Consider the following 42,338-nt stretch of genomic DNA (forward strand, 5'->3'; position numbering starts at 1 on the left):
AACGCGCCGACGAGGTTCTTGCCCTCGGGGGTATTGATGCCGGTCTTGCCGCCGACCGCGGCGTCGACCATGCCCAGCAGCGTCGTCGGGACCTGCACGACCGGTACGCCGCGCAGCCAGGTGGCCGCCACGAACCCGGCGAGATCGGTGGTCGCTCCCCCGCCGAGGCCGACGACCACGTCGGTCCGGGTGAACCCGCGCCGCCCGAGCAGCGACCAGAGCCCTGCAGCGACGTCAGCGGTCTTGGCCCGCTCGGCGTCCGGGACCTCGGCGTCGACGACCTCCAGCCCGGCCGCCTCCAGCGCCGTCCGGACCGCGTCGGCCGGGCCGGGAAGGCTCGGTGCGCGGACGAGGAGGACCCGCTCGGCACGCTCACCGACCAGACCGGGCAGGTCCGCCCAGGCGTCCTCGCCGATCACCACGTCGTAGTCGTCACCGACACGGACGATCGTGCGGCTCACGGGGTCTCCCGCAGGACCCGCGCGATCTCCTCGGCGACGACGTCCGCGGGCTTCCCCGCGGTGTCGACCCGGTGGCCGGAGAGCCCCTCGTAGGTCGGGCGACGCTCTCTCATCAGCCGGGTCCAGGTCGCCCGCGGGTTCACCGCCAGGAGCGGCCGGGTGCCGTCCAGCCCGATCCGAGGCGCCGCGTCCGTGATCGACACGTCGAGGAAGACGACGGTGTGGCCCGACAGCGCCTCGGCCACCGGCTCCTGCATGGGGGCGCCCCCACCGAGGGCCACCACACCGGCCTCCGTGGCCAGGGCAGCGCGTACCGCGTCGGCCTCCAGGGCGCGGAAGGCGGGCTCACCGTCCTCGACGAAGATCTCCGAGATGCTGCGACCCGTGCCGGCCTCCACGGCTTCGTCGGTGTCGACGAAGGACACGCCCAGACGTTCGGCCAGGGCGCGGCCGGTCGTCGTCTTGCCAGACCCGGGCGGACCGATCAGGACCACGAGTGGACGGCTGGGGTCCGCCGCTGCGCTCACCACGACCTCATCCCCTCCGGCACCCCGTCGAGGTAGCCGGCAAGGTTGCGCCGCGACTCCGTCACGGAGTCGCCGCCGAACTTCTCCAGGCAGGCCTGCGCGATGACCAGCGCCACCATCGCCTCCGCGACCACCCCCGCCGCCGGGACGGCGCAGACGTCCGATCGCTGGTGGATCGCCGTCGCCTCCTCGCCCGTGGCCACGTCCACCGTCCGCAGCGCGCGCGGCACCGTGCTGATCGGCTTCATCGCAGCCCGCACCCGGAGCACGTCGCCGGTGGACATGCCGCCTTCGGTCCCGCCCGCCCGGTTGGAGCTGCGCCGGATCACGCCGTCGTCGCGCGTCATCTCGTCGTGGGCGGCCGAGCCGCGGCGCGCGGCCGTGGTGAACCCGTCGCCCACCTCGACGCCCTTGATCGCCTGGATGCTCATCAGCGCGCCGGCCAGCCGTGCGTCCAGCCGCCGGTCCCAGTGGACGTGCGACCCGAGCCCGGGCGGCAGACCGTAGGCGAGCACCTCGACGACGCCGCCCAGGGTGTCGCCGTCCTTCTTCGCGGCGTCCACCTCGGCGACCATCGCGCGCGAGCCGTCGGCGTCGAGCGTGCGCACCGGATCGGCGTCCAGGCGGTCGACGTCGTCCGGCCCCGGCAGCGGCGCGTCGTCCGACACCGACGCCGTACCGATCGAGACGGTGTGCGAGACCAGCCGGACGCCGTACGCCTCCTGCAGGAAGCGCGCCGCGACCTCGCCCAGCGCCACCCGTGCCGCCGTCTCTCGGGCCGAGGCACGCTCCAGGACGGGTCGCGCCTCGCCGAACCCGTACTTCTGCATACCGACCAGGTCGGCGTGGCCGGGCCGCGGCCGGGTCAGCGGACGGTTGCGAGCGAGCTCCTTCTCGGCGCCCACGTCGTTCGCGGCGGCCAGGTCGGTCGGCTCGACGGGGTCCGGGCTCATCACGGTCTCCCACTTGGGCCACTCGGTGTTGGCGATGTGCACCGCAACCGGGCCGCCGATGGTCTCCCCGTGCCGCACCCCGCCCAGGAAGTCGACCTGGTCCTTCTCGAACGACATCCGTGCCCCCCGGCCGTAGCCCAGCCGGCGGCGGGCCAGGGCGCCCTGGAGGTCGGAGGTGGTCACGTGCACGCCGGCGGGCAGCCCCTCGAGCACGGCCACGAGAGCGGGGCCGTGGGACTCACCGGCAGTCAACCAACGCAGCATGCTCGCGATCCTGCCACGGGGCCGGTGGCGGCCCGGCGGGCGCCCTCAGCCTGAGACAGCGGCCCGACCGACCGTCTGCATCTGCTCCAGCGGCGCGGGCTTGCCGGTCATCAGGGTGAACTGGTCGGCCGCCTGGTGGACGAGCATCTCGATTCCGCCGACGACGACGGTCCCGCGCGCGGCGAGCACCTGGGCGAGGACCGTCGGCCAGCCGTCGTACACCACGTCCAGCAGCACCTGACCGTGCGGCGCGTCCCGGTCGATCGCCCCGCTCTCGACCGCCGCGCCGACCGCGCGGGCCAGACCGTCCGAGGCCCGCGCTGGGGTGGTGCTGACCACGACGTCCGCATCGGCCCACGCCGCGATCGCCTCGGTGCCGACGACGATGCGCACGTCGAGGCCGTGGTCGCGGGCCTGGGCGAGCGTGCTCTCCCGAGGCACGTCGCGGACCACGAACGTCACCTCACGCACCTGGAGGCGTGCGAGGGCCGCGAGGACCGAGCGGGCGGTCGCTCCCGAACCGAGCACCGTCGCCCTGCGCGCCGGGCGGACCCTGCCCACGCCCGCGGCGGCCAGCGCAGCGCGGACACCCTCGACATCGGTGTTGTCCGCGCGCCACCTGCCGTCCGCCCGCCGCAGGAGCGTGTTGGCCGCGCCGACCTGCAGGGCGAGCGCTGTCGAGTCGGCCGCGACCAGCAACGCCTCCTCCTTCAGGGGCATCGTCAGCGACAGCCCTCGCCACTGCGGCCCGAGGCCGAGCACGAAGTCGGCCAGACCGTCGCGCCTCACCTCGTACGCGTCGTACGTCCACTCGCTCAGCCCGCTGCACTCGTAGGCCGTGCGGTGCAGCAGCGGCGACAACGAGTGCGAGACGGGTGATCCCAGGACCGCCGCGCGCGCGTGCATCAGCACCGGCCGGGGTTGGCCTTGCACCACGCCCGGAACAGCGCGACGTTCTTGTTGTGCTCCGCCAGCGTCGAGGAGAAGCGGGTCTCACCGGTCTGCTGGTTGACGGTCACGAAGTACAGCCAGCTGCCCGGCGCCGGCGACTGGGCCGCCTTGATCGCCTCGATGCCCGGGTTGTCGACCGGCGCCGGAGGCAGACCGGCGTGCTTGTAGGTGTTGTACGGGCTGGTGCTGTCGCGTTCCTTGTCGCTGGTGGTCACCGTGCCGCGCTTCTTGTGCAGGTAGTGGATGGTCGAGTCCATCTGCAGGCGGCCATTGGTCGCCGGGTTCGGCTTGAGCCGGTTCTCGATGACGCGGGCCACCTTCGGGCCGTCCTGACCGAGCTTGGACTCCGCCTGCACGATGCTCGCGATCGTCATGACCCGACTGACCTGGTCCGCCGGGATGTTCAGGCTCGCCGTGCGCCGCTTGAACTCCGCGACCATCGTGCGCAGCTGGTCGGTGGCCGTCGCACCGTCGGCGAACAGGTACGTCGAGGGGAACAGGTAGCCCTCGACGCGTCCGTTCGCGCCTTCGGGCAGGTCCAGCGCGGCGGCGTCGACCGCGGAGTAGTCCGCGAGCGGCGTGCCCGTGGCCTTCGAGAGCCGCGCGTAGATCTCGGTCGCCCACAGGCCCTCCGGGATCGTCACGCCGCCCTTGCGGGCCGACGGGTCCAGCATCAGCTGCAGCGCGGCGGAGGAGCTCATCTGGCGTCGCAGCGTGTAGGAGCCCGGCTGCAGCCTGGCGGCCTGCGGCTCGGCGGCGAACGCCTGCGCGAACCGGTTGCCGGACTTCACGACGCCGGCCTTCTCCAGGGCCGCACCGATCTGGCTGCCCGTGTCGCCCCGGCGGACGGTGATGACGGCGGACCCGCTGCCGGTGCCGGTGTAGTCAGCCCCGGCGGTCTGCGAACCGCCCCCACCCCACGACGGCAGGCTCGGGCCGAGGGCCTTGAACGCCACGAAACCTCCCGCGCCGACGAGCACCAGCGCGAGCAGGAGCGGCAGCCACGGACGCCGACGCCGGCGGGGCGGGTCGCCGTACTCGACCCAGGAGTCCTCCGGCGCCTGCACCGCCTGACGGTCGGCGTTCTCGCGCGCCTCACGTCGGCTGGCCGGCGCAGCGTAGCCGCCCGGCTGGTACGAGGCGTCGTCGCCGGAGCCGCTGCCGGCTGCGCCGACGACGGTCTCGTCGCCGTCGCCTCCGAAGATCGAGTCGCTCAGATGGGGCTCGTTCATCCTTGACCTTCCGAGGAGCGGGCACGGCGTGCCCGTGGCTTACGTCCCCCGAGGAGCTCACCGGCAGGCTGACCTGATCGGCGCTCCGAGTCAAGCGCGACCTGCAGGATCAGGACAGCTGCCTGCTGGTCGACCCGGGAGCGCTGCTCCCGACCGGACACCCCGCTCTCGCGCAGCGACCGGTGCGCGTCGACCGTCGTCAGCCGTTCGTCGACCAGACGGACCGGCACGCCGGGCAGCTCGGCCTGCAGCAGCTTCGCCCAGGCGCGCGCCTCCTGGGCGGCCGGCCCCTCGTCCCCCGACAACGAGCGCGGCAGCCCGACGACGACCTCGATGGCCTCCCGCCCGCGCGCGGCCTGCGCCACCTCTCGGATGTCGCCGTGGCGCGACGGCTCGCGCACCAGGGTCGCGACCGGGGTGGCCAGGACGCCGCCGGGGTCGCTGGCCGCGAGGCCGACCCGGACCGACCCGACATCGACGCCCAGCCGGACCCCGGCCCGCACGGTCAGCGGCCCGCCGTCACGGTCTCGCCGACGGTGTGCTCGATGCGCTGCAACGCCTCGCCGACCTTGCCGGCGTCCGAGCCACCGCCCTGGGCGAGGTCGGGCTTGCCGCCACCGCCGCCACCCAGGGTGCTAGCCGCGACCTTCACCAGGTCGCCCGCACGGATGCCCCACTCGCGCGCGAGCGGGTTCGTGCCGACCACGACGACCGGGCGGCCCTTGGACACGCCCGTCACCGCGACGACCGACGGCGCGCCGTCGCCCAACCGGCCACGCAGGTCCAGGACGAGGCCACGGACCTCGTCCCCGCTGAGCTCACCGGCGTCGTGGCCGATGTAGCGGACGCCGAACACGTCCTTGGCCTGCCCGACGAGCTCGCCCGCCTGCGCGAGCACGTGCTGCTGCCGCAGCTCGGCGACCTGCCGCTCGGCGTCCTTGACCCGCTTCAGCAGGTCGCCCACCCGGTCCTTCAGCTCGCCCGGCTGCGCCTTGACCAGCTGGCTCAGCTCGGCGACCAGGGCGCGCTCGGCGGCGAGGTAGCGCAGGGCGTCCATGCCCACGAACGCCTCGACCCGGCGCACACCCGAACCGACCGACGACTCGCCCGTGAGGGTCAGCGCGCCCACCTGCGAGGAGTGCTGGACGTGCGTGCCACCGCACAGCTCGCGTGACCACGGGCCGCCGATCTCGACCACCCGGACCTGCTCGTCGTACGTCTCGCCGAAGAGGGCGAGAGCACCGAGCTCACGGGCCTGCGGCAGTGTCATGTACGCCGCGGACACCGGAAGGTCCCGGCGGACCGCGGCGTTGGCGACCTCCTCGATCTCGCTGCGGGTCTCGGCGGACAGCGCCTGGTTCCAGGCGAAGTCCAGGCGCAGGTACCCGGGCTTGTTGTAGGAGCCGGACTGCAGCGCCGACGGCCCGAGGACCTGGCGCAGCGCCGCGTGGACCACATGGGTGCCCGAGTGCGCCTGGCACGCCGAGAGCCGCCACTCCGGGTCGACCTCGGCCTCCACCGTCGCGCCCTTGAGCAGCGCGCCCTCCTGGACCTCGACGGTGTGGACGATCAGACCCTTGACCGGCCGCTGGACGTCCAGCACCTTCAGCAGCGCGCCGTCGGCCCGGATCACGCCCTCGTCGGCGATCTGACCACCGGACTCGGCGTAGAACGTCGTGCGGTCCAGGACGACCTGGCCGGTGCTGCCCTGCCCGAGCTCCTCCACGAGCGCCCCGTCGCGCACGAGTCCGCTCACGGTCGCCTCGCACGACAGCGCCTGGTACGCCTGGAAGTCCGTCGCGCCGGCGGCGCTCAGCTCCTTCCAGACCTCGGTGCTGCCGTGGCCGGCCTTCTTCGACTTGGCGTCCGCCTTGGCGCGGTCGCGCTGCTCCTGCATCAGCCGGCGGAAACCGGGCTCGTCGACCTGGACGCCCTGCTCCCCCGCCATCTCCAGGGTCAGGTCGATCGGGAAGCCGTACGTGTCGTGCAGCTGGAACGCCTGCGCACCCGACAGCTGCGCCGGCGACTGACCGCCAGTGGAGGCCTGCGTCTGCTTCGCCCGCGTCACGGCGGTGTCCAGGATGGTCGTCCCCGACACCAGCGTGCGGCGGAACGCGTCCTCCTCCGCGTACGCGATCTGGCTGATTCGCGCGAAGTCGGCCTCGAGCTCGGGGTAGGACGCCTTCATCCGGTCCTTGCTCACCGGGAGCAGCTCGGGCAGCGCCTTGTCCTCGTAGCCGAGCAGACGCATCGCCCGCACCGCTCGCCGCAGCATCCGCCGCAGGACGTAGCCGCGTCCCTCGTTGCCCGGCGTCACTCCGTCGCCGATCAGCATCAGCGAGGAGCGGACGTGGTCGGCGACGACGCGCAGGTGGACGTCGTCGGGGTGGCTGTGCGCCGCGTCGTGCCTGGAGTGGACGCCGTACTTCTTGCCGGTCATCTCGGCCGCACGGTCCAGGACCGGGAAGACCTCGTCGATCTCGTACAGGTTGTCGACGCCCTGCAGCAGGCTGGCGATGCGCTCCAGGCCCATCCCGGTGTCGACGTTGCGCGCCGGCAGCTCACCCGCGACGTCGAAGTCGGCCTTGCTGCGCACCTCGGACAGCTCGAACTGCATGAAGACGAGGTTCCAGATCTCCATGTAGCGGTCCTCGTCGACCGCCGGTCCGCCCTCGACGCCGTAGTCGGGGCCGCGGTCGAAGAAGATCTCCGAGCTCGGGCCGCCCGGACCGGCCACGCCCATGTGCCAGTAGTTGTCGTTCTCGTCGCGGCGGGTGATGCGGTCGGCCGGGATGCCGATGACGTCGCGCCAGAGGTCGAACGCCTCGTCGTCGTCCTTGAAGACGGTCGGCCACAGCCGCTCCCCGTCCAGGCCGTACCCGCCGTCGGACTGCGAGGTGGTGAGCAGCTCCCAGGCCATCTCGACGGCCTCGCGCTTGAAGTAGTCGCCGAAGGAGAAGTTGCCGTTCATCTGGAAGAACGTGCCGTGCCGCGAGGTCTTGCCGACCTCCTCGATGTCGCCGGTGCGGACGCACTTCTGCACGCTCGTCGCGCGCTTCCACTGCGGGGTCTGCTGCCCCAGGAAGTACGGCTTGAACGGCACCATCCCGGCGTTGACGAACAGCAGGTTGGGATCGTCGTAGATCAGCGGGGCGCTCGGCACCACGCTGTGGCCGGTGCTCTCGAAGAAGCGCAACCAGCGGCGGCGGATCTCAGCGGTTTCCATCAGAGGTGTTCCTTGTCTTTCGCGCGCACCGGTGTGCGCGGCCGACGCACCAGGCGATCGGCGAGGGTCAGTGGGTCGAGGGCAGGGCCGTGGGGCCCGGAATAGCTCGCTCGACCACCCGGGTGAGGACACCCGTCAGAACACTCACCTGTACTCCCTCACAGCTCACCTGTCGGCTGACACGTCGATGCGCACGACCCTACCGTCGAGGGCCGTGCGCACCGACACGAGTTCCGGGTGGATCAGGATCAGGCCGAGGTGTTCTCCAGGCTCGTGGCCAGGTCGTCCTTGATCTCCGGGAAGTGACACGCGATCTGGTGACCCTGGCGCGCGCCGCTCTTGATCTCCAGCAGCGGCTCCTCCTGGGCACACACGTCCTGCGCCTTCCAGCAGCGGGTCCGGAACCGGCAGCCGCTGGGCGGGTTGATCGGGCTCGGGACGTCGCCCTCGAGCCGGATCCGCTCCTTGCGCTCGGCACCACGGACCACGTTCAGGTCCGGGGCGGCCGACAGCAGCGCCTGGGTGTACGGGTGCTGGGGCGCCTCGTAGATGTCCGACCGGTCGCCGATCTCCACGATCTTGCCGAGGTACATCACCGCCACCCGATCGCAGAAGTGCCGGACCACGCCGAGGTCGTGCGCGACGAAGACGAACGCGAGGTTCAGCTCCTTGCGCAGCTTCTCGAGCAGGTTCATCACCTGCGCCTGGATCGAGACGTCCAGAGCCGAGACCGGCTCGTCCGCCACGATCAGCCGCGGCTCGACCGCCAGCGCCCGGGCGATGCCGATGCGCTGGCGCTGGCCACCGGAGAACTCGTTCGGGTAGCGGTTGACGTGCTCGGGGTTGAGACCGACGAGCTCGAGGAGCTCTTGCACCCGGTCCTTGCGCTTGTTCTTCGGGACCAGGTTGTGGACCTCCAGCGGCGTACCGATGATCGTGTTCACCGTCTGGCGCGGGTTCAGCGACTGGTACGGGTCCTGGAAGATCAGCTGCATGTCGCGGCGCATGCTGCGCAGCTGACGCTCCTTGGCCTGGCCGATCTCCTTGCCGTCGAACTTGATCGATCCCGAGGTCGGGTCGATCAGGCGAGTGACCAGACGACCCGTGGTCGTCTTGCCGCAGCCGGACTCACCCACGAGTCCGAGCGTCTCGCCGGGCGCGACGTCGAAGGACACGCCGTCCACGGCGCGCACCTGGTTCGTCGTCGGGAACAGGCCGGTGTACTCCTTGACCGGGTAGTGCTTGACCAGGTCGGTGACCTCGAGCAGTGGCTCGCGGGTGTTGTCCCGGCGCGGGTGGACCACCGTCTCGGAGGTCTCGGTGCTTGCTGTGCTCATCGTGCTCACTCCAGGGTCGAGGCGATCTCGGCATCGAAGATGCCAGCCGGGTCGGCAAGGTGGCAACGGGACCGGCGCGTGGTGTCTCCAGCACGCACCTCCAGACCCGGCAACTCCTTGCTGCACAGCCCTCCCGGCACGCGGTCGGAGAAGTCGCACCGCGGGTGGAAGGAACAGCCTGACGGGAGGTTGATGAGCGACGGCGGCAGACCGCGGATCGTCCGCAGGTTGCCACCACTCGCCGACAGCTTCGGCACCGACCCGAGCAGACCCCAGGTGTAGGGGTGACGTGGGTTGGCCAGCACCTCGTGCGCCGTGCCGTGCTCGACCGCGCGACCGCCGTACATCACCATGACGTCGTCCGCGACCTCCGCGACGACCGCCAGGTCGTGCGTGATCAGGACGATAGCCGAGCCGAACTCGCGCTGCAGGTCGTTCAGTAGGTCCAGGATCTGCGCCTGCACCGTCACGTCCAGAGCGGTCGTGGGCTCGTCGGCGATCAGTAGGCGCGGGTCGTTGATCAGGCCGAGCGCGATCATGGCGCGCTGACGCATACCACCGGAGAACTCGTGCGGGTACTGCTTGGCCCGCCGGTCCGGGTTCGGGATGCCGACGCGGTCGAGCATCTCCACCGTCCGCGTCATCGCGACCTTCTTGGACACCTTGTGGTGGACCAGGTAGGCCTCGGCGATCTGGTCACCGATCTTCTTGAACGGGTGGAACGAGCTCTGCGGGTCCTGGAAGATCATCGCCGCCGTCGAGCTGCGCAGCTGCCGGATCGTCTCCTGGGACGCACCCACCAGCTCGGTGCCGTCCAGCACGATCGAGCCGCTGATGCGGGTGCGCCGCGGGTCGTGCAGACCCATGACCGCCATGCTCGAGACGCTCTTGCCGGAGCCGGACTCGCCGACGATGGCCAGCGTGCGGCCCATGTCCAGGGAGTAGGTCAGGCCGTTCACGGCGTTGACCAGGCCGTCCGCGGTCGGGAACTGCACCTGGAGGTCGTTGACCTCCAGGATCCGCTCCCGGCCGGACTCGGCTACGGGGGTGGCAGGAAGGGCGCTCATGACAGCTTCACGCGGGGGTCCACCAATCCGTACAGGAGATCGACGAGCAGGTTCAGGGAGACGATGATGACCGCTCCCACGACCACGACGCCGGCGATGACCGGCAGGTCGCTGGTGTCGAACGACGTGAGCGCCAGGTTACCCATGCCCTGAAGGCCGAAGATTCGCTCGGTGAAGATCGCGCCCCCGAGCTCGGCGGCCACGGCCAGCCCGAGCAGCGTCAGGAACGGTGCGATACCCGCGCGCAGGGCATGAGAGATCGCGATCTTGCGCTCGCCGAGACCCTTCGAGCGGGCCGTGCGGATGTAGTCCTGGTTCTGCACATCGATCATCGAAGCACGGACGTACCGCACGTAGTTGGCGGAGAGGACCGTGCCGTAGAAGAGCCAGATTCCCAGCAGGCCGGTGAACCAGGTGAAGGGGTTGTCCAGGATCGAGGTGTACTTCGCCCGTGGGATCAGCCCGTAGTAGACCATCGCGTAGAGGAAGAACAGCTGAGCCAGCACGAAGTAGGGGATCGACGTGACGAACTGCGACACGCCGACGATCACTCTGTCGAGGGGTTTCCCTCGGAAACGCGCGGCGATCATGCCGAACAGGATGCCGAGCGTGCTGTAGACGACGATGCCGCCGATCACGATCGACACCGTGACGGGGAAGGCCTGCTTCACCATGTCCGTGACCGGACGGTTCTGCACGTACGACCAGCCCAGGCACGGGGCGTCGCACTTCTTGCCGCCCAGGTCGTTACCCGCGACCAGACCCTTGGTGTAGGTGACGAACTGCTCGGTCTTGGGCTTGTTCAGACCGAGGTCCTTCTCGATCTGGACGATGCGGTCAGGTGTGCACTGGCGACCGCAGAGGGCTCCCGCCGGGTCGCTCGGCCCGAGGAAGAAGATGCAGAACGTCGCGACGATCGCGGCGAGCAGCACACTAAGGCCGAGCAGCACTCGGCGGAGGATGTAGACAAGCACCTCGATGACTCCTGTCGTGGTGACAACGGCGGGGCCCGCCAACGGGTGGCGCACCGTCGCTGGGACGGATGCGCCACCCGGGGGCGGGGGCCGGCCGCGGCGTCAGAGCCGCGGCCGACCCGATCCGGCTGAACCTGTGATCAGCCGACCCAGATGCTCGGGAAGTCGCCGATGCCCTGGTTGGGGTCGATCACGACGTTGTGCACCTTGGAGCCGAAGATCATCGAACCCTTGGAGTAGGCGTTCGGGACGAGCGGAACGTACTTCTGCAGGATCTTCTTGTCCAGCGCCGTCCACTTCGCGCCCTGCTCGGCGACCGGGAGGTTGGCGATGTCGGCCATCTCCTTGTCGAGGGCCTTGTCGCGGATGTTGCCGGCACCGCTGTTGTTCGGGAGCGTGCTGTTGAACAGCGGCGGGTAGATCGAGTCACCCTGCGGCCAGTCGTAGCACCAGCCGGTGTTGACACCCTGGCCCAGGTTCACGGGCGCCTTCGGGTCGCGGACCTTCTTGCGACGCTCGGTCTTGGAGACGCCGATGGCCTTGACCTTGAAGCCGGCCTTGGTCAGCTGAGCGACCTTGACCTTGTTGACGTTCTTGGCGGCCTCGTCGTCGTTGCTGTAGTAGTACGACAGCTCGAAGTTGAGCTTGCCGGCCGCCTGCAGCATGGCCTTGGCCTTGGCCGGGTCGCCCTGGCCCTTGCCCGGGAACTCCGGCAGGTTGAACTTGGTGAAGCCCGGGACCTGCGGCGCACCGATCGTGCCACCGGGGCTGTAGTCGAACGGCGTCTCGCCGGCGGCCTGGTGGATCTGGTCGATCGGCCAGGCGGCCGCTACGGCCTTGCGCACCTCGAGCGGGATCTTGTTGACGTCCATCGTCGACCCGTTCCAGTTGACACAGTTCGACGGGCCGGACGCGACCTGCTTCCGCTTGGCGCCCAGGGCCTGCTGCAGCACTGCCGCGTTGACACCGTCGTACGTGAGGCTCGTCTGGTCGATGCCGTTGTCCGCCATGATCGCCTTGGCGGTCGTGGCGGCGTCCTTGCCGAAGTTGAACTGGATGGTGTCGGGGTACTGGTGACGCGCCGGGTCGCTCGCGGCGTCCCAGTTGGTGTTCTTCACCAGGGTCAGCGAGGAGCCCTTGGTGTAGCTCTGCACCTTGTACGGACCCGTGGCAGCCCACTTGAGCTGGTAGTTGGTCTTGGTGTCCTTGGCCTTCGGGATGGCGCCGAACATGGTGAAGGACGCGAAGTAGGACAGCGTCTCGAACTTGCGGGCCAGGTTGATCGTGATGACGCCCTTGGCGTCGTCGGCCTCGACACCGGAGTAGGTGTCACCCGACTTCCACGGACCCTTGTACTTGTCGCCGTCCTTGAAGTAGTCGATCTGGAAGGTGGGACCACCCGGCAGCTCCTCGGTCGCGAAGGACCGCTTGATGCTGTAGGCGACGTCCGAGGCCTTGATCGGGGTGCCGTCGTCGTACTTCAGGTTCGGCTTGAGAGTGAACTTCCACTGCAGGCCGTCCTTCGACTTCTGGCCCAGGTCGGTCGCCATGTCCGGCACGAGGACGGACTTGCCACCCTCCATGCGGTAGGCAGTGAGCGTCCGGGTCGTCAGCTTCATGATCGCGGCAGTGTCTTGGTAGTACTGCGTGGACGGGTCGGTCGACTCCGGCGTGACGTCGGAGTTGAAGGTCAGCGTGCCGCCCTTCTTGGCACCCGCGATCTCCGGGGCGGGACCCTTGACATCAGGCCTCTGGCCCGCGCTCGCCGGGACCTTCTCGTACGCGTCGCCGAGTGCGGTGTTGCTCGCTCCGGCGTCGTTGTTGCTGTTGGTGCCGCTTGAGCCGCTGCCACCGCAGGCCGCCAGGGAAAGCGTGCCCGCCGTTGCCAACGCCACGACCGTGGTCCAGCGCATGCTGATTCTCCTTCTTGGGTCCCTCCCGAGCACGATGCCGGGAGTGGTCTGTGTGATGAGAGTGATGAAGCTCGGATGGCGCCTAGCGCCGGGTCTGAGGGTTGAACGCATCGGAGACCGCGTCACCGAAGAGGCTCAGCGCCAGGACCAGCAGCGACACGCTGATGGTCGGGATCCACATCCAGATCGGGTAGGAGTCGAAGAACGTCACGCCCTGGCTGATCGTCTGGCCCCAGGAGTAGGTGGGGTCCTTCAGGCCGACGCCGAGGAAGGACAGTCCTGCCTCGGTAGCGATGAAGGCCGGGATCAGGATGGTCAGGTTCACGATCATCGGGCCGGTGAGGTTCGGCAGCAGTTCTCGCATGACGACGCGCTTCGTCGGCATGCCGAGCGACCGGGCCGCCTGGACGAACTCCCGCTCCCGCAGCGAGAGCACCTCACCGCGGATGAGTCGGGCGACCGTGGGCCACGTGAAGAGCACCAGCACGCAGATCAGCACGATGAACCGGATGGTCGACTCGCGCCCCTCCTCGATGAAGCCGGAGCTGTCCGGGTTGCCGAAGCGCTGCAGCGCGATCGGCACGATGCCGATGGCCATCAGCAGGAAAGGCAGGGAGAGCAGGAAGTCGACGATCCAGGACACAACGGTGTCCACGACGCCGCCGAGGAACCCGGCCAGCAGGCCCATCGTCACGCCGACGACCATCGTGAGCGCGGACGCGGCGATACCGACGACCAGACTCGGCCGGGCGCCGTAGGCCCACTGGTAGAAGAGGTCCTCACCGGTGCGAGCCTTCACGCCGAACGGGTGGTCGGCGTTGGACTGGAAGCTGGCGAGCCCGGTGAGGGGGTTGACCTGATCCAGGTGCAGCTGGTCGTCCACGCCGGCAATGCTGACCAGGACCGGGGCGAGGATCGCGACGAGCACGAAGAAGCCGATCACGAACAGGCAGGCGATGGCCACCTTGTCCTTGCGCAGCCGCTCCAGAGCGATCTGGGTCGGCGACTTGCCCTCTCGAGGGGCGGGCCCGGGGGCCCGCTCGTCGGCATCAGCGACCATCGTCGCTTCGGTGCCTGCTCCCAGAGACATTCATCCTCCGTTGACGTCGCGGCGGCGGTGTTCGCCGTCTGTCGTGGGGGCCCGTCGGACCCGAGACCATCTGACGCCGGTCGGCGCCACCCGCAGAAATGTGCCACACGCCCCGATGGTGTCCATCCCCGTACCCAGCACGGACACCCAATCGTTACCTTGCCTGCGGAACCGCTCACGAGCGCCGCGGGCGAGGAACGCCGCGTCGCCCCGCACCCTCTCGACCAACCGTCGCGAGCCGTCCTCCATTGGTTCTCCACGACTCGAAAGACGTTGTCCTGCAACAGGATTCGGCAAGCACGGGAAACGTGTACGCCTTCCAGTGCAGGATCGAGGACCGGCGGCGTTCCGGGGTGAACGCGGGAGGCGCTCCGGGCCGGTCCGGCCGGGGGCGCCCGCTCGCTCGGAGACCGGGCCGTGACCTGGGAGGCCCGTTCGTGATCTGGGACGCCGATCCGTGACCTCGGCCCGAGGTCAGTCGACCCAGATCTGCGCCATGTCCGGCCACCCGCGGTTCGGGTCGTTGACCACGTTGTGCACCTGGGAGCCGAACAGGTAGTTCGCCTTGCCGTAGCTCACCGGCAGCGCCGGGATGATGTCCCGGGCCAGCTGCTCGTCGAAGTCGCCCCACTCCGCGCCCTGCACGGTGACGGGCATCGAGGAGATGCGCTTCATCTCGTCGTCCAGCCGGCTGTCGGACAGGAAACCGACGCTCTGGCCCGACTTCAGGACGGTGGTGCTGAACAGTGGCGGGTACACCGAGTCGCCGGTGGGCCAGTCGTAGCACCACCCCGACGGTCCGTTCTGGGTGTTGGCCACCGCCCCCGAGGTGTCGGAGCGCTTCTTGCGGATGACGTCCTTGGACACCCCGATGTCGCGGACCTGGAACCCCGCGCGCTCGAACCGCTGCTTGAGTACGGCGTTGGCCTGGGCTTCCTGGCTGTCGTCGTTGACGTAGTAGTACGTGAGCCTGAACCCGATCTTGCCGGCGCCCTCGAGGATCTGCTTGGCCGCGACCGGGTCCCCGTCCCCCTGACCGGTCAGACCGTTGGGCGGTGTGTAGCGCTGGAAGCCCGGCACCTGCGGAGCGATGTAGGACGTCGCCGGGGTGGCGGACAGCGACGTGTCGCCGCTCGCCCGACGTACGAGGTCGTACGGGTAGGCCTTGGCGATCGCCTTGCGCACGACCAGCGGGACGGTCCGGGTGTCGATGGTGAAGTAGGTGACGCACGGGTCGGGGCCGGTGACCAGCCGGTCGGCGGCGTGGTTCTTGACCCGGTCGACCAGGCCGGCGTCGACGGGGTCGGTGGTGACCGTGGTGCGGCCGGTGCCGTTGCCGTCGAGGACGTCGCGCTGGGTGGTGACGACGTCGGCGCCGAACCGGAAGACGAACGCGTCGACCAGCTGCCGGCGGGCCGGGTCGGAGGCGGCTTCCCAGGCCGGGTTCTTGCGCAGGCGCAGCGTGTTCTTGCTGTAGGTGTCGAACATGTACGGGCCGGAGGCCAGCGGGTTGGTGCCGTACTGGGTCTTGGAGTCCTGCGTCTGCGGGATCGGCGACATCTGGGGGAAGGAGGCGTAGTAGGGGAAGGACTCCCACTTCTTGGTGAGGTGGAAGACCACCGTCCTGTCGTCCGGTGCCTCCGCGCCGGTGAAGGGTCGCTGGTCCTGGAACGGCCCGTGGTAGTCCTGGCCGCCCCGGAAGTACTCGACGTTGTAGGACGGCCCGTCCGGCAGCTCCTCGGTGGCGAACGACCGCTTCGTCGCGTACACGATGTCGGCGGCGCGGATCGGCGAGCCGTCGGCGTACTTCAGCCCCGGCTTGAGCGTGAAGGACCAGGTGAGCCCGTCCGCGGACTGGCGGCCGAGGTCGGTCGCCAGGTCGGGTACGAGCACCGACTGCCCGTTCTCCACCTTCCAGGTCGTCAGGCTGCGCACGACGAGCTGGCTGAGGATCGAGCTCGCGTCCCGGTAGTAGGCGCGCGTCGGATCGAACGACTCCGGGACGTTCGCGAACGCGAGGGTGAGGGTGCCGCCCCGGTGCGCACCGGCCGGGAGAGGCGCAGGTCCGACGGCCTGCGGGTCGAGCTGGGCGGATGCCTGCTCGACGTGCTCCGGCTCCTGGGCCGGCGAGCCCGACTCGTCACCGCAGGCCGCGAGGGCGAGGGACGATGCGACAGCGAGGGCCATGACCGCGGTCCAGCGCATGGACGAACAACTCCTTGGTGAGCCTGAGATCCCCTGGCGGCCCGTACGGAGCGGATGGCGTCCCCGGGCACCTCACGGCCCAACGGACCGCGACCACGCGCCATGGTAAAGGTTCGGTCGACGGCCGGTCAGCGAAAGGTCAGTTCTCCGGTGGCCGCCCGCGGATCGTGCGGCGCGCCGCTCGCCAGCGGGGCCCGATCGTGCTCTCCCAGCCCCGGTCGGTCGGCTGGTAGTAGTCGGCGTCCTCGTTCAGGTCGTCTGGGAGGAACTGCTGCTCGCCCACCCCGCCCGGCTCATCGTGCGAGTAGCGGTAGCCCTTCCCGTGACCGAGGCGGTCCGCACCGGCGTAGCCGGACCCGCGCAGGTGCACCGGGACCGCTCCCCCGCGGCCGGCCCGTACATCGGCGATGGCGGCGTTCACGGCGGCGTACGCGGCGTTCGACTTGGGCGCGATCGCGTTGTGGACCACGGCCTGGGCCAGGATGATCCGCGCCTCGGGCATGCCGATCTGCGCGACGGCGTGCATGGCCGCGACCGCCGTCTGCAGCGCCGTCGGGTCGGCCATCCCGATGTCCTCGCTCGCCGCGATGACGATGCGCCGCGCGATGAACCGGGGGTCCTCCCCCGCCTCCAGCATCCGCGCCAGGTAGTGCAGGGCGGCGTCCACGTCGCTGCCGCGCATCGACTTGATCAACGCACTCGCCACGTCGTAGTGCTGGTCGCCCGCACGGTCGTACCGGACGGCGGCCGTCGCCACCGCCTGCTCGACGTGGGCCAGCGTGATGGCCAGCGGTGGCTCGCCGCCGGCGTCCTCGGCGACGCCCGCCGCCGCCTCCAGCGACGTGAGCGCCGTCCGTGCGTCTCCCCCGGCCATCCGGACCAGGTGGCCCCGGGCCTCGTCGTCCAGGGTGAAGCCACCGGCGAGGCCGCGCTCCTCGACGACCGCCGCGTCGACCAGCCCCGCGACGTCGTCGTCGTCCAGGGACGTGAGCCGGACCAGCATCGAGCGCGACAGCAGCGGCGCGATGACGCTGAAGGACGGGTTCTCGGTGGTCGCGGCGACCAGCACGACGAGCCGGTTCTCGACACCCGGCAGCAGGGCGTCCTGCTGCGCCTTGCTGAACCGGTGGATCTCGTCCAGGAAAAGGACGGTCTGCCGGCCGTACAGGTCACGGTTGCGCGCCGCCTGGTCCATGACGGCGCGGACGTCCTTGACACCGGCGTTGATCGCGGACAGCTCGACGAACGTGCGGTCGGACGCGGTGGCGACCAGGTGCGCCAGGGTGGTCTTACCGGTGCCCGGCGGGCCCCACAGGATCGCCGACACCGGGCCGGCCGCACCGCGCGCACCCTCGACCAGCCGCCGCAGCGGGCTGCCGGGACGCAGCGCCTCGGCCTGACCGCGGACCTCGTCCAGGGACCGCGGACGCATCCGCACGGCGAGCGGGGGCGTGCCGGCCTCCCCGGCGCCTGCCTCGCCGGACGCCGAGGCGAACAAGTCTTCTGCAACCACGCGGTCACGCTAGCCGTCCGGCCGGACGGTCACGCCGCAAGGGCACCGAGCCGGTCGGGCATCAGTTCGCAGGCCATTTCCGGATCCGGAAATCTCCTTGATGCACCGCTATCAAATTCGCAGCATCAGAGGTGCGAAGTCAGAGGCGCTCATGCGCTTCTCGCCTGATGGAGGTTGAGAATGAAGACAATGACCCGTTTGTCCGGCATCGGTGCAGCTGCCGTCATGATGACTGGCGTGGGAGCGGCTCTTGCCCCTCACGCGAGCGCGTCGGTGGCACAGACCCCGGTCGCCCAGGTGCAGATGGTGCCTCCGGGCGAGTACTGCACCTCGTACACGTCATCTCGCCCGGAGCTCAACCCTGGCGCGACGGGTGCGGCCGTGCGAAAGATGCAGTGCCTGATCAACAACTGGCGCGGTTACTGCGCGCTGACCATCGACGGCAGCTACGGACCTGGGACCAAGGAGCAGGTCCTGGCATTCCAGAGGAAGTACACGCCGACTGACGTGGATGCCAGCGTCGGCAGCCGGACCTGGGATGCCCTCTACCGCTTCAACACGCCGGTGAAGCTAAGCTGCTGAAACACGCGGCGTGTGGACGCCTTTCGGTCCGTCCACACGCCGCGCGTCAGCACGCTCGACCTAGGCACGGCGGGCGCGACCACACCGCGAGGGCACCGAGCCGGTCGGGGCCGGCCAACCGTAGTCCGCGGGCGCGTGCTGTGATCGCTGGGTGGAGCCCATCGTGATAGCGGATAAGGACGAGCTGCTGCGGCACACCGGCGACGACCCGTTCATCCGGTACGACGTCCGCCGCCTCCCGGGCCATCCGCCCGTACGCCTGGGGCGGGCCGCCGCCGTCGTCAGGCTCCCGATGATGCGACGCTCACCGCACCTGACCGTGATCGGCCCGCCGGACGACGTGGACGCGCTGCTGCGCTGGTACGCGGAGCACGGCGTGCCGGAGGGGGTGCGCGGCGTCTCGGTCGACCAGGCGCACGAGTCTGTCCTGCTGCGTCACTTCGCGGTCGACGGGGGCGGCGACTGGGACTGGATGTGGACCACGAGGGAGCCGCAGGTCGTCCCTCAGGAGAGCGACCTGGTGCCGCTCGACGACGATCGCGACGCGGCGGACATCATGCGGCTCAACGAGATCGGGAGTCCCACGGCCGAGTCCCTGCCTGGCCAGGGGGTCACCGAGCACTGGATCGGCCTGCGTGAACGCGGCGAGCTGATTGCCGCCGCCGCGGTCCACCGTACGAGCGGCGGCGCCCAGCACCTGACCGGCATCGTCGTGCACCCGCACCACCGCGGCCGCCGCCTCGGCCTTGCCATGACGGCGCACCTCACCCGGCGCGCCGTGCGGATGGACGGCGTGTGCACCCTCGGGATGTACAGCGACAACGACCGTGCCCGGGCGCTGTACCCCGGTCTGGGGTACGCGGTCGCCCACGCCTGGGCCAGCCGCCGGCTGGCCTAGACGACGATGCCGTGCCGCGCGAGCAGCGCGCGCAGACCCGACACGCCTGCTGCGGGATCGTGCCGTTCGGCGACGATGCCCAGGGCGGCCGCGGACTCGACGTTCGTCAGACTGTCGTCGATGAAAAGCGTTGCTGCAGCGGCCATCCCGAGATCGTCAAGTACCCGGCGGAAGTACTCGGGCTCCGGCTTCATCGCCCCGACCTCGCTGGAGTAGTAGGTGCGGTCGAAGTGCGCGTCGTACCCGAGGGTCTCCCGCATCAGCGCAACACGGTGGTCCTGCTGGTTGGTCGCGAGGACGCACTGGACCCCCTGCGCACGAACGCGGTCGACGAGCGCGAAGGCGTCGGCGTCCACGTGGACGTCGTCCCAGAGCGCGAGCACCTCGTCGGCAGAGACCGACAGCCCACGCTGCTCGAGCAACCGCTGGATGACCGGCCGGAACGGCTCCTCGCCTCGCAGCGGGCCCTTCTCGGCGGCGAACAGCGCCTCCGCGAAGCCGGGTCCACCGATCGCTTGCAGCCGCTCCGGCCAGGACGCCGCCACCTGCTCGCCGGCGTGCCCGGGGGCCGGGTGGCCGTGCTGCAGGACGCCGTCGGCGTCCCACAGCACGGCCCTGATCGGTGCGGTCATCAGCTCTTGACGGGATTGACCTCGTCGGCACCCAGCGGCGCGGGCGCGGACTCCGCGGGCTTGGCGTCCACGCCGGCCTCCTTGCGCTGCTGTGGCGTGATCGGCGCCGGGGCCGCGGTCAGCGGGTCGTAGCCGCCGCCCGACTTGGGGAACGCGATGACCTCGCGGATCGAGTCGGTGCCCGACAGCAGCGCGCAGATGCGGTCCCAGCCGAACGCGATGCCACCGTGCGGCGGAGCGCCGAACTGGAAAGCGTCCAGGAGGAACCCGAACTTCTCCTGCGCCTCCTCCTCGGACAGCCCCATGACCTTGAAGACGCGCTCCTGGATGTCCTTGCGGTGGATACGGATCGAGCCGCCGCCGATCTCGTTGCCGTTGCAGACCATGTCGTACGCGTAGGCCAGTGCCGAGCCGGGGTCGGTGTCGAACGTGTCGACGAACTCGGCCTTCGGCATCGTGAACGCGTGGTGCACGGCGGTCCACTTGCCGGACCCGACCGCGACGTCACCGGAGGCGACGGCGTCTGCAGCGGGCTCGAACAGCGGCGCGTCCAGCACCCACAGGAACGACCAGGCGTTCTCGTCGATCAGCTCGCAGCGTCGGCCGATCTCCAGCCGGGCCGCACCCAGCAGCGCGCGCGAGGACTTGGTGTCGCCCGCGGCGAAGAAGATGCAGTCGCCCGGCTTCGCGCCGACGTGGGTCGGCAGGGCGGCCTTCTCGGTGTCGGAGAGGTTCTTGGCGACCGGGCCGGTCATCTCCCCGTCCTCCTGGATCAGGACGTACGCCAGGCCCTTGGCGCCGCGCTGCTTGGCCCATTCCTGCCAGGCGTCGAGCTGACGACGCGGCTGCGAGGCGCCACCGGGCATGACGACGGCGCCGACGTACTCGGCCTGGAACACCCGGAACGTGGTGTCCTTGAACAGGTCGGTGCACTCGGCGAGCTCGTTGCCGAAGCGCAGGTCCGGCTTGTCCGACCCGTAGCGCGCCATTGCGTCGGCGTACGTCATCTGCGGGAACGGCGTCGGGATGTCGACGCCGATGGTGGCCCACAATGCCTTGGCAATCGCCTCGCCGAGCTCGACGACGTCCTCCTGCTCGACGAACGACATCTCGATGTCCAGCTGGGTGAACTCCGGCTGCCGGTCGGCGCGGAAGTCCTCGTCACGGTAGCAGCGCGCGATCTGGTAGTAGCGCTCCATCCCGGCGACCATGAGCAGCTGCTTGAACAGCTGCGGGCTCTGCGGGAGGGCGTACCAGCTGCCGGGCGATAGCCGCGCCGGCACCAGGAAGTCGCGGGCGCCCTCGGGCGTGGAGCGGGTCAGCGTCGGCGTCTCGATCTCGACGAAGTCACGCTCGGCCAGCACCGTACGGGCCGCGGCGTTCACCTTCGACCGCAGCCGCAGCGCGGCACCCGGCTCGGGGCGGCGCAGGTCCAGGTAGCGGTACTTCAGCCGGGCCTCCTCGCCCACCGTGACGCGCTCGTCGATCTGGAACGGCAGCGGCGCGGAGGGGCTGAGCACCTCGATCTGGTCGGCGACGACGTCGATCTCGCCGGTCGGGAGGTCGGTGTTCACGTCCTTGGCGTCGCGCGGGGTGACCGTGCCGACGACCTTGATGCAGTACTCGTTGCGCAGGCCGTGCGCGGCGCCGGTGAGCACCTCGTCGCGGGCCACCACCTGGACGACGCCACTTGCGTCGCGCAGGTCCAGGAAGGCGACGCCGCCGTGGTCACGGCGACGGGCCACCCAGCCGGCGAGGGTGATCGTGGAACCGGCGTCGGCGGCGCGGAGCGTGCCGGCGTCGTGCGTGCGGATCATGGAACGTCCTTTCGGGTCAGGTCCCGGAAGGCCGCTTGCGAGGGCCGCCTTCCGAGAAGGCAGCCCGGGAGGTGTGGGCGGGGGCCAGATCGCGGTGCCACCACACCTTCGTCGAGGAGTCCTCGACCTCTCGTCGGTACGCCGGACGCGCGGTCGTCGGCCGGGCCTGCTCCGGCCCTGGCGGGTCGTCACTCCGCCACCGACGACGCGCATCAGTCTACGGGGTTCGCGACGGTCGCCGGAAACCCGTTTGGCCGATCGCGCCCGCCTCAGGCCATCTCCCCGTCGAGGTAGACCCAGCGGCCCGCGCGCCGGACGAACCGGCTGCGTTCGTGCAGCTCGCCGGGCCCGGCGTCGCTCTCGTACGACGCGGTGAACTCCACGACGCCCTCCGGCTCGCCGACCCGGCCGTCCCGCACGCTGTGGATCTGCAGGGCCCGCCACCGCGTCTGCTCCGGCTCGAAGACGTCCGGGGGTCGCGTCCGCGGGTGCCAGGACCGGAACAGGTAGTCGGCGTCGCCCACCGCGTACGCCGAGTACCGGGCCCGCATCAGCTGCTCGGCGGTCTCCGCCTCCGCCTCACCGCGATGGAGCCGCCCGCAGCACGCGTCGTACGACGTCCCGCTGCCGCACGGGCACGGTCCACCGGTCGCGAAGACGCTCATGTGTCCATCCTGCCCGGGCGTCGGGGCCGACCCTTCGCCCGGGCAATCTTCCGCATTCGGGGCGCCTGCGCAAACGGCGTTCCGGGGCCGCCTCCAGGCTGCGCACACTGGGCGGGCCAGGGTCGGGCTGCACGCGGATCCGGAGGAGGAGACGGGCACCCGGTCAGGGCGTTCGTCACCTGCCACCGCGTCACCGGAGGATCACCATGACAGCTCGCCGCGTCCGTCCCCGTACCCGATCCGCCGTGGCGATGCTCGCCGCCGCAGGCATCGCCCTCACTGTCGGCCAGGTCGCAGCACCGAGCGCGAGCGCCGCCACCGCGCCCCGCCCGGTCGCCACCGGTCTGGACAACCCACGCCACCTGGCCTTCTCGCCCGACGGGACGCTGTACGTCGCCGAGTCGGGCCGGGGCGGCAGCGGTCCCTGCTTCGGCGGCGCCGAGGGCAGGGTCTGCCTCGGTGCGTCCGGCGCCGTCACCGCGGTCCACCGCGGCGCCCAGCGCCGGGTCGTGACCGGGCTTCCCTCGCTCGCCGGCGCCGACGGCAGCTCGGCGACCGGTCCGGCGGACCTCTCGCTCACCGGCAACCGGAACATCACGATCGGCATCGGCCTCGGCGGGACGACGGCCGTCCGCGACTCCCTCGGCTCCGGAGCCAGATGGCTCGGCACGCTCGTCAGCGGCCGGCTCGCCCCGAAGCCGCGGCTCTCCGTGCTCGCCGACGTCGCCGGCTACGAGAACTCCGACCCCGACGGCGCCGGGGTCGACTCCAACACCTCCGGCCTGGTGCGCGTCGGCAACGCCTACGCGGTGACCGACGCCGGGGGCAACGACCTGGTGCGGTTCGGCAAGCACGGCCGCTCCTCGACGCTGGCCGTCTTCCCGGAACGCCTGGTCGACGCCCCGCCGATCCCCGGCCTGCCGCCGAAGATCCCCATGCAGGCCGTCCCGACCGGCGTCGCGGTCGGCGCCGACGGCGCGTACTACGTCAGCCAGCTGACCGGGTTCCCGTTCCCGCCCGGCGCCTCCACCATCTGGCGGGTCGTGCCGGGACGCGCGCCCCAGCCGTACGCCACGGGGCTCACCAACGTCACCGACCTCACCTGGGACCACGGCTCGCTCTACGCCGTCCAGCTCGCCGACGGGGGCCTGCTCGCCGCGGACGGTCTGCCGATGGGCTCGCTGCTGAAGGTCGGCCGCGGGTCCGCCCACTCGACAGTGGCGGGCAACCTGCCGGCTCCGTACGGCGTCGCGGTGCGCGGCGGGACGGCGTACGTCACCACCTGCTCGGTCTGCGCAGGGGGCGGCTCGGTCGTCGCGATCCCGCTGCGCTGAGCCGGTCCGGCCGGTGACAGGGACCGTGTCACCCGCACCGGCCGGGTCCCCGGCCGTCTCACCACCGGGCCGGCTCGGCGCGCCCGGAGGGCACGGCTCTACCCTGGCCGGGTGTCCAAGGTCCTGACTTCTCTCCCTGTCGGTGAACGTGTCGGCATCGCCTTCTCCGGCGGTCTCGACACCTCGGTCGCGGTCGCGTGGATGCGGGACAAGGGCGCCGTGCCCTGCACCTACACCGCGGACCTCGGCCAGTACGACGAGCCCGACATCGGCTCGGTCCCGGGCCGCGCCGGCCAGTACGGCGCCGAGCTCGCCCGGTTGGTCGACTGCCGTGCCCCGCTGGTCGAGGAGGGTCTGGCCGCCATCGCCTGCGGTGCGTTCCACATCCGCAGCGGCAGCCGCGTCTACTTCAACACCACGCCGCTCGGGCGCGCGGTGACCGGCACCCTGCTCGTACGCGCCATGCAGGACGACGGCGTGTCGATCTGGGGTGACGGCTCGACGTTCAAGGGCAACGACATCGAGCGGTTCTACCGGTACGGCCTGCTGGCGAACCCCGCCCTGCGCATCTACAAGCCGTGGCTGGACGCCGACTTCGTCACCGAGCTCGGTGGCCGCCAGGAGATGTCGGAGTGGCTGGTCGCGCACGACCTGCCCTACCGCGACAGCGCGGAGAAGGCGTACTCCACCGACGCCAACATCCTGGGTGCGACGCACGAGGCGAAGACCCTGGAGCACCTGGACACCTCGCTGGAGACGGTCGAGCCGATCATGGGCGTCCGGTTCTGGGACCCCGCCGTGGCGATCGAGCCCGAGGACGTGACGATCCGGTTCGAGCGCGGTCTGCCAGTGGCGATCGACGGCCGTACGTTCGACGACGTGGTGGCCCTCTTCACCGAGGCGAACGCCATCGGCGGCCGCCACGGCCTCGGCATGTCCGACCAGATCGAGAACCGCATCATCGAGGCGAAGTCCCGGGGCATCTACGAGGCGCCGGGCATGGCGCTGCTGTTCATCGCCTACGAGCGGCTCGTCAACGCGATCCACAACGAGGACACGATCGCGTCCTACCACGCCGACGGTCGCCGGCTCGGGCGGCTGCTGTACGAGGGTCGCTGGTTCGACCCGCAAGCGCTGATGATCCGCGAGTCGCTGCTCCGTTGGGTGGCCTCGGCCGTCACCGGCGAGGTGACCGTCCGGCTGCGTCGCGGTGAGGACTACTCCGTCGTGAACACCACCGGCCCGGCGTTCTCCTATCACCCCGACAAGCTGTCGATGGAGCGCACCGAGGACGCCGCCTTCGGCCCGACGGACCGCATCGGGCAGCTGACGATGCGCAACCTCGACATCGCCGACACCCGCTCCAAGCTGGAGCTGTACGCCGCACAGGGCGGGCTGACCGAGCGGGACACGCGGCTCGTCGGCGAGCTGAGTCCTGGTGGGGCAGAGGTGATCTCGGCCAATCCCGAGGTCGAGTCCGACGAGGACGATGCCCTCGACCGGGCCGCCATCGACTTCGGCGTCGACTGACGCCTCCGGGCGGGCTCACCGAAATCCGGGTGCGGGCGCCGTCCCCGGGTCGTTCACTGTGCTCATGGAGCTCACCGACGGTCTCACCTCACGTCCCCTCCGCCTCGACGACGCCGGGGCCGTGACGTCCGTGATGGCGGCGCAGGAGATGCACGACGTCGGCCAGGTCGTGATCGAGGAGGCCGACATCGTCGGCGACTGGCAGCGGCCCAGCTTCGACGTGTCCGCGAGCACCGTCGGCGTCTTCGACGGCGACGAGCTGGTGGCGTACGCGGAGTACTCCGGAGGCGACCGCGGCGACGCGGCGGTGGCGCCGGCGTACCGGGGCCGCGGGCTGGGCACGCAGCTGGCCCGGTGGATGCAGGAGCGAGCCCGCACCGCCGGCGCGGATGTGGTCAGTATGCCGGTGCCGCAGGGCTCGGCCGGCGACCGTCTCCTGGAGGCGCTCGACTACCGGGAGAGGTGGACCAGCTGGATCCTCACTCTGCCCGAGGGCGTGGACATCGAGCCGCAGCCGGTGGCGGCCGGCTACGTGGTGCGCGAGGCGGACCCGGTCGAGTACGAGCAGGTGTGGCAGGTCGTCGAGGACGCGTTCCTGGAGTGGTCGGAGCGCGAGCGGGAGACCTTCGAGGACTTCTGCGCGCGCGTGACGCAGCGTCCCGGCTTCGCTCCCTGGTGCCTGCGCGTCGTCGTCGACCGAGACGACGTGGTCGTCGGGTGCGCCTGCGTCCACCTCGATGGTGAGACCGGCTACGTCGACCGGCTCGCCGTCCGACGCGATCAGCGGGGGCGCGGGTTCGCCCGAGCGCTGCTGGTGGACGCCTTCGGGGTCGCCCGGTCCCACGGCGCGACCGTCTCGGAGCTGTCGACGGACTCCCGTACGGGCGCGCTGGGGTTGTACGAGCGCGTCGGGATGACGGTCACCGGCACCTGGGTCAACCGCGCGGCCGACCTGTCCGACGACTGACCGAGCGGGCTCCCCGTGACGCCGTCAGCGGTACGCGGGGTGCTCCGGCCACGGGGCGTCGTGCGGCCGCAGCGTCGCCCAGTCCTGCAGCCGTGCGGCGTGGGCCGCGAGCACGCCGGCGACGGTGCAGGCGTTGTGCAGCCGACCACCGAGGATCGCGGCGACCGCCTCCTCCAGCGGCACCCAGCGCACGACGATGTCGGCCTCCTCGTGCTCGCGGGTGAAGCGCTCGGCATCCGGGACCGCGGTCAGGCCGCGGGCCAGGAAGCAGCGCCAGTTCTCGCTCGAGCCGCCGGGTGAGTTCTGCCAGTCCGCGAGCACGTGCCACTGCTCGGCCGTGAGGTCGGCCTCCTCGTGCAGCTCGCGGGCGGCGGCCACCCACGGCTGCTCACCGCGGACGTCCAGCAGACCGGCCGGCAGCTCCCAGTCCAGGATGCCGGTCGGGTGACGGTACTGCTGCAGCAGCAGGACGCGTCCCTGCTCGTCCAGCGCGACGCACCCGACCGCCCCGGGGTGGTCGATGAACTCCCGGGTGACCACGCCGGCGCCGCCGAGGTCGACCTCCTCGCGGACGAGGTTCCACACCAGACCCTCGTGCAGCACCTCCCGCTTCAGGACGGGTCGCTCGACGAGCCGGTCCGCCAGCTCGTCGCTCACGGGGCGACGGCCTCGCCGGCGCGCGGCCGCTCGACCTCGACCAGACGCGCGGCGCGCTGTGCGTCGATCGCGGCGCCGACCAGGCCCGCGAACAGCGGGTGCGCCTGGTGCGGCCGGGACAGGAACTCCGGGTGCGCCTGCGTCGAGACGTAGTACGGGTGCGCGTCGCGCGGCAGCTCCACGAACTCGACCAGCAGGCCGTCGGGCGAGGTCCCGGAGAACACCAGACCGGCCTTCTCGAGCTGGTCGCGGTAACCGTTGTTGACCTCGTAGCGGTGCCGGTGCCGCTCGGAGACGCGGGACGAGCCGTACGCCTCGGCGATCACCGAACCCTCCTGCAGCGCAGCGGGATACGCACCGAGCCGCATCGTGCCGCCGAGGTCTCCGGCACCCTCGACGAAGGCCTTCTGCTCCTCCATGGTCGCGATGACCGGTGCCGGGCTCTCGGGGTCGAACTCGGTCGAGGACGCACCCTCGATGCCGGCGACCTCACGGGCGTACTCGATGACCATGCACTGCAGGCCGAGGCAGATGCCGAGGGTCGGTACGCGGTTCTCGCGCGCCCAGCGCAGCGCGCCGACCTTGCCCTCGATGCCTCGGACGCCGAAGCCGCCCGGCACCAGGACCGCGTCCACGCCGCCGAGAGCCTTGGCCGCACCGGCCTGGGTCTGGCAGCTGTCGCTCTGCACCCAGCGGATGCGGACCTTCGCGTCGTGGTGGAAGCCGCCGGCGCGCACCGCCTCGGTGACCGACAGGTAGGCGTCCGGCAGGTCGATGTACTTGCCGACCAGCGCGATCTCGACCTCGTGCTCGGGCTCGTGCACCCGCCGGAGCAGGTCGTCCCACTCGGTCCAGTCGACGTCGCGGAACGGCAGCCCGAGACGGCGCACCACGTAGGCGTCCAGCGCCTCACGGTGCAGCACCTTCGGGATGTCGTAGATGCTCGGGGCGTCCACGCACGCCGCGCAGCCCTCCGGCTCGACGTCGCACATCAGCGAGATCTTGCGCTTGATGCCGTCCGGGATGTCACGGTCGGCGCGCAGCACGAGCCCGTCGGGCTGGATACCGACCTGCCGCAGCGCCGCCACGGAGTGCTGGGTCGGCTTGGTCTTCAGCTCGCCGCTCGGCGCGAGGTAGGGCACGAGCGAGACGTGCAGGAAGAACACGTGGTCGCGTCCGACGTCCTGACGGACCTGACGGGCGGCCTCCAGGAACGGCAGGCTCTCGATGTCGCCGACCGTGCCACCGATCTCGGTGATGATCACGTCGGGCGGGTTGCTCGCCGCGGCCTCGGCGCGCATCCGCTCCTTGATCTCGTTCGTGATGTGCGGGATCACCTGGACGGTGTCACCCAGGTACTCACCGCGCCGCTCCTTGGCGATCACCCGGCTGTAGACCTGGCCGGTCGTGACGTTGGCGCTCCCGGAGAGGTTCACCCCCAGGAACCGCTCGTAGTGCCCGATGTCCAGGTCGGTCTCGGCACCGTCCTCGGTGACGAAGACCTCGCCGTGCTGGAACGGGTTCATTGTCCCCGGGTCGACGTTGAGGTAAGGGTCCAGCTTCTGCATCGTCACGCGCAGGCCGCGTGCTCGAAGTAGCTGGCCGAGGCTCGATGCCGTCAGGCCCTTACCGAGGGAGGAGGCCACGCCTCCGGTCACAAAGATGTGCTTCGTCTGCTCCGCCACGGGCTCTCAGTCTACGTGACGGTCGGGCCGCCTCGTCCACCGCCAGGCCGTGGTGTCGCGAACGACGTCGTCGCGGAACCGTCAGCAGCGGCGATCAGACGTCGTCAGCCGCGTACCAGGCGAGCCAGGCATCGACCGTCGCGGTCTCCCCCGGCCAGGACGCCGCGAGCTCGCGTCCTCGCCGCGACATCTGCTCCCGCGCGCCGGAGTCGCCCAGGACGTCCTCGACCGCCGTGGCGATCCGGGCCGGCTGCCTGGCCGGTACGAGCACGCCCGCGTCCTGCACGAGCTGGGGAACTCCCCCGACTGCGGTCGAAACGACGGGGACGCCGGCGGCCATCGCCTCCTGCAGGACGAGCGCTCGCGCCTCCCAGCTCGAGGTGAGGACGAACACGTCGGCGCGGCTCAGCCAGCCGGGCACGTCGTCACTAACACCGATGAACTCCACCGGCGTGCCCATCGCCGCCAGCCGCAGCTCGCGGAGCAGGTCGGAGTCGCCGTCGCCGACCACGACCCACCTCAGCGGGACGGTCAGCCGGGTCGCCGCCTCGACCAGCGCCTGCAGGTTCTTCTGCCGGGCGATCCGCGCCACCGTGAGCACCAGCGGAGGCTGCTGGAGGACGCGCCGGTCCCGTTCGGGTGCAGCGAGCAGGTCCCCCAGATGAGGGGACGGCACCGGGGCCAGCTCCGCCGCCTTGGCACCCAGCTCGACCGCGAGGTCCACGAGGTCCTGGCTGGCTCCGGTCACCAGGTCGGCGATCTTGAGCATCCGCGCGATCGCGACGTGAGGCAGCCGCCCGCGCATCGACGACGGCAGCTCGTTGTGCAGCGACACGATGAGACGCGGGCGGTCGTGCCGGCCCATCGCCCTGATCGCAGCGCTGGCGACGAGGCCGGCCTGCCAGCCATGAGCGTGCACGACGTCGCTGTGGCGGCACATGCTCACCAGCTTCGACAGGGACCGGGGCGCCCGGCTGAGGGGTTCCTCGGCCTCGCGCGGCCAGGCCGCCACCGCGTCGGGCCAGTCGAAGTGACGGGCCGTGGCGCGGTCGGTCACGATCTGGACGTCGACGCCGCGCGCCTCCAGCAGCCGCGACATCCGGTCGACGTGAACACCGATGCCACCCCGGGCCGGACCGAGCAGCATCACGACACGCACGGGGCCACCTCCCGGTGACGTGAGTGGGAACTTCTCATACCGTCGCCCCACTTGGACGACCACCCCGACGGAGGCGCCGGCGTGCCAGCCGCGCACTCGAAGGATCTGCCACGAGGAGAACCGTCGCATACGCGATCAGCGCGGCTGCAGCGGCCACCGCGCCGACCGCGATCGTCGCCCAGATCGGCCCCGGTGAGAGCAGGCGCGCGACGACACTGCCGACCACCGCCGCGACGACACCGGCGAGGGCCGCAGCGGCCGCCGTCCGCGCCGCACCGGTGACCGTCGACGCCCCCCAGGACCGCGCGACGAGCACCGCGAGGGCGAGGGCGGCGACGTACATGCCCACCGAGCTGGACCACCCGAGGACGGTGAGCGCGGAGCGAGCCCCTGCGTCCGGCCCGACGAGGAGCAGCGGGGCCACCGCGGCGACGAGCCAGCCGAGCGCGATCGCGACGGCACCGTGCCAGGCGACCCCGCGCACGTACAGCGCTCGTTGCAGCAGCGCGATCACGGCGAAGCCGGCGAGACCCACGCCGTACGCGACCAGGGCCGGCGTCATCGCCGAGATGGCCGAGCCGGACGGGTGGTCCTTGCTCGCGTCGATCAGTACGAAGAAGCGCCCGACCGGACGCGCGACCGCGACCAGCAGCGCGCTACCGAGACCGCCGACCACCAGCACCAGGCGCAAGGAGCGGACGAGGGTGTCGTCGGCGGCCGCCCGGTCGACCGAGCCGTTCACGAGGTTGGGGAAGGCCGCCGTGGCGACCGGGACCGCGAGCACGGCGTACGGGAGCAGGTAGACCGCCTGGACATAGGTGTAGACGTTGAGCGTGCCCGTGCCCCCGCGGTGGTTGGCGACCCACGTCGTGCACAGGACGGCCACCTGCTGCGCGAGGAGCGCGAGCACGCCGGCGCCGGCGAGATGCCCGGCGCGCCGTGCCGCGCCGGGCGGGAAGTGCAGGCTCGGACGCAACCGGGCCCCGGAGCGCCGGACCGGCAGGAGCAGCGGCAGGCTCAGGGCGACGACGCCGAGCGTCGTGCCGCCCGCCAGTGCGGCGACGGCGCCACCGCTCAGCCGTTCCGGTACCCCGTCGGCCCCGCGCGCCAGACGCGCGTACGCGAGGTAGGACGCGATCACGACCAGGCTGGACATCAGGGGCGCGAGCGCGGCCGCCAGGAACCGGCGGTGGGACTGCAGCACGCCCGCGAGGACGATGCCGACGCCGTACAGCGGGATCTGCGGCGCGAAGATCAGGATCATGGTCGTCGCCAGGTCGACCTGCCCCTGACCGGAGCACCCCGGGTCCGAGCCGCGCGAGAGGAGCAGGGTGGCCACCGGCCGGGCGAGCACGGCCAGCAGGAGGGCGAGCGGCACGAGGACCGCCAGCGCCCACGTCAGCAGCGCCGATGCGACCTGGTCCGCCTCGTCGCGCTCGCCTCGCGCCAGTGCTCCCGCGACGAGAGGTACGGCGACCGCGGCGAGGGCTCCCCCGGCGGCCACCTCGAACAGGACGTTGGGCAGCAGGTTCGCAGTGCTGTAGACCTCGCCGACGCAGGTGCTGCCGACCGTCCCCGAGAAGACGATCCAGCGGCCGAAGCCGACCACTCGGGCGAACAGGGTGGTGATCGCGATGACGCCCACGGCGGCCAGGAGCCCACCGCGCGAGGGTCGCGCGGTGGGCCGGTGTGATGACCCGGTCGCGGTCATGACCGGGGTCGGCCCCAGGCGTCGAGCTCGCGCAGCCCCGGCGTGCGGGCGATGACCGCCGAGAAGCTGACCCGCTCCGAGGCCAGGGTCAGTGCGACGACCACGGCCAGCGCCGTCCAGCGGGCCCGAGCCCCGAGCTGCTCGACCAGCGCGGTCCCCACCAGCGCGCCCAGTGCGTTGGCGCCGGTGTCGCCCATCATGGTCCGACCCTGCAGGTCCTCCGGGAGCGCCGCCAGGCCGGCACCGACGACACCCGCGGACACACCGGACCCGGCCGCGGCACTCGGCAGACCGAGCAGCAGGGTGACCTTGAGCGCGCGGCCCGGGCGCAGGTCGAACAGGTTGAGCAGGTTGGCGCCACCGGCCACGAGACCCGCACCGGCCAGGGTCGAGCCACCCCAGCGTCCGCGGTCGACGGAGCCTGCGGCGAGCACACCGACGACCCCGAGCCCGAGCACCTTGACCGCCCCGGTCGTGACTTCTCCCCGCCGCAGCGCGCCGAGGTGACCTTTCAACCCCTTGCTGCCGGCGCCACCGGCGAGGTCGTCGAGCAGACCCATGGCACCGCCGCCGACGGCCGCCGCTGCGGCGGTCGGGGACACCACGAGCACGCTCGCGCAGCCGGCGACGACCGCCGGCCCCTCCAGCAGGGACACCGTCCGTCCCGCGTGGTTCGTACGGTCCCAGACCCGGGCGCCGCCCGGTGGACGTCGGCGCAGGGCCGGGAGTACGGCACGGACGGTCCCGGCCGCGAGCGCCGCGACGAGGAGACGGTTCACTCCCCCTCCGTCAGGCTCGGCGTGACGGTGCTCGCCGTGCTGTCCAGGCCGAACTGCCCCGACTGACCGGCAAACTCCTCGCGCAGCGCCAGCACGAGGGCGGCCTGCCCGACCGCGCGGTCCCCGTCGTCGACGGTGCTCATCGCGCCGGTCACCTCGGGGCTGCGCCGCAGAGCGCGCACGAGCATGTCCGGGGTGGTGAGGTCGTCCTTGACCGGACCGGACGCCACGCCGACGACCGGACGGCCGGCCAGCCCGACCGCCGTGATGATGTCCGTCCACGCCTTCACCGTGCCGGTGTCGGAGTCCTTGCTCGTCATGCCGGGCCACAGCACGACCACGGAGGCGGCCTGGGCCGGCGCGGCGGGCTGGGCCGACGCCAGGTCCTTGTCCTTCAGCGCCGCGAGAACGCCGTTCGCCGCCTGGTCGGCGCGGCCGGTCGAGCCCTGATGGGCGACGGCCTCGACGAGCACCTTGCCCGCCAGGCGGTTCTTCGGGATCGTCGCGGCGTCCAGCCCGAGGTCCTTCGCGGACGTCGTCAGCAGGGCGTCCCGGTCGGCATTGGCACCCGAGGCCCAGCTCTCGTCCAGGCGCACCGTGCTGGTGACCTGTGCGCCGCCGGCCTTCAGGCTCTCGCGGCTGGAGTCGACGAGGCTGTCCTCCGTACCGGGCAGCACGAGCAGCGCGACGGACCGTCCGGTCAGCTGACCGGGGAGCACGCGGGGCGCCACGTCCTCGGCGTACTGGTCCTGCAGCCCGATGACGCGGTTCGCCTCCTTGACCTCCTCACGCGTGGCGGCGAGGTCGCGGCGCTGCCCCTGCACCTCCTTGGTGATCCCGCCTGCGAGCTCGTCGCGCAGCGACGTCGCGCCGATGACGATGCCGACGGCGAGCGCGAGGAAGACGGAGACCAGCGAGACGACGTGGTAGCGGAAGTCGATCATTCGAACACCCCTGTGAGCCAGGACCAGAAGGCGTCCCAACGAGAACCGAGCAGCTGGAAGATGGTGTCACCGGCGGGCGTGCTCCCCAGGGCGACGAAGAGGGCCAGGAACCCGGCGAGCACCAGGACGACGAGCATCCAGGTCGGCACGCTCGTGCGGTAGAGGCGGCTCACGCCCTTGGCGTCGACCAGCTTGCTCCCGACCCGCAGGCGGGTGAGGAAGGTGCTGGCCATCCCCGCGCGCCCCTTGTCGAGGAACTCCACCAGCGTCGCGTGCGTGCCGACGGCGACGATCAGGTCCGCGCCCTTGTCGTCGGCCAGCAGCATCGCGATGTCCTCGCTGGTACCGGTGGCGGGAAAGACCACGGGGTCCTTCACGCCGAGCTCCTGGACGCGCGAGAGGCCGGGAGCACGTCCGTCACGGTAGGCGTGGACCACGACCTCGGCGCCGCAGCGCAGCGTCGAGTCACTGACCGAGTCCATGTCCCCGACGATCATGGTCGGCTTCAGCCCGGCCTCCACCAGCGCGTCCGCACCGCCGTCGACGCCGATGAGCACCGGCTTGTAGTCGCGGATGAAGGGCCGCAGCATCTGCAGGTCCTCCTTGTAGTGGTATCCGCGCACGACCACGAGGACGTGCCGCCCCTCCATGTCGGTACGGATGTCGGGCAGGCCGACGCCGTCCAGCAGCAGGTCCCGCTCCTGGAGCAGGTACTCCATCGTGTTGGCGGCGAAGGCCTCCATCTGGGTCGACAGCCCCGCACGCGCGTCCGTCATGGCGACCTCGATGGCCGCCGCGTCCAGCACCGTGCCCCGCGCGATGACCGTGTCCCCCACAATCAGCTCGCCGTCGTGCACGCGGGCGGACTCACCGTCCGAGACGGCGGCCATGACCGGCTCCCCGACGTGGTCCAGCAGCGGGATGCCGGCCTCGACCAGGATGGACGGGCCGAGGTTGGGGTAGCGGCCGCTGATCGACTCCGCCGCGTTGACGACGGCCGCGGGCCGGCACGCGACGAGTGCCTCGGCGCTCACCTGGTCGATGTCACGGTGGTTGATCACGGCGACGTCACCCGGCCGCAGGCGCTTGGTGAGGTTCTTGGTCCGTGCGTCGACCCGCACGGTCCCGCCGACACCGGCGGGTTCCGGGCTCACGCGCCGACGCAGGGGGAATCTCATCGGCCCCATCGTGCCACGCACGCCGCGCCGTCCCGGGGCGGTGCGCGGCGGGGAGACGCGCCTCATCCGGCCGTGGACCTGAGCAGCTCCCGCGCGTGCTGCAGGGCGGCCTTGCTGTCGCTGACGCCGCCGAGCATCCGGGCCAGCTCGGCCTCGCGCTCGGCGCCCGAGACGGCGGCGACGCCGCTGGAGGTGATCTGTCCGTCGTCCTGCTTGTGCACGACCAGGTGACGGTCGGCGTACGCGGCCACCTGGGCCAGGTGGGTGACGACAATGACCTGGGCCTGCTCGGCGAGGGCCTTGAGCCGGGCGCCGACGTCGAGGGCCGCCGCACCGCCCACGCCGGCGTCCACCTCGTCGAAGACGAACGTCGGCAGGTCGCCGGACGCGGTCACGACCTCGAGCGCCAGCATGACGCGCGACAGCTCACCACCGCTGGCGGCCTTCGCGACGGTCCGCGGCGTGGCGCCTTTGTTCGCGGCCAGCAGGATCTCGACCTCGTCCACGCCGTGCACCGCTCGCCGGACGGTGCGCCCGTCCGGCAGCCGCAGCCCGTCGTCGACCTCGTGCTGGCGGACGACGACCTCGACCCGGGCGGAGCCCATGGCCAGGTGCGCCAGCTCCTCGCCGACGCGCTCGCCCAGCGTCCGCGCCGCACTCGCTCGACACTCGCTCAGGGCCGACGCCGCCGCGGCCAGCCGCGGGGTCAGGTCGTCGACCTGCTGCTGCAGGGCACTGATCCGGTCGTCCGTCCCGGCGAGGTCGGCTGCTTCGAGCGCCGCCGCCTGACTCCAGGCCAGGACCTCGTCGACGGAGTCGCCGTACTTGCGCAGCAGTGTCGTCACCGCCGCCCGGCGATCGTTCACCTCGTCCAGGCGGCCCGGCTCGACGTCGATGTCGGCGACGTACGAGGCGAGGTCGCCGCCGAGGTCAGCCGCGAGGACGCCGAGCTCGCGGACGCGGGCGTCCAGCTCCTCCAGCCGGGAGTCGTGCTCGGTGAGGGAGCCGAGTGCCGTACGCGCCGCCGACACCAGGTCCAGGACGGCCGGAGCAGACCCCTCGACCGGGTCCTCGTCACCGACGAGCGCCGTGTGCGCCTCGCCGGCGCCCGCGCGTAGTGCGTCCGCGTGGGTCAGCCGCTCGGCCTCCGCGGCGAGCGACTCGTCCTCCCCCGACTGGGGGTCGACGCGTTCGATCTCCTCCAGCGAGGCCGTCAGCGAGTCCAGCCGCTGGACGCGTTCGCGGTGCGCGGCGGTCAGGGTCGCCAGCTCGCTCTCCGCACGCTCGAGGGCGTCGTACAGGTCGGCGTACTCCTTGGTGGCCACGGCGACCGGTTCCCCGCCGAACCGGTCCAGGACGATGCGGTGCTGCTCGGGGCGCTGCAGTCGCCACTGGTCCGCCTGACCGTGCACCGCGACCAGATGCTGTCCGAGCTCGGCGAGCAGACCGACCGGCGCAGTTCGGCCGCCGACGTGCGCCCGGGACCGCCCGGCCGCCGAGACCGAGCGGGACATGATCAGCACGTCCTCGACGTCCGCGCCGGCCTCCAGGGCCCGCACGGCCGCCGGGTGGTCGGGCGCCACCTCCACGACCCCCTCGACCAGGGCCTGGTCCGCCCCGGCACGGACCCGGCCGGCGTCGGACCGCTCGCCCAGCAGGAGGCCGAGCCCGGAGACGACCATCGTCTTGCCGGCGCCCGTCTCGCCGGTCACGACGTTCAGACCGTCGGAGAGCTCGAGCACGGCATCGTCGATGACGCCCAGCCCTCGGATACGGATCTCACGCAGCACGGCGGCCACTGTAGTGAGGAACGCTGACGGGCGCCGTGGTCAACGACGACCGCGGCCGCGCCAGCCCTCGACCGGCAGGTCGAACTTGGCCACCAGCCGGTCGGTGAAGGGTGCGTCGGTCAGGCGCGCGAGATGCACGGTCAGCGGGCTGCGCCGTGCCTCGATCCGCGCGCCAGGAGGCAGCTCGAAGGACCGACGGCCGTCGAACCACAGCACGCCGCGACCCGCCGACGACGGGACCAGCTCCACCGCGAGCTGAGCCTGCGGGCCGAGCACCAGCGGCCGGGCGAACAGCGCGTGCGCGGAGATGGGCACCAGCAGCAGCGCCTCCACACCCGGCCACATCACCGGGCCGCCCGCGGAGAACGCGTACGCCGTCGAACCGGTCGGGGTCGACATCACGACGCCGTCGCAGCCCCAGGTCGACAGGGGCCGGCCGTCGATCTCGACGACGAGCTCCAGCATCCGTTCCCGGGCGGCCTTCTCGACGGTGGCCTCGTTGAGTGCCCAGCCCTCGCAGACCACGGCGCCGTCGACCCGCGCGGTCACCTCGAGCGTCTGCCGCTCCTCGACGGACCAGGAGCGCCGTGCGATGCCGTCGACGGTCGCGTGGACGTCCTCGGCCTCTGCCTCGGCGAGAAAGCCCACGTGGCCGAGGTTGATGCCGAGCAGCGGGACGCCGGTGTCCCGGACGGTCTCGGCGCCGCGCAGGATCGTCCCGTCCCCGCCGAGGACCACCACCAGCTCGGCGCCGTCCGCCGGCGCCTCCGGGTTGGCGAGGGCGACGTTCGGCTCCTCCAGCAGCCCGAACGCCGCCAGCTCTTCGTGCTCACCGATCACGTCGATGCCGTGCTCGGCGAGCCCACGGACGAGGTCGACCGCCACCTGGATGGCCTCCGGGCGGCGCGGATGGCCCACCAGCAGGATGCGGCGGCTCACCGGGCTTCCCCGGTGATGCGGTCGAGCACGGTCTCCAGGTCCATTGGCGCCATCATGCCTGCCGTCGTGTGCCTCAGCCACAGGAGGTACTCCTGGTTGCCGGTACCTCCCACCAGCGGGCTGGGAGCGAGCCCGTGCGGGGCCAGGTCGTGCGACCGTGCGGCGTCCACGACATCGCGTACGGCGTCGGCCCGCAGCCGCCCCGACCGCACGACGCCGCCCTTGCCGAGGGCCTGCCTGCCGACCTCGAACTGCGGCTTGACCAGGACCACGAGATGGCCCGTCGGGGCCGTCAGGTCGGCCAGCTGCGCCATCACGAGGGTGAGCGAGATGAAGCTGAGGTCGCTCACGACGACATCCGCTGCACCCCCGAGGGACGCGGCCGACACGTCGCGGACGTTGGTCCCGGACACCTCCTCGACGCGAGGGTCGTCGGCGATCTGCGGCACGAGCTGACCGTGCCCGACGTCGAGCGCGACGACGGACCCCGCGCCCTGTCGCAGCAGGACCTGGGTGAACCCACCGGTGGAGGCGCCGACGTCCACGCACCGAGCGCCGGGCACCGCCGCGGCGACCGGGACGAAGGCCTCCAGGGCTCCGACGAGCTTGTGCGCAGCCCGACCGACCCAGCCACCGTCGTCGGAGTCGACCACCAGCTCCTGGCCGTCCGACACCCGCTCCGAGGCCTTGTGCGCCGTACGATCGCCGATCCGCACCTGGCCCGCGCTGATCCACTCCTGGGCCTGCGCCCGTGAGCGCGCGAGCCCGCGCGAGACCAGGGCCACGTCGAGTCGCTCGGCGCGGTCCGGCGCCGCTGTCATCCGCCGGCGCCTAGTCGCGCAGGTCGGACAACCGGTGCTGGAGTGTGCGGTGCACCGCGGTGATCTCCTCGATCTGCTCCTGCAACGGCCGTCCGTCGGACTCGTCGAGTGCGACCAGCGCACGGTCGACCTCGTCGTCGCCGGTCGGCTCACGGTCAGGTCGCTCGGTGTGCAGAGGACGGTCCGGCAGCGCGACGGACGCCTCTCGGGCGGCCTCCGCCGCGGCGCCGGACGGTCCGGCGGCCTCGTCCTCGGCCAGGACGTCCGGCCGAGTCTCCACCGCGTCGGCGCCGTCCCCGCTCCCCACGGAGCCGGTCTCGGCGGGCGGAGTCGTCCCTGGGTCCGTGGCACCGGCCGCGGCCGGGTCCTCGATCTCGTCGTGCATGGGTGTCTGGGCCTCAGCTCGTCGTGGAGGACGGCGCGCCCGGGTCCGGTCTCGGCGCCTCGGTTCTCTTGGCCGGGTCCGGCGACGGTGCCTTCTTGGCCGCGTCCTTCGCGTCGGTGAACGGCTGTGATCCGCTCGCGCCCTTCTTGGCCGGCGACTTCGCATTCGCCGACGTGCCCTTCTTCGTCGGCGCGGCTGCCGGAGAGGATGCCTTCTTCACCGGCGACGTGGCCTTCTTGACCGGTCGCTTGGCGGCCTTCTTCGCCGTCGGCGCCGTCGCCGAGGGCGCCTTCTTGGCGGCCTTCCTCGGCGGGGTCGGCGCCGCGGACGAGCTGGCCTCCGCCAGCCGCCGCGGACCGGAAGATCCCGTGCGCTTCGCGGCGGTCCTCGTGGCGGCGCTCTCGAAGTCGACGACGCCGGCCGTCTCGCCCGGCCGGACCTGGTTGCGGCGCGCGGACTTCTTCGCGATCGCCGTGCGTGGCGGACGTCGTCGAGCGACGGGCGGGGTGGCGGCTGCCTCAGCCGGCCCGGATGCACGGCCTGCCAGCTCGCGTCGCAGCGTCTCGACCTGCCGCTCCAGGCGCTCGATCTCTGCTCGCGCGTCCGCGAGCTCGGTGGAGGGCACGAGCCCGACCCGTTGCAGCCGGGTGTCGAGCTCGCTGCGGATCAGCGCGCGGATGTTGTCCTGGTTGGCCGCCGCGGCTGCGACGAGCTCGTCAGCGAGGGTGGCGACCTGCCCGGCCAGCTGACCCGCCCGTCCGGAGGTGCTCCTGGCACCTGGCAGCTGTTGCGGTACGGAGAGCAGCGCGTCGGCCGCCTCCATCGCCTTGGCGCGAGTCACCTCGCCCGCACCGGACAGGATCTGCAGCGCTGTCCTGACGTTGTTCAGACTCATCACATCTCCTCGATCGTGCGAAGGCTCAGGTCGCCGCGACAGGGCGAGCCCACGCGGCGTCAGCCCACGCTACTGCGCCACAGCTCGGCCGCGTCGGCATGATCCAAGTCGGCACGGTCGACGGCCGCCCAGAGCACCAGTGCCGCGGCTCGCAGGCACTCGATCGATCCCATCTCCCCGCCGCCGGCGTCGAGGTGCAGCGACCAGTCTCGGGAGCGATCGGCGGGTACGACGCGTGCGCTCGCCCGTCCGCACCGCGCGGTGGTCTCGTCCAGACGGACCGCCTCCTCGTACGGCTCGTGCAGAGCGGGCAGCGCCTCGATCACGAAGTCGGGACGCTGCTCGACCGGAGCCGACAGCAGGTCTACAGCCCCGTGAACCCCGGTAAGCACCAGCGCGGACGGCATTGCCGCAGCCCTCGCACCGGCGATGTCGGTCTCGAGCCGATCACCCACGCCGAGCAGGTCGCTCGGGCCGAGCCCAAGGGTCCGTGCCGCCAGCTCGTACATGGCGGGCCCGGGCTTGCCGATCACTGCCGGACCCCGGCCGACCGCGGCACGGACGGCATCGACCAGCGTGCCGTTGCCGGGGGCCACGCCACGATCGGTGGGCAGAGTCCGGTCCACGTTCGTCGCGACCCACAACGCGTCGTGCTGGATGGCATGAGCGGCCTCGGCCAGGTCCCTCGCCGTGACGTCGGCGCCATAGCCCTGAAGGACCGCCCGCACGGGCTGCTTCCCCGTGGCACCCGACGCGGCTCGTGCGTCGACCGGAGCGACCGGGTCGAGGCCGACGTGGCTGAGGGCCGCGGCGACACCGGGTCCGCCAACGGCGAGGACGGCGCTGCCGGGCGCCACCCGGTCAGCAAGGTACTGCGCTCCCGCGACCGAGCTCGTGATCACGTCGGCCGCGCCGGCGCTCAGACCGAGGTCGCTCAGGTGCTGCGCCACCGCCTCGGGTGGCCTGGAGGCGTTGTTGGTCGCATACACGACGCGCCGGCCCGTCGACACAGCGCGTTCCAACGCGTCGACGGCGCCGGGAACGGGGCGAGGTCCTGCGTAGACGACGCCGTCCAGGTCACAGACGAGCCCACGGAAACGGTCGATCAAGGAAGCCACACCAGGATTGTGCCGGTGCCCGCCGCACGGAGCGCGCCCGGCCGCCTCATGAGGGCCCGGCCCGGCTCAGGCCGCGCCCACACGAAGCCGGTCGATCGAGGCCGCCTCCACCTCGCACCGGCTGACCGCGGCGGCACCCGCCCGCCAGAAACGACGACGCAGCGCGCCGCTGACCTCGACGCACTCCCCCGACTCAAGCGCGATGGCCCGTCGTCGGGTCCGGCTCGTCCAGCAGGCGATGTCGATCGTGTCGACGCGGACCTGCCGACCCGAGCTCGTCGACCTGGCCTTGACCGGTCGGTCCACGACCAGCCGAAAGGTCACGAGCTCGTCGTCGCTCGGCAGCACCCGGTGCACCGGTGAGCCACTCACCCTTCCGACCAGTCGAACCTCGTTGACGCTCGTGTCCACGGGCGAACCTCCAACCTGTCCTCATCGAGATGTGATGATCAGGATCGAGGTGTGACCCGTCGCCGGACGAGGGTCGCGCTACTCCTGTGGATCGCGGTCCGCGTCTGACGAGGGTGTGGATTCCAGCTCCTCGTCGGCCTCGCCCTCCAGCAGGTCCTGCACGACCAGACCCTCGAGCTCGGCCAGGCGGTCCGCGGCGTCGGTCTCGCCGGCAGCGTCCGCGTCCAGCGCGCGACTGAACCAGTCGTGGGCGCCGTCCTCGTCGCCGGTCGCGAGCAGCGCGTCGCCGTAGGCGTAGAACAGCCTGGCGGCCCACGGCTGCTTCGACGCGCGGGTCAGCGCAGGGATCCGCAGCCCCATGACCGCCGCGTCGTTCTGACCGAGATCGCGCCGCACGCCCGAGACCACGATCGCGAGCTCGATGTTGTCCGCCTCGGCCAGCCCCTTCGCCTCCGGGGACGACGCGAGCTCCAGCGCGCGCTCCGGGCGGCCGAGACCGCGCTCGCAGTCGACCATGTACGGCAGCAGGTGGTTCGAGCCCGACAGGCGCCGCGCCGTCCGGAACTCCCGAAGTGCCTCGGCGAACTCGCCGCGTCGGTAGAGCACCAGGCCGAGAGCCTCGCGGGCCGCCGGCACCCGGCCGGCGCGGCGCGCAGCGTGCTGTGCATGGTTCAGCGCCTCGTCGGGATCGTCCTCCAGCAGCAGGGCGGCAGCAGCCAGATGCTGAGCCACGCCCTCGGCGTTCTCCTTGGTCAAGGTGCGCAGCTGCTGCCAGACCGAGCGGTCCAGCTCCTTGCCGGTCACACCTTCAGGGATCTCCGGCTCACGACGGTTACGGTTGTCCGTGCCTGCCGCGTCCCGGGACCGGTCCCAGCTCCGCGGGCCGCGCGAGCCCCCGTCAGCCCGAGGACCGCCGCTTCCGGCCCGGTCGTCGCCCCCACGGTCCGAGAACGAACGCGCCGGCCCCCGCCGCTCGCCCGAGTCGCGGCGCGGTCCCGCGCCTCGGCGGTCGTCATCGCGTCCCCAGGACGAACCGCCGCCCGACGGGCGGCCCTCGCCCCGACCACCGAACCGGCCCCCGCCCTGCGCCGGCCGCTCGCCACGGGACCTCCCACGATCGTCCCGCGAGAAGTCCCTGTCATCGCCACGCCGTGGACGGTCACCGCCGTACGAGCCGCGGTCGCGGGGGGCGTTGGTGTCCCGCGAACGACCGCGAGCACCGTCCTGGCCGCCGCGCGACGGGCGTCGGTCACCGAAGCGCTCCGCCGAGCCCCGCTCAGGCCGATCACCCCGACGCGCACCCGCGCCGCTGTCACGGTCGCCGCTACGGCCGCGATCGCGATCACGACCGCGGTCACTCGAGGGTCGCGATCCGCCGCGCGAACGGCCGTCGTCGTCCCGGCGGGGCCTGCGCTCCTCGCGGTTCGCGTCCGACTCACCGCGCGCTGGGCGCGCCCAACGATCCGAGCGAGGACGGCGCGCTGAGTCGTCACCTCCGGAGCCGGCGTTGTCGCCGTTGCCCGACTGGTCGTCCGCCACGTTTCCTCTTTCCGACGCTGCCTGACTCGTCATGGTCTCAAGCCGGCACCGGTGCGGCCATGCCGACAGTGCCGATACCGATCGTGAACGCAAGAAAGGCCAGCACGTGTGTGCTGGCCTCCCTTGGAATGTATGTCCGGCGGTGTCCTACTCTCCCACACCGTTCCCAGTGCAGTACCATCGGCGCTG

At 71.6% G+C, this 42,338-nt stretch carries 37 protein-coding genes (1 of these 37 cut by a window edge); 5 read left to right on the top strand and 32 right to left on the bottom strand.

The window, feature by feature from the left end; all coding sequences use genetic code 11:
• From aroB to P4R38_RS08005, 14 genes are all read right to left on the bottom strand, one after another.
• Window positions 1-461: the 5' portion of a 3-dehydroquinate synthase gene (gene aroB / locus P4R38_RS07940; protein WP_277191786.1), read on the bottom strand. Its footprint begins 616 nt before the window's first position; only the first 461 of its 1,077 coding nucleotides appear in the window; its start codon is at window positions 459-461; the stop codon falls past the left edge of the window.
• On the bottom strand, window positions 458-991 hold the full coding sequence (locus P4R38_RS07945; protein WP_409201247.1) for a shikimate kinase: 534 nt from the start codon (window positions 989-991) through the stop codon (window positions 458-460). Before P4R38_RS07945 ends, aroB begins: the two co-directional genes overlap by 4 nt.
• Window positions 985-2,205, bottom strand: coding sequence for a chorismate synthase (gene aroC, locus P4R38_RS07950; protein WP_277191788.1), 1,221 nt, complete (start codon window positions 2,203-2,205; stop codon window positions 985-987). The genes P4R38_RS07945 and aroC overlap by 7 nt, the downstream gene beginning before the upstream one ends.
• Window positions 2,206-2,250: 45 nt before the next feature.
• Complete coding sequence (locus tag P4R38_RS07955) at window positions 2,251-3,111, bottom strand: shikimate dehydrogenase (protein WP_277191825.1); 861 nt, start codon at window positions 3,109-3,111, stop codon at window positions 2,251-2,253.
• Window positions 3,111-4,388: an endolytic transglycosylase MltG gene (gene mltG, locus P4R38_RS07960; protein WP_277191789.1), complete on the bottom strand. Its 1,278-nt coding sequence runs from the start codon at window positions 4,386-4,388 to the stop codon at window positions 3,111-3,113. The genes P4R38_RS07955 and mltG overlap by 1 nt, the downstream gene beginning before the upstream one ends.
• Window positions 4,385-4,891: a Holliday junction resolvase RuvX gene (gene ruvX / locus P4R38_RS07965; RefSeq protein WP_275238597.1), complete on the bottom strand. Its 507-nt coding sequence runs from the start codon at window positions 4,889-4,891 to the stop codon at window positions 4,385-4,387. Before ruvX ends, mltG begins: the two co-directional genes overlap by 4 nt.
• A gap of 2 nt (window positions 4,892-4,893) precedes the next feature.
• Window positions 4,894-7,614: an alanine--tRNA ligase gene (alaS, locus tag P4R38_RS07970; protein WP_277191790.1), complete on the bottom strand. Its 2,721-nt coding sequence runs from the start codon at window positions 7,612-7,614 to the stop codon at window positions 4,894-4,896.
• Between the two features lie 248 nt (window positions 7,615-7,862).
• Window positions 7,863-8,951 carry an ABC transporter ATP-binding protein gene (locus P4R38_RS07975; protein WP_277191791.1) on the bottom strand — a complete coding sequence of 363 codons (1,089 nt, stop codon included), beginning with the start codon at window positions 8,949-8,951 and terminating at the stop codon, window positions 7,863-7,865.
• 5 nt (window positions 8,952-8,956) lie between these two features.
• The gene (locus tag P4R38_RS07980; protein ID WP_277191792.1) at window positions 8,957-10,018 is read right to left on the bottom strand and encodes an ABC transporter ATP-binding protein; all 1,062 of its coding nucleotides are present in this window, start codon (window positions 10,016-10,018) and stop codon (window positions 8,957-8,959) included.
• Entirely contained in the window at window positions 10,015-10,992 is a 978-nt protein-coding gene (locus tag P4R38_RS07985) for an ABC transporter permease (protein WP_277191793.1), read from the bottom strand. Before P4R38_RS07985 ends, P4R38_RS07980 begins: the two co-directional genes overlap by 4 nt.
• Window positions 10,993-11,132: 140 nt before the next feature.
• Window positions 11,133-12,905, bottom strand: a complete 1,773-nt coding sequence (locus P4R38_RS07990) for an ABC transporter substrate-binding protein (RefSeq protein ID WP_277191794.1) — start codon at window positions 12,903-12,905, stop codon at window positions 11,133-11,135.
• A gap of 82 nt (window positions 12,906-12,987) precedes the next feature.
• Window positions 12,988-13,995 carry an ABC transporter permease gene (locus P4R38_RS07995; RefSeq protein ID WP_277191795.1) on the bottom strand — a complete coding sequence of 336 codons (1,008 nt, stop codon included), beginning with the start codon at window positions 13,993-13,995 and terminating at the stop codon, window positions 12,988-12,990.
• 474 nt (window positions 13,996-14,469) lie between these two features.
• Window positions 14,470-16,200 (bottom strand): ABC transporter substrate-binding protein, encoded by a 1,731-nt coding sequence (locus tag P4R38_RS08000; RefSeq protein ID WP_277191796.1) that lies wholly within the window; start codon window positions 16,198-16,200, stop codon window positions 14,470-14,472.
• Window positions 16,201-16,339: 139 nt separating this feature from the next.
• Window positions 16,340-17,713, bottom strand: coding sequence for a replication-associated recombination protein A (locus tag P4R38_RS08005; protein WP_409201248.1), 1,374 nt, complete (start codon window positions 17,711-17,713; stop codon window positions 16,340-16,342).
• 180 nt (window positions 17,714-17,893) lie between these two features.
• On the opposite strand from P4R38_RS08005, the gene P4R38_RS08010 reads away from it, so the two are divergent.
• On the top strand, window positions 17,894-18,295 hold the full coding sequence (locus P4R38_RS08010; RefSeq protein WP_277191797.1) for a peptidoglycan-binding domain-containing protein: 402 nt from the start codon (window positions 17,894-17,896) through the stop codon (window positions 18,293-18,295).
• A gap of 163 nt (window positions 18,296-18,458) precedes the next feature.
• Complete coding sequence (locus P4R38_RS08015; RefSeq protein WP_277191798.1) at window positions 18,459-19,193, top strand: GNAT family N-acetyltransferase; 735 nt, start codon at window positions 18,459-18,461, stop codon at window positions 19,191-19,193.
• Here the strand turns inward: P4R38_RS08015 and P4R38_RS08020 are convergent.
• From P4R38_RS08020 to P4R38_RS08030, 3 genes are all read right to left on the bottom strand, one after another.
• The gene (locus P4R38_RS08020; RefSeq protein WP_277191799.1) at window positions 19,190-19,825 is read right to left on the bottom strand and encodes an HAD family hydrolase; all 636 of its coding nucleotides are present in this window, start codon (window positions 19,823-19,825) and stop codon (window positions 19,190-19,192) included. The genes P4R38_RS08015 and P4R38_RS08020 overlap by 4 nt on opposite strands.
• The gene (aspS, locus tag P4R38_RS08025; RefSeq protein WP_277191800.1) at window positions 19,825-21,642 is read right to left on the bottom strand and encodes an aspartate--tRNA ligase; all 1,818 of its coding nucleotides are present in this window, start codon (window positions 21,640-21,642) and stop codon (window positions 19,825-19,827) included. The genes P4R38_RS08020 and aspS overlap by 1 nt, the downstream gene beginning before the upstream one ends.
• A gap of 269 nt (window positions 21,643-21,911) precedes the next feature.
• Window positions 21,912-22,307, bottom strand: a complete 396-nt coding sequence (locus P4R38_RS08030) for a YchJ family protein (protein ID WP_277191801.1) — start codon at window positions 22,305-22,307, stop codon at window positions 21,912-21,914.
• A gap of 206 nt (window positions 22,308-22,513) precedes the next feature.
• Here P4R38_RS08030 and P4R38_RS08035 point away from each other — a divergent pair, with 206 nt between their 5' ends.
• From P4R38_RS08035 to P4R38_RS08045, 3 genes are all read left to right on the top strand, one after another.
• Window positions 22,514-23,641: a ScyD/ScyE family protein gene (locus P4R38_RS08035; RefSeq protein WP_277191802.1), complete on the top strand. Its 1,128-nt coding sequence runs from the start codon at window positions 22,514-22,516 to the stop codon at window positions 23,639-23,641.
• Between the two features lie 111 nt (window positions 23,642-23,752).
• Window positions 23,753-25,171, top strand: a complete 1,419-nt coding sequence (argG, locus tag P4R38_RS08040) for an argininosuccinate synthase (RefSeq protein WP_277191803.1) — start codon at window positions 23,753-23,755, stop codon at window positions 25,169-25,171.
• 64 nt (window positions 25,172-25,235) lie between these two features.
• Window positions 25,236-26,138: a GNAT family N-acetyltransferase gene (locus tag P4R38_RS08045; protein ID WP_277191804.1), complete on the top strand. Its 903-nt coding sequence runs from the start codon at window positions 25,236-25,238 to the stop codon at window positions 26,136-26,138.
• Between the two features lie 24 nt (window positions 26,139-26,162).
• On the opposite strand, the gene P4R38_RS08050 is transcribed toward P4R38_RS08045, so the two are convergent.
• From P4R38_RS08050 to P4R38_RS08120, 15 genes are all read right to left on the bottom strand, one after another.
• A complete protein-coding gene (locus P4R38_RS08050; RefSeq protein WP_277191805.1) occupies window positions 26,163-26,795 on the bottom strand; it encodes an NUDIX domain-containing protein in 633 nt (210 codons plus the stop codon).
• Window positions 26,792-28,480 (bottom strand): CTP synthase, encoded by a 1,689-nt coding sequence (locus P4R38_RS08055; protein ID WP_277191806.1) that lies wholly within the window; start codon window positions 28,478-28,480, stop codon window positions 26,792-26,794. The genes P4R38_RS08050 and P4R38_RS08055 overlap by 4 nt, the downstream gene beginning before the upstream one ends.
• 94 nt (window positions 28,481-28,574) lie before the next feature.
• Window positions 28,575-29,639, bottom strand: coding sequence for a glycosyltransferase family 4 protein (locus tag P4R38_RS08060; RefSeq protein WP_277191807.1), 1,065 nt, complete (start codon window positions 29,637-29,639; stop codon window positions 28,575-28,577).
• A 34-nt stretch (window positions 29,640-29,673) separates the two neighbouring features.
• A complete protein-coding gene (gene murJ / locus P4R38_RS08065) occupies window positions 29,674-31,284 on the bottom strand; it encodes a murein biosynthesis integral membrane protein MurJ (RefSeq protein ID WP_277191808.1) in 1,611 nt (536 codons plus the stop codon).
• 62 nt (window positions 31,285-31,346) lie between these two features.
• A complete protein-coding gene (locus P4R38_RS08070) occupies window positions 31,347-32,129 on the bottom strand; it encodes a hypothetical protein (RefSeq protein ID WP_277191809.1) in 783 nt (260 codons plus the stop codon).
• Entirely contained in the window at window positions 32,126-33,073 is a 948-nt protein-coding gene (locus tag P4R38_RS08075; protein WP_275238619.1) for a copper transporter, read from the bottom strand. Before P4R38_RS08075 ends, P4R38_RS08070 begins: the two co-directional genes overlap by 4 nt.
• On the bottom strand, window positions 33,070-34,251 hold the full coding sequence (gene steA, locus P4R38_RS08080; protein WP_277191810.1) for a putative cytokinetic ring protein SteA: 1,182 nt from the start codon (window positions 34,249-34,251) through the stop codon (window positions 33,070-33,072). Before steA ends, P4R38_RS08075 begins: the two co-directional genes overlap by 4 nt.
• A gap of 62 nt (window positions 34,252-34,313) precedes the next feature.
• Window positions 34,314-36,041, bottom strand: coding sequence for a DNA repair protein RecN (gene recN / locus P4R38_RS08085; protein WP_277191811.1), 1,728 nt, complete (start codon window positions 36,039-36,041; stop codon window positions 34,314-34,316).
• A 39-nt stretch (window positions 36,042-36,080) separates the two neighbouring features.
• Window positions 36,081-36,980: an NAD kinase gene (locus P4R38_RS08090; protein WP_277191812.1), complete on the bottom strand. Its 900-nt coding sequence runs from the start codon at window positions 36,978-36,980 to the stop codon at window positions 36,081-36,083.
• Window positions 36,977-37,801, bottom strand: a complete 825-nt coding sequence (locus tag P4R38_RS08095; protein WP_277191813.1) for a TlyA family RNA methyltransferase — start codon at window positions 37,799-37,801, stop codon at window positions 36,977-36,979. Before P4R38_RS08095 ends, P4R38_RS08090 begins: the two co-directional genes overlap by 4 nt.
• 10 nt (window positions 37,802-37,811) lie before the next feature.
• Entirely contained in the window at window positions 37,812-38,186 is a 375-nt protein-coding gene (locus tag P4R38_RS08100; protein ID WP_277191814.1) for a hypothetical protein, read from the bottom strand.
• A 13-nt stretch (window positions 38,187-38,199) separates the two neighbouring features.
• Complete coding sequence (locus P4R38_RS08105) at window positions 38,200-39,081, bottom strand: hypothetical protein (protein WP_277191815.1); 882 nt, start codon at window positions 39,079-39,081, stop codon at window positions 38,200-38,202.
• 59 nt (window positions 39,082-39,140) lie between these two features.
• A complete protein-coding gene (locus P4R38_RS08110; RefSeq protein WP_277191816.1) occupies window positions 39,141-40,199 on the bottom strand; it encodes an HAD-IIA family hydrolase in 1,059 nt (352 codons plus the stop codon).
• Between the two features lie 66 nt (window positions 40,200-40,265).
• Window positions 40,266-40,610: a single-stranded DNA-binding protein gene (locus P4R38_RS08115; RefSeq protein WP_275238628.1), complete on the bottom strand. Its 345-nt coding sequence runs from the start codon at window positions 40,608-40,610 to the stop codon at window positions 40,266-40,268.
• A gap of 78 nt (window positions 40,611-40,688) precedes the next feature.
• Window positions 40,689-41,414: a tetratricopeptide repeat protein gene (locus tag P4R38_RS08120; protein WP_277191817.1), complete on the bottom strand. Its 726-nt coding sequence runs from the start codon at window positions 41,412-41,414 to the stop codon at window positions 40,689-40,691.
• Window positions 41,415-42,338 lie beyond the last annotated feature (924 nt).

It is taken from the genome of Luteipulveratus flavus, assembly GCF_029439465.1.
GTDB classification, from domain to species: Bacteria; Actinomycetota; Actinomycetes; order Actinomycetales; family Dermatophilaceae; genus Luteipulveratus; species Luteipulveratus flavus.

Coding starts and splice junctions, on each gene's coding strand:
- aroC (WP_277191788.1), bottom strand. CDS start 2,205: ATGCTGCGTTGGTTGACTGCCGGTGAGTCCCACGGCCCCGCTCTCGTG.
- P4R38_RS07955 (WP_277191825.1), bottom strand. CDS start 3,111: ATGCACGCGCGCGCGGCGGTCCTGGGATCACCCGTCTCGCACTCGTTG.
- mltG (WP_277191789.1), bottom strand. CDS start 4,388: ATGAACGAGCCCCATCTGAGCGACTCGATCTTCGGAGGCGACGGCGAC.
- alaS (WP_277191790.1), bottom strand. CDS start 7,614: ATGGAAACCGCTGAGATCCGCCGCCGCTGGTTGCGCTTCTTCGAGAGC.
- P4R38_RS07975 (WP_277191791.1), bottom strand. CDS start 8,951: ATGAGCACAGCAAGCACCGAGACCTCCGAGACGGTGGTCCACCCGCGC.
- P4R38_RS07980 (WP_277191792.1), bottom strand. CDS start 10,018: ATGAGCGCCCTTCCTGCCACCCCCGTAGCCGAGTCCGGCCGGGAGCGG.
- P4R38_RS07990 (WP_277191794.1), bottom strand. CDS start 12,905: ATGCGCTGGACCACGGTCGTGGCGTTGGCAACGGCGGGCACGCTTTCC.
- P4R38_RS07995 (WP_277191795.1), bottom strand. CDS start 13,995: ATGTCTCTGGGAGCAGGCACCGAAGCGACGATGGTCGCTGATGCCGAC.
- P4R38_RS08000 (WP_277191796.1), bottom strand. CDS start 16,200: ATGCGCTGGACCGCGGTCATGGCCCTCGCTGTCGCATCGTCCCTCGCC.
- P4R38_RS08010 (WP_277191797.1), top strand. CDS start 17,894: ATGAAGACAATGACCCGTTTGTCCGGCATCGGTGCAGCTGCCGTCATG.
- P4R38_RS08020 (WP_277191799.1), bottom strand. CDS start 19,825: ATGACCGCACCGATCAGGGCCGTGCTGTGGGACGCCGACGGCGTCCTG.
- aspS (WP_277191800.1), bottom strand. CDS start 21,642: ATGATCCGCACGCACGACGCCGGCACGCTCCGCGCCGCCGACGCCGGT.
- P4R38_RS08030 (WP_277191801.1), bottom strand. CDS start 22,307: ATGAGCGTCTTCGCGACCGGTGGACCGTGCCCGTGCGGCAGCGGGACG.
- P4R38_RS08035 (WP_277191802.1), top strand. CDS start 22,514: ATGACAGCTCGCCGCGTCCGTCCCCGTACCCGATCCGCCGTGGCGATG.
- P4R38_RS08045 (WP_277191804.1), top strand. CDS start 25,236: ATGGAGCTCACCGACGGTCTCACCTCACGTCCCCTCCGCCTCGACGAC.
- P4R38_RS08075 (WP_275238619.1), bottom strand. CDS start 33,073: ATGATCGACTTCCGCTACCACGTCGTCTCGCTGGTCTCCGTCTTCCTC.
- steA (WP_277191810.1), bottom strand. CDS start 34,251: ATGAGATTCCCCCTGCGTCGGCGCGTGAGCCCGGAACCCGCCGGTGTC.
- P4R38_RS08095 (WP_277191813.1), bottom strand. CDS start 37,801: ATGACAGCGGCGCCGGACCGCGCCGAGCGACTCGACGTGGCCCTGGTC.
- P4R38_RS08100 (WP_277191814.1), bottom strand. CDS start 38,186: ATGCACGACGAGATCGAGGACCCGGCCGCGGCCGGTGCCACGGACCCA.
- P4R38_RS08105 (WP_277191815.1), bottom strand. CDS start 39,081: ATGAGTCTGAACAACGTCAGGACAGCGCTGCAGATCCTGTCCGGTGCG.